This is a genomic window from Pseudomonas sp. ME-P-057, assembly GCF_030208975.1.
Taxonomy (GTDB): domain Bacteria; phylum Pseudomonadota; class Gammaproteobacteria; order Pseudomonadales; family Pseudomonadaceae; genus Aquipseudomonas; species Aquipseudomonas lutea.
Genome location: NZ_JARVSX010000053.1, coordinates 1 through 49247, shown reverse-complemented (window position 1 = coordinate 49247; position 49247 = coordinate 1). Strand labels below are relative to the sequence as shown.

Annotated in this window: 41 protein-coding genes and 4 pseudogenes; 11 read left to right on the top strand and 34 right to left on the bottom strand. The window is 60.1% G+C overall.

The window, feature by feature from the left end; translation table 11 throughout:
* Positions 1-413: 413 nt before the first annotated feature.
* The 4 genes and pseudogenes from QRN48_RS24730 to QRN48_RS24715 form a co-directional block, all read right to left on the bottom strand.
* Positions 414-857 (bottom strand): hotdog fold thioesterase, encoded by a 444-nt coding sequence (locus tag QRN48_RS24730; protein WP_191943699.1) that lies wholly within the window; start codon positions 855-857, stop codon positions 414-416.
* A 78-nt stretch (positions 858-935) separates the two neighbouring features.
* Entirely contained in the window at positions 936-1394 is a 459-nt protein-coding gene (gene sixA / locus QRN48_RS24725; protein ID WP_285354007.1) for a phosphohistidine phosphatase SixA, read from the bottom strand.
* 155 nt (positions 1395-1549) lie between these two features.
* Positions 1550-1912, bottom strand: a pseudogene (locus tag QRN48_RS24720) (DUF4389 domain-containing protein); the annotation flags it as partial.
* 21 nt (positions 1913-1933) lie between these two features.
* On the bottom strand, positions 1934-2959 hold the full coding sequence (locus QRN48_RS24715) for an NAD(P)H-dependent glycerol-3-phosphate dehydrogenase (protein WP_285354006.1): 1026 nt from the start codon (positions 2957-2959) through the stop codon (positions 1934-1936).
* A 313-nt stretch (positions 2960-3272) separates the two neighbouring features.
* On the opposite strand from QRN48_RS24715, the pseudogene QRN48_RS24710 reads away from it, so the two are divergent.
* From QRN48_RS24710 to fabB, 4 genes and pseudogenes are all read left to right on the top strand, one after another.
* Positions 3273-4761, top strand: a pseudogene (locus QRN48_RS24710) (sensor histidine kinase); the annotation flags it as partial.
* 65 nt (positions 4762-4826) lie between these two features.
* A pseudogene (locus QRN48_RS25525) lies at positions 4827-5210 on the top strand (response regulator); the annotation flags it as partial.
* A 210-nt stretch (positions 5211-5420) separates the two neighbouring features.
* Entirely contained in the window at positions 5421-5936 is a 516-nt protein-coding gene (gene fabA / locus QRN48_RS24705) for a 3-hydroxyacyl-[acyl-carrier-protein] dehydratase FabA (RefSeq protein ID WP_037009417.1), read from the top strand.
* A gap of 10 nt (positions 5937-5946) precedes the next feature.
* A complete protein-coding gene (gene fabB, locus QRN48_RS24700; RefSeq protein WP_037009415.1) occupies positions 5947-7167 on the top strand; it encodes a beta-ketoacyl-ACP synthase I in 1221 nt (406 codons plus the stop codon).
* Positions 7168-7491: 324 nt separating this feature from the next.
* Here the strand turns inward: fabB and QRN48_RS25520 are convergent, their stop codons facing one another.
* Both QRN48_RS25520 and QRN48_RS25515 read right to left on the bottom strand, forming a co-directional pair.
* The gene (locus QRN48_RS25520) at positions 7492-8328 is read right to left on the bottom strand and encodes a methyl-accepting chemotaxis protein (RefSeq protein ID WP_420806883.1); all 837 of its coding nucleotides are present in this window, start codon (positions 8326-8328) and stop codon (positions 7492-7494) included.
* Between the two features lie 21 nt (positions 8329-8349).
* A pseudogene (locus tag QRN48_RS25515) lies at positions 8350-9102 on the bottom strand (MCP four helix bundle domain-containing protein); the annotation flags it as partial.
* Between the two features lie 232 nt (positions 9103-9334).
* Here QRN48_RS25515 and QRN48_RS24690 point away from each other — a divergent pair.
* A complete protein-coding gene (locus tag QRN48_RS24690) occupies positions 9335-10210 on the top strand; it encodes a pirin family protein (RefSeq protein ID WP_285354000.1) in 876 nt (291 codons plus the stop codon).
* Positions 10211-10320: 110 nt separating this feature from the next.
* Here QRN48_RS24690 and QRN48_RS24685 read toward each other — a convergent pair whose 3' ends face one another.
* Both QRN48_RS24685 and htpG read right to left on the bottom strand, forming a co-directional pair.
* Positions 10321-11046 carry a dienelactone hydrolase family protein gene (locus QRN48_RS24685; RefSeq protein WP_285353998.1) on the bottom strand — a complete coding sequence of 242 codons (726 nt, stop codon included), beginning with the start codon at positions 11044-11046 and terminating at the stop codon, positions 10321-10323.
* 79 nt (positions 11047-11125) lie between these two features.
* Complete coding sequence (htpG, locus tag QRN48_RS24680) at positions 11126-13030, bottom strand: molecular chaperone HtpG (protein WP_191943691.1); 1905 nt, start codon at positions 13028-13030, stop codon at positions 11126-11128.
* 327 nt (positions 13031-13357) lie between these two features.
* Here htpG and QRN48_RS24675 point away from each other — a divergent pair, with 327 nt between their 5' ends.
* Positions 13358-13609 carry a hypothetical protein gene (locus QRN48_RS24675; protein ID WP_037009404.1) on the top strand — a complete coding sequence of 84 codons (252 nt, stop codon included), beginning with the start codon at positions 13358-13360 and terminating at the stop codon, positions 13607-13609.
* A gap of 103 nt (positions 13610-13712) precedes the next feature.
* Here QRN48_RS24675 and brnQ read toward each other — a convergent pair whose 3' ends face one another.
* From brnQ to sdhC, 10 genes are all read right to left on the bottom strand, one after another.
* Positions 13713-15026 (bottom strand): branched-chain amino acid transport system II carrier protein, encoded by a 1314-nt coding sequence (gene brnQ, locus QRN48_RS24670; protein ID WP_285353994.1) that lies wholly within the window; start codon positions 15024-15026, stop codon positions 13713-13715.
* A 452-nt stretch (positions 15027-15478) separates the two neighbouring features.
* A complete protein-coding gene (gene sucD, locus QRN48_RS24665; RefSeq protein WP_037009399.1) occupies positions 15479-16366 on the bottom strand; it encodes a succinate--CoA ligase subunit alpha in 888 nt (295 codons plus the stop codon).
* Positions 16366-17532 (bottom strand): ADP-forming succinate--CoA ligase subunit beta, encoded by a 1167-nt coding sequence (gene sucC / locus QRN48_RS24660; protein ID WP_004882574.1) that lies wholly within the window; start codon positions 17530-17532, stop codon positions 16366-16368. The genes sucD and sucC overlap by 1 nt, the downstream gene beginning before the upstream one ends.
* Positions 17533-17727: 195 nt before the next feature.
* Positions 17728-19164 carry a dihydrolipoyl dehydrogenase gene (lpdA, locus tag QRN48_RS24655; protein WP_037009396.1) on the bottom strand — a complete coding sequence of 479 codons (1437 nt, stop codon included), beginning with the start codon at positions 19162-19164 and terminating at the stop codon, positions 17728-17730.
* 171 nt (positions 19165-19335) lie between these two features.
* Entirely contained in the window at positions 19336-20583 is a 1248-nt protein-coding gene (gene odhB, locus QRN48_RS24650) for a 2-oxoglutarate dehydrogenase complex dihydrolipoyllysine-residue succinyltransferase (protein WP_037009395.1), read from the bottom strand.
* A gap of 42 nt (positions 20584-20625) precedes the next feature.
* Positions 20626-23457 carry a 2-oxoglutarate dehydrogenase E1 component gene (locus QRN48_RS24645; protein ID WP_285353977.1) on the bottom strand — a complete coding sequence of 944 codons (2832 nt, stop codon included), beginning with the start codon at positions 23455-23457 and terminating at the stop codon, positions 20626-20628.
* A 269-nt stretch (positions 23458-23726) separates the two neighbouring features.
* Positions 23727-24431, bottom strand: a complete 705-nt coding sequence (locus QRN48_RS24640) for a succinate dehydrogenase iron-sulfur subunit (protein WP_037009391.1) — start codon at positions 24429-24431, stop codon at positions 23727-23729.
* Between the two features lie 11 nt (positions 24432-24442).
* Positions 24443-26215 (bottom strand): succinate dehydrogenase flavoprotein subunit, encoded by a 1773-nt coding sequence (gene sdhA / locus QRN48_RS24635; RefSeq protein ID WP_037009388.1) that lies wholly within the window; start codon positions 26213-26215, stop codon positions 24443-24445.
* A gap of 3 nt (positions 26216-26218) precedes the next feature.
* Entirely contained in the window at positions 26219-26587 is a 369-nt protein-coding gene (gene sdhD / locus QRN48_RS24630; RefSeq protein ID WP_037009386.1) for a succinate dehydrogenase, hydrophobic membrane anchor protein, read from the bottom strand.
* The gene (sdhC, locus tag QRN48_RS24625; protein WP_037009385.1) at positions 26581-26955 is read right to left on the bottom strand and encodes a succinate dehydrogenase, cytochrome b556 subunit; all 375 of its coding nucleotides are present in this window, start codon (positions 26953-26955) and stop codon (positions 26581-26583) included. Before sdhC ends, sdhD begins: the two co-directional genes overlap by 7 nt.
* A 362-nt stretch (positions 26956-27317) precedes the next feature.
* Between sdhC and gltA the strand changes: the two genes are divergently transcribed.
* Positions 27318-28607 carry a citrate synthase gene (gltA, locus tag QRN48_RS24620; RefSeq protein WP_285353972.1) on the top strand — a complete coding sequence of 430 codons (1290 nt, stop codon included), beginning with the start codon at positions 27318-27320 and terminating at the stop codon, positions 28605-28607.
* 79 nt (positions 28608-28686) lie between these two features.
* Here the strand turns inward: gltA and QRN48_RS24615 are convergent, their stop codons facing one another.
* The 9 genes from QRN48_RS24615 to QRN48_RS24575 form a co-directional block, all read right to left on the bottom strand.
* On the bottom strand, positions 28687-29295 hold the full coding sequence (locus QRN48_RS24615; protein ID WP_285353970.1) for an START domain-containing protein: 609 nt from the start codon (positions 29293-29295) through the stop codon (positions 28687-28689).
* Between the two features lie 44 nt (positions 29296-29339).
* Positions 29340-29597, bottom strand: a complete 258-nt coding sequence (locus QRN48_RS24610) for a YkgJ family cysteine cluster protein (protein WP_191943687.1) — start codon at positions 29595-29597, stop codon at positions 29340-29342.
* A 95-nt stretch (positions 29598-29692) separates the two neighbouring features.
* Positions 29693-30223 carry a translation initiation factor 2 gene (locus tag QRN48_RS24605; protein ID WP_285353967.1) on the bottom strand — a complete coding sequence of 177 codons (531 nt, stop codon included), beginning with the start codon at positions 30221-30223 and terminating at the stop codon, positions 29693-29695.
* Between the two features lie 317 nt (positions 30224-30540).
* Entirely contained in the window at positions 30541-31980 is a 1440-nt protein-coding gene (locus tag QRN48_RS24600) for an aminotransferase-like domain-containing protein (RefSeq protein ID WP_285353965.1), read from the bottom strand.
* 319 nt (positions 31981-32299) lie between these two features.
* A complete protein-coding gene (locus QRN48_RS24595; RefSeq protein WP_037009375.1) occupies positions 32300-33115 on the bottom strand; it encodes an OmpA family protein in 816 nt (271 codons plus the stop codon).
* Positions 33112-33465, bottom strand: coding sequence for a DUF4398 domain-containing protein (locus QRN48_RS24590; RefSeq protein WP_285354010.1), 354 nt, complete (start codon positions 33463-33465; stop codon positions 33112-33114). The genes QRN48_RS24595 and QRN48_RS24590 overlap by 4 nt, the downstream gene beginning before the upstream one ends.
* A gap of 21 nt (positions 33466-33486) precedes the next feature.
* Positions 33487-34311 carry a substrate-binding periplasmic protein gene (locus QRN48_RS24585; protein ID WP_502944676.1) on the bottom strand — a complete coding sequence of 275 codons (825 nt, stop codon included), beginning with the start codon at positions 34309-34311 and terminating at the stop codon, positions 33487-33489.
* Between the two features lie 130 nt (positions 34312-34441).
* Positions 34442-35371, bottom strand: coding sequence for an electron transfer flavoprotein subunit alpha/FixB family protein (locus QRN48_RS24580; RefSeq protein WP_285353962.1), 930 nt, complete (start codon positions 35369-35371; stop codon positions 34442-34444).
* Entirely contained in the window at positions 35371-36120 is a 750-nt protein-coding gene (locus QRN48_RS24575) for an electron transfer flavoprotein subunit beta/FixA family protein (protein WP_285353960.1), read from the bottom strand. The genes QRN48_RS24580 and QRN48_RS24575 overlap by 1 nt, the downstream gene beginning before the upstream one ends.
* On the opposite strand from QRN48_RS24575, the gene QRN48_RS24570 reads away from it, so the two are divergent.
* Positions 36119-36373, top strand: coding sequence for a hypothetical protein (locus tag QRN48_RS24570; protein WP_152597571.1), 255 nt, complete (start codon positions 36119-36121; stop codon positions 36371-36373). The two genes, QRN48_RS24575 and QRN48_RS24570, sit on opposite strands and share 2 nt — an antisense overlap.
* Positions 36374-36669: 296 nt before the next feature.
* Positions 36670-38334 carry an electron transfer flavoprotein-ubiquinone oxidoreductase gene (locus QRN48_RS24565; RefSeq protein ID WP_285353958.1) on the top strand — a complete coding sequence of 555 codons (1665 nt, stop codon included), beginning with the start codon at positions 36670-36672 and terminating at the stop codon, positions 38332-38334.
* A gap of 194 nt (positions 38335-38528) precedes the next feature.
* On the opposite strand, the gene QRN48_RS24560 is transcribed toward QRN48_RS24565, so the two are convergent.
* The gene (locus tag QRN48_RS24560; protein ID WP_285353957.1) at positions 38529-39434 is read right to left on the bottom strand and encodes an AraC family transcriptional regulator; all 906 of its coding nucleotides are present in this window, start codon (positions 39432-39434) and stop codon (positions 38529-38531) included.
* Between the two features lie 176 nt (positions 39435-39610).
* Between QRN48_RS24560 and QRN48_RS24555 the strand changes: the two genes are divergently transcribed.
* Positions 39611-40663, top strand: coding sequence for an NAD(P)-dependent alcohol dehydrogenase (locus QRN48_RS24555; protein WP_285353955.1), 1053 nt, complete (start codon positions 39611-39613; stop codon positions 40661-40663).
* Positions 40664-40705: 42 nt separating this feature from the next.
* Here QRN48_RS24555 and QRN48_RS24550 read toward each other — a convergent pair whose 3' ends face one another.
* The 6 genes from QRN48_RS24550 to QRN48_RS24525 form a co-directional block, all read right to left on the bottom strand.
* Positions 40706-41395, bottom strand: a complete 690-nt coding sequence (locus QRN48_RS24550) for an AlgP family protein (RefSeq protein ID WP_285353954.1) — start codon at positions 41393-41395, stop codon at positions 40706-40708.
* Positions 41396-41607: 212 nt separating this feature from the next.
* Entirely contained in the window at positions 41608-42411 is an 804-nt protein-coding gene (locus QRN48_RS24545; RefSeq protein ID WP_285353952.1) for an IclR family transcriptional regulator, read from the bottom strand.
* Between the two features lie 132 nt (positions 42412-42543).
* Complete coding sequence (locus QRN48_RS24540) at positions 42544-43857, bottom strand: MFS transporter (protein WP_285353950.1); 1314 nt, start codon at positions 43855-43857, stop codon at positions 42544-42546.
* 304 nt (positions 43858-44161) lie between these two features.
* Complete coding sequence (dgoD, locus tag QRN48_RS24535) at positions 44162-45310, bottom strand: galactonate dehydratase (RefSeq protein WP_037009357.1); 1149 nt, start codon at positions 45308-45310, stop codon at positions 44162-44164.
* Positions 45311-45394: 84 nt separating this feature from the next.
* Positions 45395-46030: a 2-dehydro-3-deoxy-6-phosphogalactonate aldolase gene (locus QRN48_RS24530; protein ID WP_285353948.1), complete on the bottom strand. Its 636-nt coding sequence runs from the start codon at positions 46028-46030 to the stop codon at positions 45395-45397.
* 1 nt (position 46031) lies between these two features.
* Positions 46032-47048, bottom strand: a complete 1017-nt coding sequence (locus QRN48_RS24525) for a 2-dehydro-3-deoxygalactonokinase (protein WP_285353946.1) — start codon at positions 47046-47048, stop codon at positions 46032-46034.
* Positions 47049-47428: 380 nt separating this feature from the next.
* On the opposite strand from QRN48_RS24525, the gene QRN48_RS24520 reads away from it, so the two are divergent.
* Complete coding sequence (locus QRN48_RS24520) at positions 47429-48568, top strand: acyltransferase family protein (RefSeq protein ID WP_285353944.1); 1140 nt, start codon at positions 47429-47431, stop codon at positions 48566-48568.
* Positions 48569-49247: the final 679 nt, after the last annotated feature.

The following is a 49247-nucleotide window of genomic DNA, read 5'->3' as shown; positions in this document are numbered from 1 at the left end:
AACAGCAGCGGGTACGGTCAGTGGGACCAGCGCCAGCCGGAAAGAACCAGTCCCACTAACAGCAGCGGGTACGGTCAGTAGGACCAGCCCCAGCCGGGAAGAACCAGTCCCACCAACAGCAGCGCGTACGGTCAGTAGGACCAGCCCCAGCCGGAAATAACCAGTCCCACTAGCAGCAGCGCGTACGGTCAGTGGGACCGGCTTTAGCCGGGAAGAACCAGTCCCACCAACAACAGCGCGTGCGCTCAGTGGGACCGGCTTTAGCCGGGGAGCTTTTGGTGTGCTTTTGATCGAGTGACTCGCCGAGCTGCGAAATGTCTGCCATCAAGCAAACCCTCGCAACCGGACCGCGCACCCTGGGGACAGATTAATTCACGTCGAAGCGCTGCAAATAATCAGCCCCCTCTGGTAAGTCAGCGTGAGGGCGGCTGCTCTCCGTGGGGCACTACTGCGACGGTCAGACGGGAAATGCAGCACGGTTTGCCATCTTCGGTCGTCAGCCGGATGTCCCACACATGGGTCGTGCGCCCGATGTGGACGGGATGCGCCACCGCCGTGACCCGACCACTGCGCACGCCGCGCAGATGATTGGCGTTGACCTCGATGCCTACGCAAAAAAACCGATCGGTATCGATGACCAGATAACTCGCAGTCGAACCCACAGTCTCGGCAAGCACCACCGACGCGCCGCCATGCAACAAACCGTAAGGCTGATGGGTGCGCTGATCGACGGCCATGCTTGCCGTCAGAGACTGGTCGTCGACTGCGTCGAAGCGAATATCCAGCACCTCGCCGATGGTGTTCTTCTGCAGGGTATTGAGGGCGTTCAGATCGGGGGGTTTGCGCCACAGGCTCATGGTTTCTTCCTTGTTGTTCAAAAGGGCTGCATTGCATGCGTCACGCGAGAGAGACGCGCAAAACGTCCCTCTCGCGTCTCATTCTGCGTGGCGAACATCCACCAGTTCCATGCCGCCAGCAAGGGGCAAATCGGCCTCAAGATGGGCGAGACTGGCGGTGTGCATGGACTGAGCCTGTTGCACGGAGCCATGTACCGCGAGCCTGATCAGCGCGCCAACCAGCGGTTGGTGACTGACCAGCAACACGTCTTCTGCGTTGTACGCTTCCAGCTCATCGAGCACTCTGCGCGGATTGCTGTCCGGGGTGAGCCACGGCACGGTGAGGATGGAGCCGGTAAACCCCAGAGCCTGACGGACCAACTCTGCGGTCTGCTGCGCGCGCACGTACGGGCTGGCAATGATGCGCTGCAGCGGTTGGCCCATCAGGTGAGCGGCGCTGCGCAAGACTTCCTCGCGTCCTTTGGCGGTCAGCTCTCGTTCAGCGTCAGTGCGCGCCTGCGGGGCAGCCTGGCCATGGCGCAAAATCCATACGTTCACAGCTTTGGCTCCTCGTCACGCTTTGCCGGCGGGATTGGGGCCGTCGGTGGTGTGGGGGCAACGGCTGGCGGGGCAGCAAGTTCCGGCTCCGGTGATGGCTCAGGCGATGGCTCAGGCGATGGCTCAGGTGTCGGTGTCGGTGTCGGTGTCGGTGTCGGTGTCGGGGTGTGTGCGGGCGTGGGTGCGGGCGTCACAGGCGAGGCGTATGGCGTGACCGGCACCGTATAGGGAGTCTCTCCGTCGGGCGCGCGTGGCGTTGGCCAGTCAGCAAAGGGCCAGGGCTTCTGGTCAGTGTTGAACGTGCCGAAACGACCGATCTGCGCCAGGTATTGGCTCAGGCTGTCACCGAACGACATCATGCCGAGGCTCGGCGCGCCGTTGAACAGGCGATAGACCAGCTGGGCCAGTACCACGACCGCCAGCACCGTCTCTGCCACCTGCCAGACCAGCACAAACAGCACCATCCACAGAACCCGCAGCAGGATCGATTCGTGTTGCTTGAGTTTGAATTCGTTCAAGAGCCTTCTCCAGAAATGGGATCAGTTGAAACCACTGATTGAAATGAAATCGACGTCGGTTTTCGGCTCGGCGCGCATCAGCAACTCGATGACCTGCTCCAGCGTGCGCCCCTCGAAGAGGATGGCATGGAGCCCGGCCACAAGCGGCATATACACTTGCAGCTCCTGCGCCTTGGCCTTGAGCACCTTGAGCGTATTGACGCCCTCCGCGACCTCGCCCAACCGGGTGACGGCCTCGTCAAGACTCAGCCCCTGCCCCAGCGCAAAGCCGACCTGATAATTGCGGCTCTTGGGCGATGAGCACGTCACGATCAAGTCGCCGACCCCGGCCAGACCCAGAAACGTCATCGGATTGGCGCCCTGGCTGACGGCAAAGCGGGTCATCTCCGCCAGCGCCCGGGTGATCAACATGCTTTTAGTGTTTTCGCCCATGTTCAGGGCCACCGCCATGCCAGCAATGATGGCGTAAACGTTTTTGAGTGCACCGCCCAGCTCCACGCCAAAACGATCGGCGCTGGCGTACACGCGGAATGTGCGGCCATGCAAGGCTGCCTGGACCTGCTGACACAGGTCTTCATCTTCGCTGGCCACGACCGTCGCGGTCAGGGCGTGCTCAGCGATCTCCCGCGCAAGGTTGGGACCCGACAGCACCCCGATTCGTGCAGCGGGGGCGATGTCCTGAAGAATCTCGCTCATGAGTTTGAAGGTGTCGGCTTCGATCCCCTTGGTCAGGCTGACCAGCATTTTGCCGGTGAGCAGCTCGACGTATGGCGTCAGCACGCTGCGCAGCGCGCTTGAGGGCAACGCCACGAAAACCAGCTCGCTGCCTTGCAGCGTAGCTTGCAAGTCGGTGACTGCCTCGACGCCGTCGAGCACTTTGATACCCTTGAGGTAGCGCGGGTTTTCGCGGTTGTTGCGAATGGCCGCGGCCTGCTCCGGGTCGCGCATCCACTGCTTCACCCGATGGCCGTTGCCAGCCAACAGATTGGCCACTGCGGTCCCGAAGCTGCCGCCGCCAAGGACCGCTATAGGTTGCTGCTCGGTCATAACACAATCCATTCAGGGCCATCACATCTGGCGATACGGGCATTATACGGGGCGTTGTGCCGGCGACCAGCGGCAAAAGGCGCACTCACGAACATCTCGTCCAGGCCCCACTATCATCAAGGAAATTGCCCACGGCTCGGTTAAGATGCGCGCCCAGGATGAAAATTCCGCCAGGGCGCCGATGAGCTATCGTTAGGTCGCTCCCGAAGAGATCCGTTACATGACCCCCACCGTTCACAGCCTTCTGCCCGTTGGGTTCTTCCATGCCTGAGCAGCGCCTATCTCTGTGGATTGCGACCACCGGAGCCTCGCGGTGACGGCCCAGCGCGGATGGAACATCAGCACCCGGACGCAGATCCTCAGCCTCGGCCCGGCGTTGTTGCTCACGTTACTGTTGATCAGCTTCTTCACCGTGGTGCGTATTCAGGACCTGCGGCAGGAGCTCAATCACACCGGGCAGCTCATCGCCAATCAACTGGCACCCGCCACGGAATACGGCGTCATTGCGGGTAACACAGCGCTGCTCGAACACCTGATGAACGCCACCATGACCACGCCGCACGTGCGGTTTCTTGAGGTTCGCAACAGCGCTGGCGAAGTCCTGGTGCATGTCGAACCCGCTGAAGCGCAAGGCCGTGCGCGGCAAATGGAAGTCTTTCAGGCACCCATCCGCCTGCAGTCTGAAACCGCCGAAGCGGGCTGGGCGACCGCCAGCGGGCGCGGCTCCGTCGAAGATCCCAGCGTGCCGGTCGAAGCCTATCTGGGACGCGTATTGGTAGGCATGTCCAGCGACGCCTTCAACCAGCGCGAGCAGGAAATACTGCTCAAGGCCGGGGTGCTGGCGATGTTCGCCTTGTTGTTCACGTACTTGCTGGCCAGGCGCCTGTCGCTGAGCCTGTCGCAGCCGATCAGCGCCATGAGTGACGCAGTGAAAGCTATTCAGCAGGGTGACTACTCCGCCCCGCTCCCCGTTGCGGATGATGCCGAGCTGGGTGATCTGGCCCGGCACATCAACAATCTGGCCCTGGGCCTTGAGAAAGCCAGCCGTGAGCAAAAGCAGGCGATGGACGAGCTCATCCGGACCCGGGAGGAAGCCGAGCGCGCCAACAATGCGAAATCCGAATTTCTGGCGATGATGAGCCATGAGCTGCGGACGCCGATGAACGGCGTACTGGGCATGCTGCAGCTGATGGAAACCACGAAAATGACCGACGAGCAGGCCGAGTATGCGGCGCTGGCCATGGAGTCAACCGAGCACCTGCTGCGGGTCATCAACGACATCCTCGACTTTTCGCGATTCGAGCGCGACGCACTCGAGCTGGAAAGCATTACCTTCAATCTGGCGGACCTTATCGCGACGTCGGTTCAGGCATTTGCTCACAACGCACAGCAGCGCGGCCTGGAATTGCAGCTGGACATGCCACCCTCGCTGGAGGGGCTGCAGGTCAAGGGCGATCCGACACGCATCAGGCAGATACTGGTCAATTTGATCGGCAACGCCCTGAAGTTCACCGAAGTGGGCAGCGTGCGCGTCGAAGCCGGGTTCACTCAGCCCGATCCGCACCACATTCTGTTTACCTGCGCGGTCCGTGACAGCGGGATTGGTATCTCCCCGGACTTGCTGGAATCAATGTTCGACGCGTTCCAGCAGGCCGACAATTCGATCTCGCGTCGCTATGGCGGCACAGGCCTGGGCCTGCCCATCGCGCGCAGCCTGGCCGAGCGCATGGGCGGCTCGCTGGGGGCGCAAAGCAGCGAGGGTCTGGGCTCGGTATTCCGGCTGCAGATACCGCTGGAGCGTGTCAACCAGCCGTTGAGCGCCCCTCCGCCGGGCACGGTCAGCGATCTGCCCCAGAGCCGCGATGCCTGTGTGCTGCTGGTCGAGGACAACCCAGTGAATCGTACGGTGGTCGAAGCGATGCTGCGCAGTCTGGGTCTGCAGGTCAGCGTCGCAGCCGACGGCGCTGAGGCGGTGAGCATGGCCAGCCAGGAAAGCTTCGCGCTGATCTTGATGGATTGCCGACTGCCGGTCATGGACGGCTACGAGGCCACGCGCCGAATCCGGACGCTGCCGGGCCTGGCAACGCTCCCCATCATTGCCCTGACCGCCAATGCCCAGCACGGTGATCGGGAGATCTGTCTGCAGGCCGGAATGAACGATTACCTGGCCAAGCCATTCAAACGCACTGATTTGCAGCAGGTTTTGCAGCGATGGTTGACCATTAAGGCATCTGCGACTGGCGGTAAATGATAAATTCCGGCAGTCTTGTGTGCCGATTCGACCCACGCCGACGTGCGGACGAAAAATTTCAGTGCACAGGTGTACATTCATTTCACCCGTGCTGTGACTTTCACTACAACGCAATAGTCTATGAGTAGGCTGCCAGCAGAGGGATGACCCGCTGGCCAGATTGGGTAAGTAACGCCACACCCTGCCGCACAGGATTATCGAGGAGTTCGCATGACCAAACAAAACGCCTTTACCCGGGAAGACCTGCTGCGCTGCAGTCGCGGCGAGCTGTTCGGCCCAGGTAATGCGCAACTGCCCGCCCCTAATATGCTGATGGTGGATCGCATCACCCTGATCAGCGAAGAAGGCGGCAAGTTCGGCAAAGGTGAATTGGTCGCCGAACTCGATATCAACCCTGACCTGTGGTTCTTTGCCTGCCACTTCGAGGGCGACCCGGTGATGCCAGGCTGCCTGGGCCTGGATGCCATGTGGCAGTTGGTCGGCTTCTTCCTCGGCTGGCAAGGCCTGCCGGGCCGCGGTCGCGCACTGGGTTCGGGCGAAGTCAAATTCTTCGGTCAGGTCCTCCCGACTGCGAAGAAAGTCACCTACAACATTCACATCAAGCGCGTCCTCAAAGGCAAGCTGAATCTGGCCATCGCCGATGGTTCGGTCAGCGTGGACGGCCGTGAAATCTATACCGCTGAAGGCCTGCGTGTCGGCGTCTTCACTTCCACTGACAATTTCTAAGGGTATTCGCATGCGCCGCGTCGTTATCACTGGTCTGGGCATTGTTTCCTGCTTGGGCAATGACAAAGACACCGTTTCCGCCAACCTGCGTGCAAGTCGCCCTGGTATCCGATTCAACCCGGAATACGCCGAAATGGGTCTGCGCAGCCAGGTTTCGGGCTCCATTGACCTCAATCTTGAAGAGCTGATCGATCGCAAGATCTTCCGCTTCGTCGGCCATGCGGCTGCCTATGCCTACCTGGCCATGAAGGACGCCGTTACCGATTCCGGTCTAACCGAAGAGCAGGTGTCCAACCCGCGTACCGGTCTGATCGCAGGTTCCGGCGGCGCATCGACGCTTAACCAGATGGAAGCGCTGGACATCCTGCGTGAGAAAGGCGTCAAGCGCGTCGGTCCATACCGGGTCACCCGTACCATGAGCAGCACGGTCTCGGCCTGTCTGGCAACGCCGTTCAAGATCAAAGGCCTGAACTACTCCATCGCATCTGCCTGTGCCACCAGTGCCCACTGCATCGGTACTGCCATGGAACAGATTCAGATGGGCAAGCAGGATATCGTTTTCGCCGGCGGCGGCGAAGAAGAGCACTGGAGCCAGTCGTTCCTGTTCGATGCCATGGGCGCACTGTCCAGCAAGCGCAACGAGACGCCGGAACAGGCTTCCCGCGCTTACGATGCCGACCGTGACGGTTTCGTCATCGCCGGTGGCGGCGGCATGGTTGTGGTCGAGGAGCTGGAGCACGCTTTGGCCCGTGGCGCGAAAATCTACGCCGAACTGGTCGGCTACGGCGCCACGTCCGACGGTTACGACATGGTCGCCCCTAGCGGCGAGGGCGCCATTCGCTGCATGCAGCAGGCGCTGTCCACGGTTGATGGCAGCATCGACTACCTGAACACCCACGGCACTTCCACCCCTGTCGGCGACGTCAAGGAAATGGAAGGCGTTCGCGAAGTATTCGGCGACAAGGCTCCTGCGATCAGCTCCACCAAGAGCCTGTCCGGTCACTCACTGGGCGCTGCCGGCGTCCACGAAGCGATCTACTGCATGCTGATGATGGAAGGTAATTTCATGGCTGGCTCGGCGAACATCGACGAGCTGGACCCAGCGGTTGCCGATATGCCGATCCTGACCAAGACCCGCGAAAACACCGAGCTCAACCTGGTGATGAGCAACAGCTTCGGCTTTGGTGGCACCAACGCCACGCTGGTGATGAAGCGCTGGACTGGCAAGTAACACGCCGAGCAGCACAAAAAAGGCGCCCTGAGGGGCGCCTTTTTTTATGCCTGGAGAATGCGGTCACTGCCAAAGCTCAGAGACGATTTGCAGCAGAGCCTTAGCCGGGAACGCCGTCGGCGGCACACTGCGGGATTTACGAAGCCCCGACCGGCGCATTCCCGGCTGAAGCCAGTCCTACAACAGCATCGCGTTCACTTAGTGGAACCGGCTTTACCCGGTCCTACAACTGCGCAGCGTCTTAGTGGGACCGGCTTTAGCCAGTCCCACGCCAGCACCGCGTTCACTTAGTGGGACCGGCTTTAGCCGGGAAAGGGGCGGTTGTCACACCGAAAATGCTGCAACCATGCCATTCAAATCGGTCGCGAGCCTCGACAGCTCATGGCTGGCAGCGCTGGTCTGGTTGGCTCCCGCCGAACTCTGCAGCGAGATGTCGCGAATGTTGGTCAGATTGCGGTCCACCTCACGCGCCACCTGAGCCTGCTCTTCCGACGCGCTGGCGATGACCACGTTGCGTTCAGTGATCAGCGTAATGGCCGCCGCGATCTCATCCAGTGCAACCCCTGCCGACTGCGCCAGCTCCAGGGTCGTCTGCGCGCGGCTGTTGCTGCCTTGCATCGCGGCCACGGCCTGATCGGTGCCTTGGCGAATGTCGCCCACCAGTTGTTCAATTTCCTGTGTCGACGACTGCGTGCGATGCGCCAGGGCCCGGACCTCATCGGCCACCACGGCGAAACCGCGGCCCGCCTCACCTGCACGGGCTGCTTCGATCGCTGCGTTCAACGCCAGCAGGTTGGTCTGTTCCGCCACGGAGCGGATCACGTCCAGCACTTTGGTGATGCCGTAAACCTTCTGCGCGAGGGTTTCGACCTGCTCGCCCGCTTCAGTGACGTCCTCGGCCAAATGCGCGATAGAGGCTACGGTCTGCTGAACCTGCTCGCGGCCATGCTGCGCAATCCGGTCCGACTCACCTGACGCCTCTGAGGTGGCGACCGCGTTGCGTGCCACCTCTTCCACCGCCGCCGTCATCTCATTGACTGCGGTTGCGGCTTGATCGATCTCCAGACTCTGCTGATGCAGGCCCCGCGTAGCGTCTTCCGTAACCGTGCTCAGCTCTTCCGACGCCGACGCCAGCTGGTTCGAGGAGTCGGCGATGCGCATGATGGTGCGACGCAGACTTTGCTGCATGACCTTCAGCGCTTCCAGCAGCCGAGCCGGTTCATCGCGACCTTCCACGACGATCTCCGCGGTGAGGTCGCCGGCTGCCACCACTTGAGCAATGCCCAGAGCCTGTGCGATCGGCCTGACGATGCTTCGGGTCAGGCCCCAGGCCAGCAACAGGGTCATCAACGCTGTCAGCAGCATCATGCCGACAACCCAGGCGAACGCACTGGAAAACACAGCCCGGGCCAGATCGCTTGCATCCAGGGCGCCTTGCTTGTTCAGCGTTGTCAGCTCATTCAGGGCGACCGTCATTTTGTCGGCGAGCTGCGTCATCTCGCCGTTGATCATCTTCAGTGCTTCATCGGTCTGACCCGCAGCAGAGAGCTCCATGACCTTGTCCTGTCGCTGCAGGTAGGCAGCCTGGACAGCGGCGAAAGCCTCATACAGCTCGCGTTCGCGTGGCGAGCCAATCAACGCCGCGTAATTTTGCTGCGTGACCTTCAGCCCTGCCTTGAGCTGGTCCAGCTTGCCAGCGTTGTCGCGCAGCGCCTCGGGGCTTCGGTTGAGCATCAGACGCAGCGTCAAGGTTCGGACCCGCATGAGATCCTGCCCAAGGGTGCCGAGCTCCATCACGCTGGGCAGCCACTTGGTTTCCACGTGGTCCGATTGCTTGCGCATGCTGGACATCTGCATCAGGGCAAAAATCCCCAACGCAAACACCAGCAGGGCAAGCAGACCAAAGCCAAGTGCTGCGCGTGGCGCGATGTTCATGTTTCTAACGGTCATACCCTGTCCCTTCCTAGAACGCTGCTTCGAAAAAGCTGTTTCCAGAGGTGTCGGCTTCAGGAAATGGTTCTGTAGGACAATTCTCTGAGGCACCGTGCAAAACTTCGTAATAAATCATTACAAAACCGTTCCCGCGCATCACAACGCTGCTATCGGGAAACGTGGATTGCCGATAAATTTCGCTCAGTCATTCGTACCCGGTCTTTGAGTACCCGCCATGCTGACCATAATCCCTCGCGCCGAGGACGTAGAAGGCCAACCCATCCTGCGCCCTCTCCCCTCCGCCCGATGCCGCAGCGTCGGCCCTTTCGTCTTCTTCGACCATATGCTCGAAACAACCTACCTGCCTGGCACCGGCATGGACATTCTTCAGCACCCGCACATAGGCCTGTCGACCCTGACCTACCTGTTCGCGGGCGAGATCCTGCACAAGGACAGCCTCGGCAGCGATCAGCACGTCAGGCCCGGCGAAGTCAGCTGGATGACCTCCGGCAGCGCCATCGCCCACATTGAGCGCACTCCCGAGGCATTGCGTGCGAGCGGCTCGCGGTTGCACGGGCTGCAAGTGTGGCTGGCATCGCCGAAAACCCACGAACACGGCGACGGCCATTACAGCCATCACCCTGCCCCGACGCTGCCAGTGAGTGACGCTATGGGCATTCGTATTCGCCTGATCGCCGGCGAGGGTTTCTGTTTGAAGTCGCCCGTGCCGGTGCTGTCGCCCACGCTGTACGCGGAGCTGAACCTGCAAACAGCAACGACGCTGCGTGTCCCGGCGGAACATGCAGAACGTGCTCTGTACGTGATCCAAGGCGAGTTGACAGTGGATGGTGAGCCATTATCGCCACGAAGCCTGGTTGTGCTTGATCCGGGCAGCGAACCCACGCTGTTCGCGGAGAGCGAATGCCATGCGGTACTGATTGGCGGAGCGCCACTGGATGGGCCAAGAAGGATGAACTGGAACTTCGTGGCGAGCGATCCAGAGCTTATCAATCAGGCTAGAGCGAAGTGGGCCGCTGGCGATTGGCCAACTGTGCCCGGAGAAGTGGAGCGGATTGAATTGCCAGTGCCAATGCCAATGCCACGAAAATAACCGCCGTTTCGCATCATCTGTAGGAGCCGGCTTGCTGGCGAATGCTTCACATCAGGCAGTTGCTGAACGCTGAAAATCCAGGCCACTCAGCAGCTGCCCGACTCACAGGGTCAGCCGGCAAACACCTCGTCCAGCAGATTATGCATCGAGGTAAACGCACGCTTGGACACGGTCGGGTTGTACATCTGCACGCCCGGGTTGTTCGCATGGGGATCGGTGAACGAGTGAAACGCACCGCCGTAGCTGAGCAACTGCCAATCCACATTGGCCGCATTCATCTCTGCCTCGAACGCCGGCAATTGCTCTTTCGGCACCAGCGGATCCGATGCGCCGTGCAGGACGAGCACCTTGCCCTGAATGTTGTTGGCATCTGCAGGGTTTGGCGTATCCAGCGTGCCATGGAATGAAACAGCGGCCTTCAATGGAGCCCCGGTGCGCGCCAGCTCAAGCGCACAGCAACCGCCAAAGCAGAAACCAAACACCGCCAGCCGCGAGGTATCGACAGCGGCAGTGCGTTGGGAAGTGAGTTGATCCAGTGCGGCCTGCATGCGACGGTTGAGCAGCATGCGATCGTTCTTCAAGGGCATCATGGCAGCCGCTGCTTCATCACCATTGCCCGGGCGCACTGACTGCCCGTACAAGTCCGCCAGTAACACCACATAGCCCTTCCCTGCTACGTCCCTGGCAATCTGTTCGGCATCGTCGCCGACGCCCATCCAGTTGGGCGCCATCACCAGGCCCGGTGCGGCCTGAGCACTCTCGCTGAAGGCCAGACGGCTTTCGTAGCTTACGCCGTCGATCTGGTAGACGACGGACTGCACAGTCACATTGCTCATTACAGACTCCTGCTGATAAGGATGGAGGGACATTAAAATGACAAAACCCGCCGAGGCGGGTTCTGTCGTGACGCAAATGTTATACCGAGAGCTCAACCAACAACTTGTTCAAACGGCGCACGTAAGCGGCTGGATCTTTCAAGCTGTCGCCCGCAGCCAGCGCTGCCTGGTCGAACAGGATGTGCGACAGATCGCCGAAACGGTCCTCGTTCTGCTCGTTGTCCAGCTTGCCAATCAACGGGTGCGACGGGTTGAATTCGAAAATCGGCTTCGAGTCCGGCACCTTTTGACCGCTCGCTTCCAGGATCTGACGCATCTGCAGACCCAGATCCTGCTCACCGATCGCCAGAATTGCAGGCGAGTCGGTCAAGCGATGAGAAACGCGGACCTCGCTGACGGCATCGCCCAGTGCGGTCTTCAAGCGCTCGATCAAGCCCTCCTTGTCTTTTGCCACCTCTTCCTGGGCCTTCTTGTCTTCTTCGGAATCAAGCTTGCCAAGGTCCAGGTCGCCGCGTGCAACGTCGACAAACCCTTTGCCGTCGAAGTCGCTCAGGTAGCTCATCAGCCACTCATCGATACGATCGGTCAGCAGCAGCACTTCGATGCCTTTCTTGCGGAAGACTTCAAGGTGTGGACTGTTCTTGACCTGCGCGTAGCTCTCACCGGTCAGGTAGTAGATTTTGTCCTGGCCTTCCTTGGCACGCGACAGGTAGTCGGCCAAAGAAACGCTCTGCTCGCCGCTGTCGTCGGAGGTCGACGCGAAACGCAACAGGCCGGCGATTTTTTCCTTGTTGGCGAAGTCTTCGGCCGGGCCTTCTTTCAAGACCTGCCCGAAGTTTTTCCAGAAGCCTTTATATTCTTCAGGCTGGTTCTTCGCCAGTTTTTCCAGCATGTCCAGCACGCGCTTGGTCAGTGCAGACTTCATCGAATCGATGATCGGGTCTTTCTGCAGGATTTCACGCGAGACGTTCAGCGACAGATCGTTGGAATCGACCACACCCTTGATGAATCGCAGATAGAGAGGCAGGAACGATTCGGCTTGGTCCATCACAAACACGCGTTGCACATACAGCTTCAGGCCACGCGGGGCTTCCCGCTGGTACAGGTCGAACGGTGCACGGGCCGGCACATAGAGCAGGGAGCTGTATTCCAGCTTGCCCTCGACCTTGTTGTGGCTCCACGTCAACGGATTCTCGAAGTCGTGAGCGATGTGCTTGTAGAACTCCTGGTATTCCTCGTCCTTGACCTCGGTGCGTGGGCGGGTCCATAGCGCGCTGGCGCGGTTGACGGTTTCCCACTCCTGCACAACCTCGGCTTCGCCTTCCACCGCGGCCTGCTCTTTGGGCAGTTCGATCGGCAGAGCGATGTGATCGGAATACTTCTTGATGATGTTGCGCAGGCGATAACCGTCCGCAAACTCGTCTTCAGCGCTCTTGAGGTGCAGCACAATGCGGGTGCCACGATCAGCTTTCTCGACCGTGGCGACTTCGAACTCGCCCTCGCCTTTCGAAGACCAGTGCACACCTTCGCTGGCCGGCAAACCTGCGCGACGGGTGAACACTTCAACCTGGTCGGCAACAATGAAGGCGGAGTAGAAACCGACGCCGAACTGACCGATCAGGTGGGAATCTTTCTTCTGGTCACCGGAGAGGTTTTTCATGAAGTCGGCGGTGCCGGACTTGGCAATGGTCCCCAAGTGGGTGATGACGTCTTCACGGCTCATGCCGATGCCGTTGTCTTCCAGGGTGACCGTGCGCGCATCCTTATCGAAGCTGACGCGAATCTTCAGCTCGGCGCCGCCTTCCAGCAGCTCGGGCTTGGACAGCGCTTCGAAACGCAGCTTGTCCACCGCGTCCGACGCGTTGGAGATCAGCTCACGCAGGAAGATCTCCTTGTTCGAGTACAGCGAATGGATCATGAGGTGCAGCAGTTGCTTCACCTCGGTCTGGAAGCCCAGGGTTTCCTTTTGAGTTTCCACACTCATGGTCATCAAACTCCAATCAGTCCACACAAATAGGGGTAGCTGCACCGAAGGCCGAAAGCGGCTCCGAGCAACGGGTTGTGAACAAGGTGGGGGCTTGGACGACGATTTCAAGGGACACGGGTGCGCTCGACGAACAATCTTCACGCGCACAGCACACCCGTAACCCCTCTTCAATATCGCTGCATTGCCTGCACAAATAATCGAAGGGTGTTATCCGAGCGAAGGAGCCGCTGTGGAAGCCATATTATTTATCCCGCCCCGATATGGAACTATCCTTATAACCGGGTGCTCGAAGGCACGTTGATGACCAATAAGGAGAAACACCCCATGCGTAAATCTTTAGCTATTGCCCTGATGCTGTCTGCCACTCTGGGCCTCGCCGCCTGCGACAAAAAATCCGAAGATAAACAGCAAGATGCAAACAAGGCTGCCGAGCAGTCGCAGGAATCGATGCAAAAAGCACAAGACAAAGTGAACGACGCTGCCAAAGAAAGTCAGGAAGCCGCTCAAAAGAATGCTGAAGCCGCTCAAGAGCGCGCTAAAGAAGCAAACCAGGCTGCACCTGCAACTAAGCCGTAATTTCCAAAGTTTCAAAAAAACAAAGCCCGCATTTAGCGGGCTTTGTTTTTTTATGCGTTTAGTGCATGACCCGCGCGGCGGACATCGCCGTTCGCGATATGCATCAGGCCAGTGCTTCGCTGCGTTTTCCCAGCAGTCGGTCGACCAAAAATGCGCCGAGCAAGGTGATCAGCGACGGGATCAACCAGGCCAGGCCTTGTTCACTGAGCGGCAAATGCGCCAGCGCATCCGGCAGGTGTTCGCCCCAGGCGGAACCCTTGACTGCATCCACCACGCCAATCAGAAACGCCACCAGCATGACCGGCGCGACGATCCGACCCTGCTCCCGCCAGAAATCCTTGCAGAAACTCAAGGCCACCAATGCAATGCATGGCGGATAGATGGCCGTCAGCACTGGAATCGAGAACTGGATCAGTTTGGTCAGACCGAGGTTGGACACCAGCAAGGAAAACGCCGCCAGCAGGACCACCAGGGTCTTGTAGGACAGCGGCAGCACCCGGCTGAAGTATTCGGCGCAGGCACAGGTCAAGCCAACCGCTGTAACCAGACAGGCCAGGGAGATCAACACGGCGAGAAAGCTGCTGCCCAACGTCCCAAAGGTATGCTGCACATAAGCGTGCAACACCGCTGCGCCATTGCTGGCGCCGGCGGCGATGGCATGGCTGTCGGAGCCTAAACGGAACAGGCTGATGTAAACCAGCGCCAAGCCTACACCGGCGATCAGGCCGGCAATGATGGCGTAACGGGTGATGAGCCGTGGGGACTCGACACCGCGCGAGCGAATTGCGTTGACGATGACAATGCCGAAAACCAGCGCGCCCAGGGTGTCCATGGTCAGGTAACCATTGATGAAACCCTGAGAGAACGGCGCTGCCACGTAGGCGGGCTCGGCAACACCGACATCGCCGGCAGGCAGGGCGAATGCTGCGACGCCGAGGATGGCCAAGGCGATGATCTTCAGTGGCGCCAGGAAGCGCCCTACCGTGTCGAGCAGACGGCCCGGATACAGGGAAATCCAGAACACCAGGACAAAATAAACCAGGCTGTACAGGAACAGCGCCAGCGGGCTTTCACCCGTCAGCGGTGCCAGACCCACTTCAAAAGAGACAGTGGCCGTGCGTGGCGTTGCGAACAACGGCCCCACCGAGAGATAGCACACTGCGGCCAGAACCGTCCCGGCCACCTTGCCGATAGGACTGCTCAACGCGTCCATGGCACCGCCGACCTTGGCCAGCGCGATCACGGTGACCACGGGCAGGCCCACGGCCGTGACCAGAAAGCCCAGAGCGGCCATCCACACGTTAGGCCCGGCCTGCAGGCCTACGATCGGGGGGAAAATGATATTGCCGGCGCCCACGAACAACGCGAACGTCATGAAACCCAGTGCCAGAATGTCCTGGCCTTTCAACACTTTCATCAAGGAAACCACACTGCTGAATCGGAATTAAGAGAGGATTTCCCTGAGGGTGGGGGAAATGCTGCCCGCCCTTTTAAGACAGACCCTGAGCGCGCGCCTGCTCCTTGTGGGGGCTGACTGCGCAAAACGGCGGCTAGCCTAACCCATTTCCCGCACCGATACAGGGCGGTGCGACCGTTGAACGCACGTTGGTGTCGCATATCAGAAATGTCTTACAAAAATCGAGCGATCCTGATCAGTCGGCACCCTCTGCCGCTCTGTTGCCGGAGTGCGCTGGCCCGTGAGTTGTGGAGATTCATCCAACGGTGTGCGTTGTTCTAGTCCGTTCGCCAGCAAGCCGGCTCTTACAGCTTTATCAGTCGCGACTCGTCTGCCCTCTCCTTATCAAACGCCAGAAACGCAAAAGCCACCCGAAGGTGGCTTTTGTTGATCAGGCAGTGAGACGAGGGCGATTAGGCCTTCTTCACTTCCCAACCGGTCAGCTCAGCCAGGGCTTTGCCGATGTCTGCCAGCGAACGCACGGTTTTAACGCCTGCGTCCTGCAGTGCAGCGAATTTCTCGTCTGCAGTGCCTTTGCCGCCGGAGATGATCGCGCCCGCATGGCCCATGCGCTTGCCCGGAGGAGCAGTCACACCAGCGATGTAGGAAACCACTGGCTTGGTCACGTGAGCCTTGATGTAGGCCGCCGCTTCTTCTTCAGCCGAACCGCCGATCTCACCGATCATGACGATCGCTTCGGTCTTCGGGTCTTCCTGGAACAGCTTCAGGATGTCGATGAAGTTCGAACCCGGAATCGGGTCACCACCGATACCGACGCAAGTCGACTGACCGAAACCGGCGTCAGTGGTCTGCTTCACAGCTTCGTAAGTCAGGGTGCCGGAACGCGACACGATACCGACCTTGCCTGGCAAGTGAATGTGACCTGGCATGATGCCGATCTTGCACTCGCCCGGAGTGATGACGCCTGGGCAGTTAGGACCGATCAGGACCACACCCAGTTCGTCGCACTTGACCTTGGCTTCCAGCATGTCGATGGTCGGGATGCCTTCGGTGATGCAGACGATCAGCTTGATGCCGCCGAACGCTGCTTCAAGGATGGAGTCCTTGCAGAACGGAGCCGGAACGTAGATAACCGAAGCGGTTGCGCCGGTTTTCTCTACTGCTTCGGACACAGTGTTGAACACTGGCAGGTTCAGGTGCGTGGTGCCGCCCTTGCCTGGAGTCACGCCGCCAACCATTTTGGTGCCGTAGGCAATGGCTTGCTCGGAGTGGAAGGTACCCTGCGAGCCGGTGAAGCCCTGGCAGATAACCTTGGTGTCTTTATTGATCAGGACGCTCATTATTTGCCCTCCGCAGCTTTGACGACTTGTTGAGCAGCGTCGGTCAGGCTGGTAGCTGCGATGATGTTCAAGCCGCTTTCTGCCAGTACTTTAGCGCCCAGCTCAGCGTTGTTGCCTTCAAGGCGAACAACAACCGGGATTTTCACGCCGACTTCTTTCACTGCGCCAATGATGCCTTCGGCAATCATGTCGCAACGAACGATGCCGCCGAAGATGTTGACCAGTACTGCCGCGACGTTGGTATCGGACAGAATGATCTTGAACGCTTCGGTAACGCGTTCTTTGGTGGCACCGCCGCCAACGTCAAGGAAGTTGGCTGGCTTGCCGCCATGCAGGTTGACGATGTCCATGGTACCCATGGCCAGGCCAGCACCGTTGACCATGCAGCCGATGTTGCCTTCCAGTGCCACGTAGTTCAGTTCGAACTTGGCAGCGTGGGCTTCGCGCGGGTCGTCTTGCGACGGGTCGTGGAAAGCCTTCAGCTTTGGCTGACGGTACATGGCGTTGGCGTCGATGTTGATCTTGGCGTCGAGGCAGTGCAGATCGCCGTCGGCCTTGATCACCAGCGGGTTCACTTCCAGCAGGGCCAGGTCGTGGTCCTGGAACAGCTTGGCCAGACCGGTGAAGATCTTGGCGAACTGGGTGACCTGCTTGCCTTCCAGACCCAGCTGGAATGCCAGATCGCGACCCTGGAATGGCTGAGCGCCAACCAGTGGATCGATGGTGGCTTTGAGAATCTTTTCAGGCGTGTCGTGAGCGATTTTCTCGATGTCCACGCCACCTTCGGTGGAAGCCATGAACACGATACGGCGGCTCGAACGATCGACTACAGCGCCCAGGTACAGCTCTTTGGCGATGTCAGTGCACGATTCAACCAGGATCTTGGTGACTGGCTGGCCATTGGCATCAGTCTGATAAGTGACCAGACGCTTGCCCAACCACTGTTGAGCGAACGCAGCTGCGTCTTCCTTGCTGCGAACCAGCTTTACGCCGCCCGCTTTACCGCGACCACCCGCGTGAACCTGGGCTTTGACGACCCACTCGGTTCCGCCGATCTTGTCGCACGCTTCTGCTGCTGCTTCCGGGGTGTCTACTGCGTAGCCCTTGGATACTGGCAGGCCGTATTCAGCAAACAGCTGCTTACCCTGATACTCGTGAAGATTCATGCTTATTACCGTCTTCGTTAGGTACTGCGCATTCGGTGCTGCTCGTCAAAGCGTGCCGCACCACCTGTGACCGCTTCTCCCGACACACAGGTCAGGCCTGATGCCTGCTTGCGTGCCGGAAGTTCGAGTCCAACGGACCTTCCGCGGTAAACCCTGCGAACAGGGCCTACGACGGGCGGACCGCCGTGGTTATCTTTAGCGTTTTTTCTTGTTCTGGATGTGAATGGCGCCGCCATTCACCGCCAGAGCCGCTTCGTGCAGTGCTTCGGACAGCGTCGGGTGAGAGAAGACCATCATGCCGATGTCTTCGGCACTGGTGCCGAACTCCATACCGATCGCGCCCTGCTGAACCAGCTCTGCAGCGCCTGGACCAATGACGTGTACACCCAGTACACGGTCGGTCTTGGCGTCAGCGATGACCTTGACGAAACCGCCGGTATCGTTCGCTGCCATTGCACGGCCGCTGGCCGCGAACGGGAAGCTGCCGACGTTAACCTCAACGCCCTCTGCCTTCAAGGTCTGCTCGGTTTTACCGACCCATGCGATTTCCGGGTGCGTGTAAATGACCGAAGGAATCAGGTCGTAGTTCATCTGGGTCTTGTGACCCTTGATGCGCTCGACAACCATGATGCCTTCTTCCGACGCCTTGTGCGCCAGCATCAGACCACGGACCACGTCACCGATGGCGAAGACGCCTGGGACGCTGGTTTCGCACTGGTCATTGACGAAGATGAAACCGCGCTCGTCGATGTCGACGCCGCTGTCGGCAGCCAGCAGCTCGGTGGTGACCGGGCGGCGGCCTACGGCCACGATGACGCGGTCGAAGGTGATGTTCTGCTCGCCGGCGTTGTCGGTGTATTTCACAACGACTTCATCGCCTTTGACCTCGGAGCCGGTAACACGGGCGCCGAGTTTGATGTCCAGACCCTGCTTTGTGAACGTCTTCAAGGCTTCCTTGGCAACCGCTTCGTCAGCCGCTGGCAGGAACTTCTCCAGTGCTTCGAGAACGGTCACTTTCGCGCCCAGACGTGCCCACACGGAGCCCAGTTCCAGACCGATGACGCCTGCGCCGATCACGCACAGACGCTCAGGCACTGCCTGGAATTCCAGGGCACCGGTCGAATCGACGATGGTGACCTGGTTGACTGGAGCCGGCGGGATGTCGATCGGACGCGAACCGGACGCCAGAATGATGTTGTCCGCTTCGATGACTTCGGTGGTGCCGTCAGGCTTGGTCAGCTCGACCTTCTTGCCGGCCAGCAGTTTGCCGTGACCCTGCAGGGAAGTAACGCCGTTGGCTTTGAACAGGCTGGCAACGCCACCGGTCAGGCCTTTGACGATCTGAGACTTGCGGCCAATCATGGCAGCAACGTCCATTTTGACGTCGCCGACCGAGATGCCGTGAACACCGAACTGGTTCTTGGCTTCGTAGAATTTCCAGGAGCTGTCGAGCAGCGCCTTGGAAGGAATGCAGCCAACGTTCAGGCAGGTGCCGCCGAGGGCGAGCTTGCCCTCTTTATCCTGATACTTCTCGATGCAGGCAGTCGTGAGACCGAGTTGCGCGGCCTTGATAGCAGCCACATAGCCGCCGGGGCCTGCGCCAATCACTACCACGTCGAATTTCTGGGACATAGAAAAGAGTTCCTCTTTAGCTGCGAGCTTTAAGCCACAAGCTGCAAGCTGATCCGTGATGCTTTACAGACGAGTTGCAGCCTGTTCATGAGATGTTGCGACAACCCAAGCGCTGGCGCCAGGCTGCTGTTACTTGCAGCTTGGCGCTTGCGGCTTGCAGCTGTCCGTAAATCAGATGTCCAGCAGCAGACGCGCCGGGTCTTCCAGCAGGTTCTTGATGGTGACCAGGAAGGTCACGGCTTCTTTACCGTCAATCAGGCGGTGATCGTACGACAACGCCAGGTACATCATTGGACGAATCACAACCTGACCGTTGATCGCCATCGGACGCTGCAGGATGTTGTGCATGCCCAGGATGGCCGCTTGCGGCGGGTTGACGATCGGCGTCGACATCATCGAACCGAAAGTACCACCGTTGGTGATGGTGAAGGTACCGCCAGTCATCTCGTCGATGGACAGTTTGCCGTCACGGGCTTTCTTGCCGAAGGTGGCGATGCCGCCCTCGATTTCAGCCAGGCTCATCTGCTCGGCGTTGCGCAGCACTGGAACCACCAGGCCGCGGTCGCTCGATACGGCAACGCCGACGTCGGCATAACCGTGGTAGACGATGTCCGAGCCGTCGATCGACGCGTTGACAGCCGGGAAGCGCTTCAGCGCTTCGGTCGCCGCCTTGACGAAGAACGACATGAAGCCCAGGCGTACGCCGTTGTGGGACTTCTCGAACAGGTCCTTGTACTTCGAACGCAGCGCCATGACTTCAGTCATGTCGACTTCGTTGAACGTGGTCAGCATCGCCATGTTCGACTGAGCTTCAACCAGACGTTCGGCAACCTTGGCGCGCAGACGGGTCATCGGCACACGCTTCTCGGTGCGATCGCCAGCGGCAGCAACAGGCGCAGCGGCAGCTGCGGCAGGTTTGGCAGCAGGCGCAGCGGCCGGAGCGGATTTCTTCGCTTCGATGGCAGCGACCACGTCTTCCTTGGTCACACGGCCGTCCTTGCCAGTGCCCTTGACGCTGGCAAGGTTGATGCCATTTTCTTCGGCCAGCTTGCGGGCAGCTGGAGCTCCGATGGCGTCTTCGTCACCGGCTGCGGCAGCAGGTGCAGCAGCAGGCGCGGCGGCCTGAGCAGGCGCTGCGGCAGCCGAAGCAGGTGCAGCGGCGGCTGGAGCGGCGGCGGCACCGCCCTCTTCGATCGAGCCCAGCAGCTGGTTCGACAGGACAGTAGCGCCCTCTTCGGCAACGATTGCGCCCAGTACGCCGTCAGCTTCGGCCAATACTTCCAGGACGACTTTATCGGTTTCGATATCAACGATCAGTTCGTCACGCTTGACTGCGTCGCCCGGCTTCTTGTGCCAGGTGGCAACGGTGCCGTCGGCAACGGATTCCGGGAAAGAGGGGGCTTTGATCTCAATAGCCATTATCTGTAATTCCTTTAATTCGGTTTCAAGTGCGCGAAGGCGTTAAACGGAAAACGCGTCTTTCAGCAGTTTTTCCTGCTGTTCGGCGTGCATCGAAGCGTAACCACAAGCAGGAGCAGCTGAAGCGTCACGGCCGGCATACTCGAGCACGAGATTGCGGTTGTGATTGCCGATGCTGCGGCGCAGGTGGTGCTGACTGCTGTACCAGGCGCCCTGGTTCATCGGCTCTTCCTGACACCAGACCACGTGGGTCAGGTTGGAGTAAGGCGCGATGGCCTCCATCAGGTCGTCTTCCGGGAACGGGTAGAGCTGCTCGATACGCACGATGGCGATATCTTCGCGGCCTTCGGCACGGCGTTTTTCCAACAGGTCGTAGTAAACCTTGCCACTGCACAGCACCAGACGCGTCACTTTGGCGGCATCGAGGGTGTCGATTTCCGGGATGACGGTCTGGAACGAGCCATGGGCCAGATCTTCCAGGGTCGAAACGGCCAGCTTGTGGCGCAGCAACGACTTCGGCGTCAGCACGATCAGCGGCTTGCGCAGCGGGCGAATCACCTGACGGCGCAGCAGATGGTAGATCTGTGCCGGGGTGGTAGGCATGCACACCTGAATGTTGTGCTCGGCGCACAGTTGCAGGTAACGCTCAAGACGGGCCGAAGAGTGCTCCGGGCCCTGCCCTTCGTAGCCATGCGGCAACAGCATGGTCAGGCCGCACAAACGACCCCACTTGTGCTCGCCGCTGGTGATGAACTGGTCGATCACGACCTGTGCACCGTTGGCGAAGTCACCGAACTGGGCTTCCCAGATCACCAGCGCATTTGGCTGAGTGGTCGAGTAACCGTATTCGAACGCCAGTACCGCCTCTTCCGACAGGAACGAGTCGTACAGGTCGAAACGCGGCTGACCGGCGTACAGGTTCTGCAACGGCACGTAAGTGGCGCCGTCTTTCTGGTTGTGCAGCACGGCGTGACGGTGCGAGAACGTACCGCGACCCACGTCCTGACCGGTGATGCGCACCTGATGGCCTTCAAACGCCAGCGTGGCGTAAGCCATGGTTTCTGCGTAGCCCCAGTTGATCGGAAGCCCGCCGACTTGCATCTTCTGGCGGTCTTCGTAGATTTTCTGGACCTGACGCTGAACCACGAACCCTTCCGGCACTTCCATCAGCTTGGCCGACAGCTCCTGAAGAGTCTTGAGGTCGAAGCTGGTGTCGTGACGTGCGGTCCACGCGTGACCCAGGTAAGGACGCCAGTCGACGAACAATTCCTTGTTCGGCTCCTTGACCAGGCTCTTGACCACGTGCATGCCGTTGTCCAGTGCGTTGCGGTACTCGTCGACCTTGGTCTGAGCCGCTTCTGCGTTGAGAACACCGGCTGCAGCCAGAGCGTCGGCGTACAGCTCGCGCGTGGTGCGCTGCTTGGCGATCTGCTGGTACATGAGCGGCTGAGTGCCGCTTGGCTCGTCGGCCTCGTTATGGCCGCGACGACGGTAGCAAACCAGGTCGATCACCACGTCACGCTTGAACTGCATGCGGTAATCGATGGCCAGCTGAGTGACGAACAACACGGCTTCCGGATCATCGCCATTCACATGAAGGATCGGTGCCTGAATCATCTTGGCAACGTCAGTCGCGTACTCTGTCGAGCGCGAGTCTTCCTGCTTGCTGATGGTGAAGCCGACCTGGTTGTTGATCACGATGTGGATCGTGCCGCCCGTCTTGAAGCCGCGGGTCTGCGACATCTGGAAGGTTTCCAGCACGACACCCTGACCGGCGAAGGCAGCGTCACCGTGGATCGAGATCGGCAGAACCTTCTCGCCGGTGGCGTCGTTACGGCGGTCCTGACGGGCGCGCACAGAACCCTCGACCACAGGAGAGACGATCTCCAGGTGAGACGGGTTGAAGGCCATCGCCAGGTGAACTTCGCCACCGGTGGTCATGACGTTGGACGAGAAGCCCTGGTGATATTTCACGTCACCGGAACCCAGCTCGACCTTTTTCTTGCCTTCGAATTCGTCGAACAGGTCGCGCGGGTTTTTACCGAAGGTGTTGACCAGCACGTTGAGACGGCCACGGTGGGCCATGCCGATGACCACTTCCTTGGTCCCGTAGGACCCGGAACGCTGGATCAGCTCGTCGAGCATCGGGATGAGGCTTTCACCGCCTTCCAGGCCAAAACGCTTGGTGCCCGGGTACTTGGTGCCCAGGTACTTTTCCAGACCCTCGGCCGCAGTCACGCGCTCAAGCAGATGGCTCTTGAGGTCGGCGGAATAGGCTGGACGGCCCCGCACGCTCTCAAGGCGCTGCATGAACCAGTTGCGCTGGTTGGAATCGACGATGTGGGTGAACTCGGCGCCGATGGTGCGGCAATATGTCTGCTGCAACGATTCAACGATTTCGCGTAGGCTCGCTTCTTCCTTGCCGATGAACAGGTCGCCGGCACGGAATGTGGTATCGAGGTCAGCGTTGGTCAAACCGTAATGGTTGATCGACAGGTCAGCTGGCGCAGTCCGCTGCCACAAACCCAGAGGATCGAGTTGCGCCGCCTGATGGCCGCGCATACGGAATGCCTGGATAAGCCGCAGTACTTCAACTTGCTTCTTCTCATGCTCGCTGCTCACGCTGCCGGCGGAGACCGGTTGGGCGCGGCGCTGGTTTTTCCCCAGCAACACGAAATGATCGCGAACCGTCGAGTGCGATACATCGGTGGCAGTGCTGCCGTCAGCCGGCAACGTCTGAAAATAGGTGCGCCACTCTTCTGGCACAGCGTTAGGGTCGTGCAGGTAGAGCTCGTAGAGCTCTTCCACATAGGCAGCGCTACCACCGGAAAGGTGGGCGCTGTTCCACATGCGCTGCATCACGCTTTCTTGCATGCTTGGTCACCCTCGGTTAGGGGACACCATCGGCGTCGATGCCAGCGCAAACTTGAAAAGTCCATGTGCAGCGACTTCAAGTCACTAGGAATCACGCAGATAGTCCGGGTACCAGCCCGGATGCCCCTGCTGGTTTCATTTCTTCAAAATAAGAGCTGAGGCCATACGACAACTGCTCAGGTTAAAACTACGGCGCCGGTTGAAGCCTGCGCCGCAGCGTTTACGGGTACTGCAGTAGCGGGTGCTGCGATATTACAGGTGCGGCTGGATCAGACACCGCTTTTGAGCAACATGTTGCGCACGTGACCAATAGCCTTGGTTGGGTTAAGGCCTTTCGGGCAAACGTTGACGCAGTTCATGATGCCGCGGCAGCGGAATACGCTGAACGGATCGTCCATCGAGGCAAGGCGCTCTTCGGTCTTGGTGTCGCGGCTGTCAGCCAGGAAGCGATAGGCTTGCAGCAACGCAGCGGGGCCGAGGAATTTGTCGGGGTTCCACCAGAACGAAGGGCACGACGTCGAGCAGCAGGCGCACAGGATGCACTCGTACAGGCCGTCGAGCTTTTCGCGCTCTTCCGGCGTCTGCAGGCGTTCGATGGCCGGAGCAGGCGTGTCGTTCTGCAGGAATGGCTTCACCTTCTCGTACTGCTTGTAGAAGATGCTCATGTCGACAACCAGGTCACGGATGACCGGCAGGCCAGGCAGTGGACGAACCACCATCTTGTTGCCCTTGACCACGGCCGACAGCGGCGTGATGCAGGCCAGGCCATTCTTGCCGTTGATGTTCATGCCATCGGAACCGCACACGCCTTCGCGGCACGAACGACGGTACGAAAAGCCTTCGTCCTGCTCTTTGATCAGAGCGAGCACATCCAGCACCATCAGGTCTTTGCCACCGGTATCGACCTGGAAATCCTGCATGAACGGCGCGGCGTCCTGATCAGGGTTGTAGCGGTAAACACTGACTTGCAACATGGCGGTCACCCTTAATAAGTCCGAATCTTAGGTTCAAAAGTCGGAACAGTTTTCGGCGAGAAGTTCACGGCACGCTTGGCTACGCGCTTGTCACCCGGGAAGTACAGGGTGTGGCACAGCCAGTTCTCGTCGTCGCGATCTTCGAAGTCTTCACGGGCGTGAGCGCCACGGGACTCCTTGCGATGCTCTGCGGCGATCGCCGTTGCTTCAGCGACTTCCAGCAGGTTCTGCAGCTCCAGCGCTTCGATCCGGGCAGTGTTGAATGCCTGGCTCTTGTCGTTGATTTTGACGTTGGCAATGCGCTCGCGCAGGGTCGCCAGCTGGGCAATACCCTTCTGCATGTATTCGCCGGTACGGAACACACCGAAGTAGTTCTGCATGCAGCTCTGCAGCTCTTTGCGCAGGGTTGCAACGTCTTCACCGGTGGTGCGTTCGTTCAGGCCGCTGAGGCGAGCCAGGGCGACGTCGATGTCGGTTTCCGAGGCGCGACGGTAGTCGATGCCTTCGTTGAGCGCCTGCTCCAGGTGCAGACCGGCAGCACGACCGAACACCACCAGATCGAGCAGCGAGTTGCCGCCCAGACGGTTGGCACCGTGAACCGAAACGCAGGCAACCTCGCCGACCGCGAACAGGCCAGGGATGATTGCATCAACGCCGGCGGCGTCCTGGGTGATGGCCTGACCATGAATGTTGGTGGCCACGCCGCCCATCATGTAGTGGCAAGTCGGTACGACAGGAATTGGCGCGACGGCCGGGTCGACGTGAGCGAAGGTCTTGGACAATTCCATGATGCCCGGGAGACGGCTGTGCAGCACTTCCTCACCCAGGTGATCAAGCTTGAGCATCACGTGATCGCCATCCGGGCCACAGCCGTTGCCGGCAATGATCTCTTTGACCATGGAGCGAGCCACAACGTCACGACCGGCAAGGTCCTTGGCGTTCGGAGCGTAACGCTCCATGAAACGCTCGCCGTGCTTGTTGATCAGGTAACCGCCTTCACCACGGCAACCTTCGGTGACCAGTACACCTGCGCCGGCGATGCCGGTCGGGTGGAACTGCCACATTTCGATGTCCTGAACCGGTACACCTGCACGCAAAGCCATGCCAACGCCGTCGCCGGTGTTGATCAGGGCATTGGTGGTGGACGAGTAGATACGCCCGGCGCCGCCAGTGGCCAATACAGTCGCGTTGGCGCGGATGTAGGAGGTTTCACCGGTTTCGATGCAGATAGCGATGATGCCGACGAATGCGCCGTCCTGGTTTTTGACCAGATCCACCGCGTAGTACTCGTTGAGGAATACAGTGCCGGCCTTCAGGTTGGCCTGGTACAGGGTGTGCAGCAGCGCGTGACCGGTACGGTCGGCTGCGGCGCAGGTACGTGCAGCCTGACCGCCCTTGCCGAAGTCCTTCGACTGGCCACCGAACGGACGCTGGTAGATGCGGCCCTGCTCGGTACGCGAGAACGGCAGACCCATGTGCTCGAGCTCGAACACTGCCTCGGGACCCACGGAACACATGTACTCGATCGCGTCCTGGTCGCCGATGTAGTCGGAGCCCTTGACGGTGTCGTACATGTGCCAGCGCCAGTCATCGTTTGGATCGGCAGAAGCGATTGCGCAGGTGATGCCACCCTGAGCGGAAACGGTATGGGAGCGGGTCGGGAAGACCTTGGTGACCACAGCGGTCTTGTGGCCGCCCTGAGCCAGTTGCAGTGCGGCACGCATGCCGGCACCACCGCCGCCAATGATGATGGCGTCGAATGAAAGCGAATTAATGTTAGCCATGAATCAGATACCCCAAAGAATCTGCACACCCCAGACGAAGTAAGCGAACATCGCAATGCCGCACACAGCCTGGAACAGGAAACGCACCGCTGTCGCGGACTTGCCCAGCGCCATCGGCGTCAGGTAGTCGGTCGCGATGGTCCACATGCCGACCCATGTGTGGGCCGCGAGGGCAACCAGAGCCAGCAGACTGAAGATGCGCATTCCGTTATGGGAGAACAGAGCGTGCCACGTGGCGAAATCAAGGCCAGGGTGCGCGATCAGGTACCCGATCAGGAAGATGAAATAAGCCGCGAGTACGACGGCAGAGACGCGCTGCGCCATCCAGTCGTACAGGCCCGAACGAGAAAGGTTTGTGACGTTGGTTACCATATCCACACTCCTGCCAGAACGATCACCACCACAGACACGGCGATAACGATTTTAGAGCCCCGCTTGCCGCCTTCCAGCGTCTCGCCGATGCCCGTGTCCATGATCAGGTGACGGACGCCCGCCACCAGGTGATACAGCAGTGCGGACAGAAGAGCCCATATCACAAACTTGGCCAGCGGACTGGTCAGTCCCGCTTTCACCGTCGCGAAGCCTTCCTCGGAATCGAGCGACAAGTCCAGTCCGTACAGCATGATTGCAATGCCGACGAAGAGGATGACACCGGAAATACGATGAAGGATGGACGTGTAAGCAGTGATAGGGAGTTTGATGGTCCTTAGGTCTAGGTTTACAGGTCGTTGGCTTTTCACGGCTTTTTTTCACACTGAAGAGCCCTAACACTCAGGGCAAGTTGTTGGGAAGTGCACTGGTCAGGTACCCACTACCCAGGAAGTGACCAACCCCAGTGAATCGGGCCTGAAAGCCCCTGGCGGTCGGACGCCGAGTATAGACAGTTAGCCAACTAATGACAACGCGCAGACCCTACCCCAAGGGTGGATTGCTTTAGCTGGATAATTGGCGTAAATGGCCCCTAATTTCGACGAAAACTGTGCCTTAAAGCCCTCTGCTACAAGACTTTTGGCAAATTGACTTTAGAATTTATCTCACTATAGTGATGCGGGCCCTGCGTGGGGGGTCTGTCTGATGATTTGAAGCATAATTAGGAGGCCACATGGCTGATAAAAAAGCGCAGTTGATCATCGAGGGCGCAGCCCCCGTCGAGCTGCCCATTCTGACCGGCACCGTTGGTCCCGATGTCATCGACGTACGCGGCCTGACTGCCACCGGACGCTTCACATTCGACCCGGGCTTCATGTCCACCGCCTCTTGCGAATCGAAGATCACCTACATCGACGGTGACAATGGCATTCTCCTGCACCGCGGCTACCCGATCGAACAGTTGGCAGAACAATCGGACTACCTGGAAACCTGCTACCTGCTGCTTAACGGCGAACTGCCAACCGCCGAGCAAAAAGCCGAATTCGTCGTCACCGTGAAGAATCACACCATGGTGCACGAGCAACTCAAGACCTTCTTCAACGGTTTCCGCCGCGACGCCCACCCGATGGCCGTCATGTGCGGTGTGGTCGGCGCCCTGTCGGCGTTCTACCACGACTCGCTGGACATCAATAATCCACAGCATCGCGAGATCTCGGCGATCCGTCTGGTCGCCAAGATGCCGACCCTGGCAGCGATGGTTTACAAGTACTCCATGGGCCAGCCCATGATGTACCCGCGCAATGACCTGAGCTACGCGGAAAACTTCCTGCACATGATGTTCAACACGCCGTGCGAGATCAAACCGATCAGCCCGACGCTGGCCAAGGCCATGGACCGGATTTTCATCCTCCACGCCGACCACGAACAAAACGCCTCTACCTCCACCGTGCGCATGGCGGGCTCCTCGGGCGCCAACCCGTTCGCCTGTATTGCTGCCGGCATTGCCGCACTCTGGGGCCCTGCCCACGGCGGTGCGAACGAAGCCGTGCTGACCATGCTCGACGAGATCGGCGATGTGTCCAACATCGACACCTACATCGCCAAGGCCAAGGACAAGAACGATCCGTTCAAGCTCATGGGCTTCGGTCACCGCGTCTACAAGAACCGCGACCCGCGTGCCACCGTGATGAAGCAGACGTGCGACGAAGTCCTGCGCGAACTCGGCATCGCCAACGATCCTCAGCTCGAACTGGCCATGCGCCTGGAAGAGATTGCCCTGACCGACCCGTACTTCATCGAACGTTCGCTGTACCCGAACGTCGATTTCTACTCGGGCATCATCCTCAAGGCGATCGGGATCCCGACCAGCATGTTCACGGTGATCTTCGCCCTGGCACGCACCGTTGGCTGGATTTCGCACTGGAAGGAAATGCTGTCGAGCCCTTACAAAATCGGTCGTCCGCGCCAGCTGTACACCGGTGAAGTGTCGCGCGATATCGTTCCGCTGGCCGAGCGCAAGTAACTCGGCGGCACCTGCAAGACACAAAAAAGGCTGCCTTCGGGCAGCCTTTTTTTGTCGCGTCAGGGCGTAAACAAGCCGATCAGTTCTTCTCCGCTCGGTCTTTCAGGGCTTTAAGGGTGTTGAACGGCGCATCTACCACGAACTTGTTCGCCAGCCAAGACGGCACGCTGCCACCCGGCTCGGTGTGCACTTGGTAGGTCACCTCGGTCAAATTGTCGCCTTTGGGCACGAACTTCCAGAATCCATCAACCTGAGCAACCCGCACGAAGCCCTTTTCCTCCGGGATGTACTTGGGATCGGCCTCGAGCTTGCGCGTGACACTGCCATCCGTGCCTTCTACGGTGGTCACCTTCAACACTGAATCCCTGGGAGTCACCGGCCACGGCGTATTGAACTGCGAGTAGGTCCAGGTCTTGTCCCCATCGTGCTTGAGGATCTTCTGCAGCTTGCACTCGTGAATCCATGCGCAGGCAGCAACCACGTCTTCCTGCAACGCTCTTAGCTTGCCGATGCCTGCCTTGATGGTCGTCACGCCCTGATAGGCCTTGTACTGGGACCCAGGGACTTCACTGAGGGAGACTTTGATGCCCTCCTCGTTCTTGGCGACCTTCCATTCCTCGGCCTGCGCGGACGCTGCCACCCATACAGTCAGTCCCAACCCGAAAGCGATGCGGTACAGCGAACTCATAAATTATTCCTTATTGTTGAAGTTCAGTCATGACCGGCCGCGTTTCAAGCCACCGACGTCATCTTTTCCCACCAGCCGATCAGACGGATTGCGTCCTCGGGGCCGGAGCCACATACGTCGGGCTCTGCCGCAAACTGACCACACACGGCCGGCCTGCCCGGCTGGCCGAAGATGCCACAGAGCATGTCAATCGAAAGATGCAGGCAGCGCACGCCCGCAGGTTTGCCGTTGGGCATGCCGGGAATAGGTGAGGTAATGGACGGCGCGATGCAGCACGCGCCGCAGCCTGGACGGCATTCCATAAGAGACCCTGTCTGGACAGTTAAGACGATGGCCGGATCTTACGCGCTAAAACACACGTTTGAAAATCCGGCACTCCGACAGCGTCAGGCTTTCATCATTTTTTAAATGTGAAATCCAGCGCTGCGCCTTCCACGTCCTTGCGCGCTTCGTTGCGCAATTGCAGGTCCATTTCGTTGCTCAACAGCCGACCTTGCATCTGGAAGTCAGGGTCGGCGTTGGCATCGGGGAACATCTTCGGCAGCAGCGGCTTAGCACCGGCTGGCTGGGGCTTGGTCTTCGACGCAGAGGTGATCACGTTAGCCGGCGGGGTCAACTGCTTGACCATCTCGGGAGGCAAGCTGAGATCAAGCGGAACCTTATTTAAACGGGTCTCTTTGACGACCTGGGAAGCGGCCTTCGACTTATTAGCGACCGGAGCGCGCCGAGCCACCTCGGCATTATCCGCTTTAACCTTGGCCGATTTAGCGTCGGAAGGGACGGGGCTCGCCGCGGCCTTGCCGCCAGCGATCGGTGTCTCACTGGACTTTCCAGACGGCTTCCCGGAGGCGACAACCGGGACCGCAGGGATGTTGGGCGCCAGTTCGTGGACCGCCTGCCCCTCCACCGCCGGCTTGCCGATAGGCAACGGTTCGCCCGTGGACACAGCGGATGCAGCGGACGGCGTAGATTTCTGTCCATCAGCGACGTCACCCGTAGCGCTCGCAGCCGGGGCCGAAGCAGCCGGGGCGGCCGAATTGCTGACCTTCGCTGGCGGAGCTGGCGCCTTGTCAGCGTCACAGGCACTCAGCAACACCACCAACATCACACTAAAACAGCGCAGTGATTTCATAGACTGGACGACTGTATTCAAGACATGAGCCATATGCTGGCTCTTTGCACGGAGGCTGACAAGTCACCTGTCTGCCGCCCTTCATAGTATGGAAAGCGGTCGCTCTCTTGAGTTCACCAGAATTGGCCCGCATCCTGGCATAACTGCTTGGCCAGCATACCCACTGTCATTAACGCCCTTTCCGCCTCGCGATTCCACGGCAGCCCACAATTGAGGCGTATGCAGTGATTGAATTGCTCCGTGTTGCTGAATATCAACCCCGGCGCGATGCTGATGCCCTGCTCAAGCGCGCGCACATGCAGCTCCTGAGTATTCACCCGGCCCGGCAGGCTGATCCAGAGAATGAACCCGCCCGCAGGGCGGCTGATTTGCGTGCCCTCAGGGAACATCTGCTGCACGGCCAACTGGAACGCGCTGAGGTTCTTGCGGTGCTCCTGCCGAATGAAGCGCAGGTGCCGGTCATATCCGCCGTTCTCCAGGTAGGACGCGACCGCCATCTGCGTCACGCTACACGCCGAATGGGTACTGAACGTTTGCAGACGCTGAATTTCCGCCTGGTACTTGCCAGCGATCATCCAGCCGATTCGCACGCCCGGCGACAGGGTCTTGGAAAAACTGGAGCAGTAGATGACGTGCCCAAGACGGTCGAACGCCTTCAGCGCCTTGGTCTTGTTCTGTTCGTACATCAACTCGCCGTAGATGTCGTCCTCGATGATCTGGATGTCAAAATCCGAGGCAAGACGCAGTAAATGTTTTTGCCGCTCCTCGGGCATGGTGCTGCCCAGGGGATTGCTCAATCGCGACGTCATCACCAAGGCCTTGATGGACCATTGATTCGCCGCCAGTTGAAGCGCCTCCAGGCTGATCCCGGTGTTGGGGTCGCTGGGGATCTCGATGACTTTCAGGCCCAGCAGGTCGGCCAATTGCAACAGGCCGTAATAGGTTGGGGATTCGGCGGCGATCAGGTCGCCGGGGCTGGTCAGCACACGCAGTGACATTTGCAGCGCATCAACGCAGCCATGGGTGATCACGACCTCGGACGGGTCCACCACGACGCCAGCGTCACGCATGCGGATGGCCACCTGGCGGCGCAGGGGCTCGAAGCCGGGGCTGAACATGTAGTTGAAGGCACGCGGGCTTTGAAAGCGCGTCACTTTAGCCAATTGCTGGTGCAAGGCCCGCAATGGCAAGTAGTCGATATGCGGAACAGCAGCGCCGAACGCGAACACCCCTTCGCGCCGCGCTTCGACCAGCACCTGCTGAATGATGCTGGCGCGCGTCACCAGACCAGGGCGCTCGACACGGGCGATGTCCGGGGTGGCCGCCGTCAGTGCCGGCGTCTGATGCACGTAGTAGCCGGACTGCGGACGCGCACGAATCAACCCCTGATCTTCGAGATTGGCATAGGCCTGAAGAACTGTGGCGTGACTGACGTTGAGCTGCGAGCTCATCTTGCGCACCGAGGGCACGCGCTCGCCGGGCTGATAGACACCTCGGCGGATGTCTTCGGCCAGCTGTTGGGCAATGCGCTGGTAGAGCAACAGACTGGTCATTCGCGTCCCTCGATCCCATTCTTTGATCATGCGTAGCGGCAATCAAAGCGTAGATCACCGGAACAGTTGGGAAGTGTACGGTGACAGTTCCCGTTCCGGCTAGAGGGCGTGGTGTTTGAATAGCGTCGAGTCTTGCGCATGCCCGAATCGGTAGGAGCCGGCTTGCTGGCGAATCGGTAGATCACTCGCTCTCTATGGCGTCTGATCAAATGCGTTCGCCAGCAAGCCGGCTCCTACAAAGAGCGCGGCCGGGGACCCCTTCTCCAGAGCGACCTAAACTCCTGACGCATGGGGAGCCGAGGCTGGTGCCGCCATACTCTCAACGTGGCGCGCTGAGGCGACCCTTGTCATCCGAGAACACGATCTCGACGCGACGATTCTGCGCACGCCCACGCTCCGAGGTGTTCACGTCTACCGGATACTGGTCTCCGTAGCCCTCGACCTGGATGCGCTCTTCCTCGATCCCCAGATCGGACAGCACGTCGGCGACCGCCTGCGCCCGATCTTTGGACAGCGTGAGGTTTTCCTGCCCGTCGCCCGTGCTGTCGGTATAGCCTTCGATGCGCACGACGCGCCTGGGATTGAACTGGAGGAACTGCACGACCTTGAGCACGGTGCGGTTGGCCGAGCTTTTCAGTTCGGCGCGACCTGTGTCAAAGAGCATGTCGCCCAGGGTCATTACCAGCCCGCGTTCATTCTGCTGGGTGGACAGGCTGACGACCTGATCCTCCGCCCACTGGCCTTGTTGTTGGGCACCGGCCAGTTTCGCTTCACGCAACGCCAGTTGCAGGCGCTGACGCTCCAGTTCCAGACGCGCCAGCTTCTCCTGGTTGAGCAGCAGCTTGCTGTGCTCCCGGGCGATCGCACTGTAACGACTGCTCAGATACGCGTAATGGGTGACGTCATCCGCGCTGCCGATGTAACTCGACAGGCGCTCTGCCCGCCCCAGCAACTCGCCAGCGCGAATCACGTCTTTCGGCGCGCTGCGCAGCACGTTGGTGTCTTCCTTGACCTTCTGGTAATCGGCAACGGCACCTTGCAGCGCCTGATCGCTGCCCTGGTGGCCAGCACAGCCAGCCAGACCGGCACTCGCCAGCAACAGGCCGAAACCGAGGCTTCGTGATACGGCGTTCATTGGCCGGCCCCCAGCTGCTTGCGCAGGCGCTCGAGACGAGCATTGACCTGCGCCACCTGCGCTTCACTTTTCTGTGTTAATACCCGCGCCTCTGCCAGCCGCGCGTCCAGCTCGGCCTGCTCGGCATGCATGCGTGCCGCCTTGTAGGACTGGTCCGCCATGTCCGCGCGCGCCTGGGTCAGCTTGGTCTGCGCGTTGACGAGATCCGGTTCGTCATCGGTTGCGCCCACGGCCGTGGCTTGCGCCACCGCCTGCTCGGTCAGCTTCAACTGCTCGGTTGGCGCAGGATCGTTGGCGCAGCCGACCAGGGCGGCGAATAGCACGGCGGCAACTACGGGCTGAATTCTCAAAACAAAGCTCAAAACATATTCCTACTGATGGATGGCGCTGCCGGACTGCTGCAGCTGAATTTTCCACAGGTCCAGATTGCGCGTGACCGCCTCACTGGAGCGCCCGGAAGCCGCCAATTCTGTCATTTTTTTTGCCAGCTGTCCGCGCAGCCATGGATCGTTGCAGGCGGAGTTGAACGACAGCGCAAGATAAAACCCGGGGCGGTCGAGCGGAACGGGTTGAGTCTGTACGTCGTTGGCGATGTTGAGTGCTTGCGTGACCGCCATGCCGGCATAGCGGCCGGCGAGGACAAACTCGACTTGCCCGGCGGCCAGTTTTTGAAAGGCCAGGGGCAGACTCGCCTGCTTCTCCAGCGACAGACGCGATTTGACCGCCTCTTCGAATGCGGCAGTCACTCGGGTTTTTTCGGAAATCGCCCCAGGATGCCCCTGAAGATCGGTCGGCGAGTTGAACGGCTGATCGTGGCCCACACGGGTCCAGACCATGATCTCATTCTGAGCGATGGGCGGATGAATGAAATCGAGGGATTCCAGCTCTGCGGCGTTCAAAGGGATGTCAGCAAGAAGATCCATGCGCCCCGTGCGCACTTCTTCAATGGCCTGACTGCGCTTGCCGGCGTATAAAAGCTCGACCTTGACGCCAATCTGCTGCGCAACCTCCTTGAGCAAGTCGGCATTCGCGCCCATAAGGTGCTTGGGGTCCTGAGGATCGCGCCAGAGATACGGCGGCGCATCCGGGCTGCCGGTAACAATCAACCGGTCGCACTTTCCGCCAGACCAGGCCAGCGACGGCAGCAACAAAACTGCGCCCAGCAGTGAAGACAGCGCCCGCGTCCGCAACGACATGAAGACTCCTTTTTTTGCCCATAAAAAAACCCGCCGGCGCTGGCTGCATCAAGCATGGTGTGTCGGCTGACATCACCAACGCTTGGGGCAGCCCTTGCGGGCGGGTCTCTTTATAAGTCAGGGAAGTGGATTAGACCAGCTTCTCCAACTCAGGGATTGCTTCGAACAGATCGGCTACCAGGCCGTAATCAGCGACCTGGAAGATCGGTGCTTCTTCATCCTTGTTGATCGCGACGATCACCTTGGAGTCTTTCATGCCTGCCAGGTGCTGGATCGCGCCCGAGATGCCGACCGCGATGTACAGCTGCGGCGCGACGATCTTGCCGGTCTGGCCGACCTGCATGTCGTTCGGCACAAAGCCTGCGTCCACGGCAGCGCGGGAAGCGCCAACGGCCGCGCCCAGCTTGTCTGCAAGGGTGTACAGGTGCTTGAAGTTGTCACCGTTCTGCATGCCACGGCCGCCGGACACGACAATCTCGGCAGCCGTCAGCTCGGGACGGTCAGACTTGGCCAGTTCTTCACTGACGAAGGACGACTTGCCCGCATCATGGGCTGCGCCAACTGCTTCAACGGAAGCGGAACCGCCCTCGGCAGCCACTGCGTCGAAGCCTGTGGCACGCACGGTGATGACTTTAACCGCAGCCGACGACTGAACGGTCGCAATGGCATTACCGGCGTAGATCGGGCGCTTGAACGTGTCAGCGCTTTCGACGGAGATGATTTCGGAGATCTGGTCGACATCCAGCTGCGCCGCAACACGCGGCAGGATGTTCTTGCCGTTGGACGTGGCAGCCGCCAAAACGTGGCTGTAGCCGGAGGCCAGCTCGACCACCAGCGGGGCGACGTTTTCAGGCAGTTGGTGTTCGTAGGCAGCGTTGTCGGCCAGCAGGACCTTGGACACGCCTGCGATCTTCGACGCTGCGTCAGCAACAGCGGCCGCGTTCAGGCCTGCAACCAGAACATGAATGTCACCACCGATCTTGGCGGCGGCGGCAACGGTATTCAGGGTGGCGGGAGCGATTGCGCCGTTTTCGTGCTCAGCGATAACCAGGGTCGTCATCAGATCACCTTCGCTTCATTTTTCAGTTTATCAACCAGTTCAGCGACCGATTTGACCTTGATGCCAGCGCTGCGGGCAGCCGGGGCTTCGACTTTGAGGGTCTTGTTGGTCGACGAAGTGGAAACACCCAACGCGTCAGGCGTCAGTACTTCCAGCGGCTTCTTCTTGGCCTTCATGATGTTCGGCAGCGATGCGTAGCGCGGCTCGTTCAGACGCAGGTCAGTGGTAACGATAGCCGGCAGTTTCAGGGAAACGGTTTGCGCGCCGGCGTCGATTTCACGGGTCACGTTAACGGTGTCACCGGACACCTCGACTTTCGAAGCGAAGGTGCCCTGGGCGTAACCACTGAGGGCCGCCAGCATCTGACCCGTCTGGTTGTTGTCGCTGTCGATGGCCTGCTTGCCGAGAATAACCAGCTGCGGCTGTTCTTTATCAACGACAGCCTTGAGCAGCTTGGCAACCGCCAGGGACGTCAGTTCGTCAGCGGATTCCACGAGGATGGCGCGATCGGCACCCAGTGCAAGGGCGGTACGCAACTGCTCCTGAGCAGTGGTCGGGCCGATGGACACAACGACGATCTCGGTCGCAACGCCCTTCTCTTTCAGGCGAACGGCCTCTTCCACGGCGATTTCGCAGAAGGGGTTCATCGACATTTTGACGTTTGCGAGATCGACGCCGGAGTTGTCCGCTTTGACGCGAACCTTGACGTTGTAGTCGACCACTCGTTTGACAGCTACAAGAACCTTCATGGATTCCTCGTTACTCTCCGGTGAAAAGAAATCGCCGGGCCATGCCCGGCGATGGGTACACGTCAGTGTAAAGAACACCTGTGAAAACAACGTATTCACGGTTGCCGAATGCCGATGTCAGCAAAAGCGGCCGCAGCTCAGCGGCAATCCAAGCCAGACTCACATCGCCCGTGTAAACTGCGGCGCGCTGGCGGGCGGCAGTTTAAGTGGGCGAAGAACCGTGGTGACGGCGCTTTCACGGGTGTTCTGGTAACGACGCTTTGGGCTGATTGACCAGGTGCCTACGCAACCGGGCGTGAGCGCAAAACCGCCCGTATCTTGACCGCATCGGGTAGTCGGGTCAATACGACATAAACGCCAGTCGCAAGCCGCCTCGCTATGATTTATCAGGGTTTCAGCCGATTCAAACAAACGTTTGTATTGGACCTGTGAGGTGGTGTAGATATAATGCGCGCCTTTAGGGATGACACCCGGATAACGACCTTCCGCGTGTCGGTCCAGCTGCCTTATAAAAAAATATGCCGTTGAGCCTTGAGTAGGAGATAGCCTGTGGAACGCGAATACATGGAATTCGACGTCGTCATCGTCGGAGCCGGGCCCGCCGGGCTGTCAGCCGCTTGCCGCCTGAAACAGAAAGCCGCTGACGCCGGGCAGGAAATCAGCGTGTGCGTGGTGGAAAAAGGCTCTGAAGTCGGCGCCCACATTCTGTCGGGTGCTGTGTTCGAACCCCGTGCCCTCGACGAACTCTTCCCTGACTGGAAAGCCCTTGGCGCGCCGTTGAACACCCCAGTCAAAGGCGACGACATCTATGTCCTGACGGGCGCAGATGCCAGCCAGAAGGTGCCGGGTATGTTTGTGCCCAAAACCATGCACAACGAAGGCAACTACATCATCTCCCTGGGCAATCTTTGCCGCTGGCTCGCTCAGCAGGCCGAGAACCTGGGCGTCGAAATTTATCCCGGCTTCGCTGCTCAGGAAGCGCTGATCGACGACAACGGCGTGGTTCGCGGCATTCTCACCGGCGACCTGGGTGTTGACCGCGAAGGCAACCCTAAGGAGGGCCTGTACACGCCCGGCATGGAACTGCGCGGCAAGTACACGTTGTTCGCCGAAGGCTGCCGTGGCCACATCGGCAAGCAACTGATCAACCGTTTCAAGCTCGACAGCGAAGCCGACGCGCAGCATTACGGCATTGGCCTCAAGGAAATCTGGGAAGTCGATCCGGCCAAGCATCAGCCAGGCCTGGTAGTGCACACCGCCGGCTGGCCGCTGGATATCATGGGCACCGAAAACACCGGCGGCTCCTTTCTGTATCACTTGGAAAACAATCAGGTCGTGGTCGGCCTGATCGTTGACCTGTCCTACGCCAACCCCTATCTGTCACCGTTTGACGAGTTCCAGCGCCTCAAGCATCACCCGGTCCTCAAGCAGTACCTGGAAGGCGGCAAACGCATCAGCTACGGCGCAAGGGCCATCTGCAAAGGCGGCCTGAACGCACTGCCGAAGATGGTATTCCCGGGCGGCGCGCTGATCGGGTGCGATCTGGGCACGCTCAACTTCGCCAAGATCAAAGGCAGCCACACGGCGATGAAGTCCGGCATGCTGGCCGCCGAGGCCGTGGCCGATGCGCTCTTCGCAGGCAACGCCGGGGGCGACATGTTGAACGGCTATGTGGAAGGCTTCAAGGCCAGCTGGCTGCATGAAGAACTGTTCGCCAGCCGCAACTTCGGGGCTGCCGTGCACAAGTACGGGGCGATACTCGGCGGGGCTTTCAACGTCATTGACCAAAACCTGTTTGGCGGCAAGATTCCCTTCACGCTGCGCGATAACAAGCCGGACTACGCATGCATGAAACTGGCAGCCGACTCCAAAAAGATCGACTACCCGAAACCGGACGGCAAGTTGAGTTTTGACAAGCTGAGCTCGGTGTTCATCTCCGGCACCAATCACGAAGAAGAGCAGCCGTGCCACCTTAAGCTCAAGGACCCGAGCATCCCGATCAGCGTCAACCTGCCCAAATACGATGAGCCCGCTCAGCGTTATTGCCCCGCGGGTGTGTATGAGGTGGTGACGCAGGAAGACGGCGCCAAGCGCTTCCAGATCAACGCGCAGAACTGCGTCCATTGCAAGACCTGCGACATCAAGGATCCTTCGCAGAACATCACCTGGGTAGCACCGGAAGGCGCAGGCGGCCCGACCTATCCGAACATGTAACGGATTCTGAGCAGGATTGGCTTTAGCCGGGAAGGCGCCAGCGGCCACATCTCACAATTGATGTTGCACACGCTGGCCTCTTCCCGGCTGAAGCCGGTCCCACAAAGAGGTCGCATGCATCCAAAGCAATTGGCGGTGACCATGACCGCGGGACCGGCTTTAGCCGGGAAGCCCTTTAGCCCCAGCCTCGTTTCTCACGCTGAGATCTTCAGTCTTTCACCCTCCTCTCCCGGATTGCGCTCAAAGTAGCGCTTGTACTCGCGGCTGAATTGCGAGGTGCTCTGGTAGCCGACCTTGTGCGCCACCTGCGCGACGCCCATGCCTTCACCGATGAGCATCTGTTGTGCCTTGAGCAAACGCAGGCGTTTGAGGTACTGGACGGGCGAGAGCAAAGTGCTGCGCTTGAAGTGCTCGTGGAAGGTCGAGGCACTCATGTTGGCGCAGCGAGCCAGGTCATTGACGCTTAACGCCTGATCGTAGTGATCGCGAAGGTGCTGCAGCGCGGCGGCGATTCGCGCGAAGTGCCCCGTTTGCTCGACCAGTGCTCGCAACACGCCGGCTTGCGGACCGCGCAAGGCGGCATACACCACTTCACGGACCCTGGCCTGACCCAGCACCTGGGCGTCGAGCGGATCATGGAGACACCGCAGCAATCGCTCGACACTTTCGCGCATCGGTGCGTCCAGCTCGGCGGAAGTCATAGACTCCGGCGTCTGCGCCCTGACCTTGACGTGCGGCGCCTCGCCCATGGCCTGCACCAGCTCACCCAACAACGCGCGATCAATCGACACCGCTACGCCATACATGGGTGCCTGCGCCGTGGCGAATGTTTCGCACATGAACGGCACCGATAACGCCTGCACCAGATAGTGCCCCGCGCCGTATTCCAGCGTGCGCGGACCAAGGCGCGCGAGCTTGCTGCCTTGCGCGATGATCACCAGGCTCGGCTCGTAGATCTGCGGGCTGCTGGCCACGTAGTAATCCCAGGACATGGCTTGCACGCCGGGCACGCGCGTGTCGACAAAGCCCGGACGTAAGGCCAACGGTTTGATGAGCGAAACCAATTCGGCGTTGGCCTCGGAGTGAGAAACAGGAGTCATAGGCAGCCATGCGGAGGATTTGACAGCGCCATCATCGCAGATCAGCACCACACCGCCACATGCAAAGCCCAATATCTGGAGGATCAGGCATGACACACGTAGGAATGGTCATGGCCGACAAAGGCCTGGCTGAGGAAAATGCACCGCCTCAACCGTCATCGTTTACGAGGTGCTCCATGTACACAGCCATCGGTTACGCTGCCCAGTCAGCCACCGCCCCCCTCGCCCCCATGACGTTCAGCCGCCGCAGCCCTCGGCCGGACGACGTGGCCATCGAAATTCTGTACTGCGGTGTCTGCCATTCCGACATCCATCAAGCGCGCAATGAATGGGGCATCGCCGTCTACCCGCTGATGCCCGGCCACGAGATCGTCGGCAAGGTCACCGAAGTCGGTGCCAACGTGAGCAAACACAAGGTGGGGGATCTGGTCGGGGTCGGCTGTATGGTCGACTCCTGCCGCCATTGCGAAGCCTGCGCTCAGGACCTTGAGCAGTATTGCCTCGAAGGCCCGACCATGACGTACGCCACGCCGGACCGCATCGACGGCAGCAACACCATGGGTGGTTATTCCAACAGCATCGTGGTCAGCGAGCACTTCGTCGTTCGCATCCCCGAAAAGCTCGACCTGGCCGCTGCCGCGCCGATCCTCTGTGCGGGCATCACCACTTACTCGCCGCTCAAGCATTATGGTGTCAAGGCCGGTGACAAGGTCGGTATTCTGGGCATGGGCGGCCTTGGCCACATGGGCATCAAGTTCGCCAAGGCCATGGGCGCGGAAGTGACCCTGTTCACTCGCTCGGCAAGCAAGGCCGAGGAAGGCCGACGTCAGGGCGCGGACCACGTGATCGTGTCCACCGACGCGGCGCAGATGAAGGCCGCCGCCGGCCAGTTCGACTTCCTGCTGGACACCATTCCGGTGCAGCACGATTTGAACCCCTACCTGGAAACCCTGCGCTTTGACGGCGTGCACATTCTCGTGGGCCTGATCGAACCGGTGGACCCGGCGCTGCATGCCGCCAATCTGGTGATGAAGCGCCGCGTGCTGGCGGGATCCTTGATCGGCGGCATTGCCGAGACTCAGGAAGTGCTGGATTTCTGTGCCGAGCATGGCATCACGTGTGACATCGAGATGCTCGACATCCAGCACATCAACGAGGCGTACAGCCGCATGATCGCTGGCGACGTGAAATACCGTTTCGTGATTGATATGGCCACGTTGAAGGCCTGATCGATGCGTCGCCCCGCGCAATGCGGGGCGAACGGCAACGAATTACAGCGAGCGCTCAAGCCACTCCGGCTGGAGCGCCGATTCAGCATGAGGCGCCTCATCCGGCTCGGGTGCGGCGCTGGCTTCAGCGATCCCGTGAGCCAAGGGTGCAACCTCCCTGGGCGCATGCTTCCGTCCCTTGACTGCCGTCACCGCGGGCTTGGCGACAACAGCATTGGCGATGGCTTTGAGTGCCGTTGCCTGCTTCACGGCTCGCAGGCTTGCGGGCGAAGGCTTCGATGCAGACGTGGCAGTCACTTCCGTTTGTGAGGCTGGTGAGCCACTTAAGCCGAGTTCCCGCTGGCGCAGCATTTTGCTGGCTTCTTCACGCACCTGCCCTACGCCCTGTAGCAACGCGAGGCTCATCTGGACGTCATGCTTGAAGTCACGGATGTACTGCCGGGTGTGCTCGGTCCGGCCTTGCACTTCAAACAAATTTGCCTGCAGCGCTTTGATCGTGGCCCGCAGTTTTGTCTGCTTTTTACGCTTCCCGACTGATGTGGTGTCGAGCCGGCTTCGCTTCTTGCCAAGCTTCGTCTCCAGTTTGGTCCGCTTCTTTTCGAGCCTGGAAAGCATCTTTTCTGCATCCGCGAGCGCCCGGCCGCAGGCTTGCTCAAAATGCTCCATCAAAAGGGTGGTGAGTTCTTCAAGCAGCTGCAGCGGTGTGGAGCCTGTTTTTTTTCTACTCGCCATGACATTTCACCCCAAATCGCTTTCGCCCCGGCCGATCGGCCATTGGCCCCTGAAGAGCTATGACCGCGGGTCTCCAGGATTGTTGGTGCGCTTTCGAGCCGATTTCTCGATCTGGTCAGCAAACCGGGCTGTGCAGGCGCTCAAAAGGGTATGGCTGCGCCGGGTTTCCCCGATGTTTAGCCCGCCAGCGACTCCTGCCAGGCACGGGCTTGTTAACCCCCCAGCTCTGCCGACAAGCGCGCCGCCGCGTCCTTGATCAATGGCACCAGCTCGGCCATTTTTTCCAGTGGCATATAGGGCACGGTGCTGGCGATGCTGATCCCGGCGACGATGTGTTTGCTCGCGTCACGCACAGGCGCCGCCACGCAGCGGATCGACGGTTCGTTGTCCTCCAGATCGAACGCATAGCCGCCTTTTACGTATTCGTGCATGCGCGCCTGCACCTGCTCCCACGTCTGCTCTTCATGCACCGGCCACAGCGGATTTTTGCCGGTGGTCGGCACGCTGATTTCGTACAACCGCTGCCACTCGCTTTCCGGGTCGTCCAGCATCAACGCCTTGCCGATCCCGGTGCGGGCCAGCGGCATGCGATGGCCCACCCGCGAACGCATTTCAGGGCCGTTGCGTCCCGGATTTTTGTGCAGGTACAACACCTCGTCACCATCACGCATGGCCAAGTGCACGGTGTCACCGGTTTGCGCCGACAACTCATCGAGGAAAGGTTTGGCCACTACCAGCAGCGGCACTTCTTCGCGGGCCTGAAAGCCCAGCTCGATCAGCTTGGGGCCCAGCAAATAGCCCACTTGCGGCAAAACCCGCAGGTAGCGCTCCTCGACCAGGCAACTGGCAAGCCGATGGGTCGTGCTGCGGGTGGTGCCAATCAGCCGGGCGATTTCCTTCAGGTCGCGGGCGCCACTGGCGACTGCCTGGACCACGCCCAGGCCACGGATCAGGGTTTGCGTACCGGTGGGTGCAGGGTCTTTGCCAGTCACGGCAGTGTCGGAAACATCTTGCATGGCGCGCCTTATCGAATCAGAAAACCGGCGACATTATCGTCGCCGGCCTTGAAGCCTGCCAGCGGAGCATAGGGACTGCGCAGAATGTGCGCAGAACGCATGCAGCACTTGTGCGGAACGTGTGCAGGGCGATTACAACTCGATACGTTCGACCTTGCCCACCAGCAGGATGTAAGACAACGCCCCAAGCAACGCCAGAACGGCGATGTAGGTGATTGCCGGCGCGAACGAGTCCCCCGACGCGAGGAAGCCAATCACGATCGGCGTGGCAATCGCCGCCAGGTTACCAATCAGGTTGAACGTGCCGCCGGTCAGTCCCAACAACCGCGCCGGAGCAAGGGTCGATACCAGCGACCAAGTGATCGAGGCCAGGCCATTGCCGAAAAACGCCAAGGCCAGGAACGCGATCACCAGTGGTGTCGAATCCACGTAGTTGGCGCCGATGATCGAAGTAGAGATCAGCAAGCCGGCGATGATCGGCGTTTTACGGGCAAAACCCACCGTGTGGCCGCGACGGATCAGCCAGTCGGAGAAGAACCCCGAGCACAGCACGCCGACGAACGCCGCGAGGAATGGCAGCGACGCCAATAAACCCGACTTGATGAAGTCCATGCCCCGGTATTTGACGAGGTAAGTCGGGAACCAGGTAAGGAAGAACCACAACGTCGAGTTCAGGCAGAACTGACCCAGGTAAATGCCCCACAACTTGCGCTTGGTCAGCACAATACCGAGGTCCTGCCAGCTGAAACCGCTATTACGTTTCGACGCATCGGTCTGCATGTCGACCAGGCCGCCACCGTCCTTGATTAGGTCGATCTCGCCCTGATTGATGCCTTTGAAGTCACGCGGCTCGCGATAGACCATGTACCAGATCGCCGCCCACAGCACGCCGACACCGCCGGTGGCCACGAACACCATGTGCCAGCCGTAGCGCGTTTGCAGCCAGGCGAGCACCGGCGTCAGAAACGCCAAACCGACGAATTGGCCTGAGGTGTAGAAGCCTACCGCGGTGGCCCGCTCCTTTTCCGGGAACCAGGCGGTGACGACGCGGCTGTTGATGGGGTAGGCCGGAGCCTCCAGCGCACCCACTGCCATGCGCAGCACGAAAAGGCCGATGAAGCTGCCAACGAAGCCGAGGAAGATGGTGGCGATGGACCATAGCGCCAGCGCCACGGTGTAGAGGATGCGCGGCGGCACGCGGTCGACCAGCCAGCCGCCGGGCAACTGCATGGCGGCGTAGGTCCAGCCGAACGCGGAGAAGATCAGCCCGACATGCACCGGGTCGATGCCCAGCTCGCTGGTCAGTGCGGGCGCGGCGATGGAGAGGTTGCTGCGGTCGAGGTAGTTGATCACCACCGTGATGAACAGCAACACCATGATGAAAAAGCGTTTGCGGGTCGGCGTGGCGGTGATCGCCCGCGCCTCGGGAACAGTCTGTGTGCGCATGAGAAGTGCCTCTTTTTATGGTTATCTGAGGTCTGGAGTTTTATGTGTTAGTTGACAGGTGATTGTTCCCACACTGCGTGGTAACACCGCCTTGACGCTTCGCGGCCGGACGTCGACGCGGAGCGTCGGCGGATGCATTCCCACGCAGAGCGCGGGAACGATCAGCACCGCCCTGTAGGAGCCGGCTTGCTGCGGGCCGCGTTCGGACGAAGGCAATTGATCATTCACCCACGCAGCGCCTGACCCACCGCGTCCGCCAGCAGGCCAGCGCCTACAGAACCGCCCCTACGTCAGCAGGGCCTGATCACCACTCGGCGAAACTGCCGTCGGCATGGCGCCAGATCGGGTTGCGCCAGCGGTGGCCGATGGCGGCGCGCTCTTTGACGTATTCCTCATTGATCTCGATGCCCAGACCCGGCCCGTTGGGGATTTTCACCATGCCTTTGTCGTAGTCGAAGACTTCGGGGTTCTTGATGTAATCAAGCAGATCGTTGCTCTCGTTGTAGTGAATCCCCAGGCTCTGCTCCTGGATGAACGCGTTGTAGCAGGCGGCGTCCAGTTGCAGGCAGGCGGCCAGCGCGATCGGCCCCAGCGGGCAGTGCAACGCCAGCGCCACGTCATAGGCTTCGGCCATGTTGGCGATCTTGCGGGTTTCGGTGATACCGCCTGCGTGGGAGGCATCAGGCTGGATGATGTCGACGTAGCCTTCGCTGAGCACCCGCTTGAAATCCCAACGGGAGAACAGCCGCTCGCCCAGCGCAATCGGGGTGCTGGTCAACGGCGCCAGCTCCTTGAGTGCTTCGTAATTCTCGCTGAGCACCGGTTCTTCGATGAACATCAGCTTGTACGGGTCCAGCTCTTTCATCAGCACTTTGGCCATCGGCTTGTGCACGCGACCGTGGAAGTCGACGCCAATGCCCACGTTCGGCCCTACGGCATCTCGCACAGCGGCGACGTTGGCCAGCGCCAGATCGACCTTGTCAAAAGTGTCGAGGAACTGCAGCTCCTCGGTGCCGTTCATTTTCACGGCAGTGAAGCCGCGTTCCACCGCTTCTTTTGCTGCACGAGCGGTGTCCGCCGGACGGTCGCCGCCGATCCACGAATAGACCCGAATCTTGTCGCGCACCTGGCCGCCGAGCAGGTCGCTGACCGACACGCCCAGCGCCTTGCCCTTGATGTCCCACAGCGCCTGGTCGATACCGGCCAGGGCGCTCATGTGCACAGCACCGCCACGGTAGAATCCGCCGCGATAGAGCACGGTCCAGATGTCTTCGATGTTGCGAGGGTCCTTGCCGATCAGATAATCGGACAATTCTTCAACCGCAGCGGCCACCGTGTGCGCACGGCCTTCTACCACGGGCTCGCCCCAGCCGGTGACGCCCTGATCCGTTTCCACCTTCAGGAAGCACCAGCGCGGCGGAACGATGTAAGTCGTGAGTTTGGTGATTTTCATGTCTTGTCTCTCTTATTCAAAAACACAGGCTCGATGACGCGCGTGTTCAAACAGCCGGGCTTGAGGGCCCGGCGAGCCAATGGGTCACGGGTGAGTTGAAGGCTTGTGCTGGTGCCAGGCGGCCACGTAGGCCTTGGCGCTTTTGGCGACGTCGTCGGCGCTCATCCCGGGCTTGAACAACCCGGAGCCCAGGCCGAAACCGGAAACACCGGCGTCGAGGAACACTTTCATATTGTCCGGGATGATGCCACCGACCGGGATCAGCGCGGTGCCGGCCGGCAACACCGCGAGCCATGCCTTGACCACCGCCGGGCCCATTTGCTCAGCGGGGAACATCTTCAATACGTCGGCACCCTCAGCCAGCGCGGCGAAGGCTTCGGTCGGCGTGGCCACGCCCGGGGACAGAAACAAGCCCTCCGCCTTGGCGGCGCGCAACACTTTTGGATCGCTGTGAGGCATGACGATGACCTGCCCGCCTGCTTCCTTGACCTGGCGCACTTGCTCGGGCGTCAGCACCGTGCCTGCACCGATCAGGCAATCGGCGGGCAGGCTTTGACGCAGCAGGCGGATGCTGTCGTACGGCTGGGGCGAGTTGAGCGGGACTTCGATCACGCGGAAACCAGCGGTGTACAGGACGTCGCCAATCGCCGGCGCTTCTTCGGGGCGCAGGCCGCGCAGGATCGCGACCAGACCGTTTTGCACGAGGGCTTGCTTGAGCATGTCAGTTCTCTGGGTGAAGGGGCCGGCCAGCGGCCGAAGAGGAGGATGAGATGAGTCCGGCCTGAACGGCCACTTGCCAGAGACCGCGCTCGGTGGCCTGCTCCGCCAGGGTTACCTGGGGGAAGCCGTTGGCGTCGAGGGCTCGCTGGTAACGCGCAATCAGCGCATCGCTGCCGATCAGAATCACCGCAGGCAGCGGCGCCTGCGTCTGACCGAGCAATTGCGTCAGCGCAAAAATTTCGTGACCGATCAGAAGACCCGACAGGTAATCGGACTGGGCGGCGCCGGACAACACGCCGGTCAGGCCGAGAGTCCGGCAACTGAAAATGGTCGACAGCGGGCCTGCCGCACCGCTGGCCGAGTGGGAAACCGCCACGCCACGGTCAAAGGCCTCGGCATCGAAGGCGTCGCTGCGCTGCATTGTGCGGCCCAGAATTGTGTGGCTGGACAGCGCGGAAAAGACCTCTCCGGTCATGAACGTGTCGAAGTGCTCGATGCGGCCGGCCACCGCCCTCACCCATTTCGAGTGACTGCCGGGCAGGCCGATCAACAACGGCTTGGTGGCCTCATTGGCGGGCAGCGAGTCGAGAATGCCGAGGACCTGGGTTTCTTCGCCGCGCATCACGTTGGGCAGCTCGGAGCGCTGCAACACGCCGGGGATGATATGCACGTCAACGCCGCGCACGCTGCGCACCGTGACCAATGCAGAGCTGAGCGCCGCGACGCTGGCTGGCGTCTGCTGGTAGGTCGCTTCACGCCAGCCTTGAGCGCTGCCGACCATGCCACAGGCGATCACCGGCAGTGTCGGTTCGGTATCCAGCCAGTCGCCGCACGCCTCATCGAAAGCCAGTTCGAACCCGTCGGTGATCGGCTGGCCGAGGATGCTGCGTGGGGTCGTTGGCAGTTGCATGATGCCCGCGCCAAGCGAACGTTGTTCCAGAACCCGGCCGTGTTCGCCGAGTCGGTACGCGCGAAGGGACGTCGTGCCCCAGTCGAGCGCGATCAATTGCGCCTGCATGGCTTCACCTAATTGTTATTAATGAGTGAATGCGGAGCCGACTATAAACCGGATGCGCCAGATATCTCAATATATAACTTATCGTCCCATATATCGGGACACGCCGTTTTTATCTGTGGGTGCCCGCCAAACGTCTGTACCCACTCGATAAGCGGCTGAGGCATACTGCAGCGCGCGGCCGGCAGCATGTTTTTGGCGATGCCCAAGTGATGTTTTTGAGCGTCTCGCTTCAGCCTCCCAGTCGGCTCCACCTGCTCATCAGCCCCCGTGCTGAAGGTGGTAACTTTCCTCGGCGCCCTGCCCTGTTACTCCCTGCCCTGCTCTTGCCGGTCCCGCCCGCGTGCCCGCACGCTTATCTCGTCTGTTGAAGGATCCGTAGGATGAAACGATTCCCTGTGCTCGACAGCCTGCGCGGACTCTGCGCACTGACACTGATCGTTCACCATTCGCACATCGAGCGAAGCATTACCGAGCTGTCGTTTTTCCGTAATGCCAGCCAGTTCGCCGGTTTCTTTTTTGCACTGAGCGGTTTTCTGATTTACCGGCGCTACGTCGGCACGCTGAGTACGCCGCGTCAACTTGGCGACTTCATGCTCGGCCGGATGTTTCGGGTCATGCCCTTGCACCTGGCTGTGCTGCTGTTTTTCATCGCGTTCGAAGGGCTGAAACTGGTGATGGAACGCTACGGCCTGCTGTTGAATTTCCCGGCGTTCAGCGGTGATCGGGCGCCCGGTGAAATCCTGCCCAACGTGCTGTTGATCCAGGCGTGGTGGCCGGGGTTCAACGCGCTGTCGTTCAACTATCCGTCGTGGTGGGTCAGTGTGGTGTTTTACCTGTGGCTAGTTTTCGGCGTGGTTTGCTATGCGGTGCCGCGCATGGCGCGACTGATCTTCACGGCGCTGGGTGCGCTGGCGTTTATCGGCTTGTTTGCGGATTCCGATCTGCTCACCCGCTACGTGCTGTGGGGCGCGGCCTGTTTTTTTGCGGGCACGGTGACGTATCGGTTGTACGCGCGACTGCGGGACGTCGCACCGGGCCGGGTGTTGGCCAGTGTGCTTGAACTGGGTGTGCTGGTGGCGATCATCTGGGTGATGGCGGAAGGCGAAGCACCACTGACGATTGAGCTCGCGGTGCTGTTTTGCCTGGCGATTCTGGTTTTCGCCTGGGAAGCGGGGATCGTGTCGCGGCTGTTGCAGGTGCGGGTATTTCCGGCGCTGGGCAGGCTGTGGCTGTCGATATATCTGACCCACGCGGCGGTGATTTTCGTGATCGCGACCGGGCTGACGGTGGCGGCGAAGTTCGGCGGGTATCCGTTGCTGGTGGACCGGCCGGGCGAGACACCGGGGTCGTTGGTGCGGTATCTGAGTACGGGCAGTGCGTTGAATGACAACTTGTTGATGCTGTTGGTGGTGGTCGCGGTTGTGGTGGTTTCGATGTTGGTTCACCGGTTTATTGAGGTGCCTGGAATGCGGTTTCGGGCGGGGTTAAGATCAGGGTCAAGATCAAAGGCATCTGCCTAGGGGCAGATTGTTTCGCCTTCGGCGAGTTACTTTTAAAAAGCACTAAAAGTAACCAAAAGTGCCTGCTCCTGGTTTGGCCCGACTGCGTCGGGTTCCCTCACTCCGACGACGCTCCGTGGGCCCGCGCCGAACGGACATCCATGTCCTGACGGCGCTCTCGCGGCATCCATGCCGCTCGGCCCACTGCGCATCGTCTGCGTTCGGCCTGCACCCAAGTCGCGTTTGGCGGTGTCTGGACTTCTTGTGTTAGAAGAGCAAAGGCAGATCAAGTGCAAGATCAAAAGCTTCACGGCTGAAGCCGGCCCTACAGGACACCGTGTGCATTCAGGGGACTGGCTTTAGCCGGAAAGGCGTCATAGGACACACCTCAGAATTGTCGATCGGTGAACGCCGCGAAACTGATGGCGAATGAACCGGCCCCTTCCCGGCTAAAGCCAGTCCCACTAACAGACCGCGCGCATCTGTAGGACCGGCTTCAGCCGGGAAGCCGTCGCTCTTGCTATTGCCGTTGCCGTTGCCGTTGCCGTTGCTTTTGACCTTCAAACACATAAAGCACAGACGCCGCCAAACGCGACTTGGGTGCAGGCTGAATGGAGGTCTCGCGGAGTGGGTCGAGCCGCAGGAATGCGGCGAGAGCGCCGTCAGGGCATGGATGCCCGTTCGGCGCGGGCCCACGGAG

Bases quoted from the DNA above. Each gene is read 5' to 3' on its own strand.
- QRN48_RS24690 (WP_285354000.1), top strand. From the start codon at position 9,335: ATGCTGACCATAATCCCTCGCGCCGAGGACGTAGAAGGCCAACCCATC.
- QRN48_RS24520 (WP_285353944.1), top strand. From the start codon at position 47,429: ATGAAACGATTCCCTGTGCTCGACAGCCTGCGCGGACTCTGCGCACTG.
- QRN48_RS24530 (WP_285353948.1), bottom strand. From the start codon at position 46,030: ATGCTCAAGCAAGCCCTCGTGCAAAACGGTCTGGTCGCGATCCTGCGC.
- QRN48_RS24675 (WP_037009404.1), top strand. From the start codon at position 13,358: ATGCGTAAATCTTTAGCTATTGCCCTGATGCTGTCTGCCACTCTGGGC.
- brnQ (WP_285353994.1), bottom strand. From the start codon at position 15,026: ATGAAAGTGTTGAAAGGCCAGGACATTCTGGCACTGGGTTTCATGACG.
- QRN48_RS24550 (WP_285353954.1), bottom strand. From the start codon at position 41,395: ATGGCGAGTAGAAAAAAAACAGGCTCCACACCGCTGCAGCTGCTTGAA.
- sdhD (WP_037009386.1), bottom strand. From the start codon at position 26,587: ATGGTAACCAACGTCACAAACCTTTCTCGTTCGGGCCTGTACGACTGG.
- QRN48_RS24540 (WP_285353950.1), bottom strand. From the start codon at position 43,857: ATGCGCACACAGACTGTTCCCGAGGCGCGGGCGATCACCGCCACGCCG.
- QRN48_RS24595 (WP_037009375.1), bottom strand. From the start codon at position 33,115: ATGAACGCCGTATCACGAAGCCTCGGTTTCGGCCTGTTGCTGGCGAGT.
- QRN48_RS24610 (WP_191943687.1), bottom strand. From the start codon at position 29,597: ATGGAATGCCGTCCAGGCTGCGGCGCGTGCTGCATCGCGCCGTCCATT.
- QRN48_RS24640 (WP_037009391.1), bottom strand. From the start codon at position 24,431: ATGTTGCAAGTCAGTGTTTACCGCTACAACCCTGATCAGGACGCCGCG.
- QRN48_RS24555 (WP_285353955.1), top strand. From the start codon at position 39,611: ATGTACACAGCCATCGGTTACGCTGCCCAGTCAGCCACCGCCCCCCTC.
- QRN48_RS24645 (WP_285353977.1), bottom strand. From the start codon at position 23,457: ATGCAAGAAAGCGTGATGCAGCGCATGTGGAACAGCGCCCACCTTTCC.
- sdhA (WP_037009388.1), bottom strand. From the start codon at position 26,215: ATGGCTAACATTAATTCGCTTTCATTCGACGCCATCATCATTGGCGGC.
- QRN48_RS24730 (WP_191943699.1), bottom strand. From the start codon at position 857: ATGAGCCTGTGGCGCAAACCCCCCGATCTGAACGCCCTCAATACCCTG.
- lpdA (WP_037009396.1), bottom strand. From the start codon at position 19,164: ATGTCCCAGAAATTCGACGTGGTAGTGATTGGCGCAGGCCCCGGCGGC.
- gltA (WP_285353972.1), top strand. From the start codon at position 27,318: ATGGCTGATAAAAAAGCGCAGTTGATCATCGAGGGCGCAGCCCCCGTC.
- QRN48_RS24560 (WP_285353957.1), bottom strand. From the start codon at position 39,434: ATGACTCCTGTTTCTCACTCCGAGGCCAACGCCGAATTGGTTTCGCTC.
- QRN48_RS24600 (WP_285353965.1), bottom strand. From the start codon at position 31,980: ATGACCAGTCTGTTGCTCTACCAGCGCATTGCCCAACAGCTGGCCGAA.
- QRN48_RS24580 (WP_285353962.1), bottom strand. From the start codon at position 35,371: ATGACGACCCTGGTTATCGCTGAGCACGAAAACGGCGCAATCGCTCCC.
- sucC (WP_004882574.1), bottom strand. From the start codon at position 17,532: ATGAATCTTCACGAGTATCAGGGTAAGCAGCTGTTTGCTGAATACGGC.
- htpG (WP_191943691.1), bottom strand. From the start codon at position 13,030: ATGAGTGTGGAAACTCAAAAGGAAACCCTGGGCTTCCAGACCGAGGTG.
- dgoD (WP_037009357.1), bottom strand. From the start codon at position 45,310: ATGAAAATCACCAAACTCACGACTTACATCGTTCCGCCGCGCTGGTGC.
- QRN48_RS24570 (WP_152597571.1), top strand. From the start codon at position 36,119: ATGGATTCCTCGTTACTCTCCGGTGAAAAGAAATCGCCGGGCCATGCC.
- fabA (WP_037009417.1), top strand. From the start codon at position 5,421: ATGACCAAACAAAACGCCTTTACCCGGGAAGACCTGCTGCGCTGCAGT.
- QRN48_RS24585 (WP_502944676.1), bottom strand. From the start codon at position 34,311: ATGTCGTTGCGGACGCGGGCGCTGTCTTCACTGCTGGGCGCAGTTTTG.
- QRN48_RS24545 (WP_285353952.1), bottom strand. From the start codon at position 42,411: ATGCAAGATGTTTCCGACACTGCCGTGACTGGCAAAGACCCTGCACCC.
- QRN48_RS24685 (WP_285353998.1), bottom strand. From the start codon at position 11,046: ATGAGCAATGTGACTGTGCAGTCCGTCGTCTACCAGATCGACGGCGTA.
- sucD (WP_037009399.1), bottom strand. From the start codon at position 16,366: ATGAGCGTCCTGATCAATAAAGACACCAAGGTTATCTGCCAGGGCTTC.
- QRN48_RS24615 (WP_285353970.1), bottom strand. From the start codon at position 29,295: ATGAGTTCGCTGTACCGCATCGCTTTCGGGTTGGGACTGACTGTATGG.
- odhB (WP_037009395.1), bottom strand. From the start codon at position 20,583: ATGGCTATTGAGATCAAAGCCCCCTCTTTCCCGGAATCCGTTGCCGAC.
- fabB (WP_037009415.1), top strand. From the start codon at position 5,947: ATGCGCCGCGTCGTTATCACTGGTCTGGGCATTGTTTCCTGCTTGGGC.
- QRN48_RS24715 (WP_285354006.1), bottom strand. From the start codon at position 2,959: ATGACCGAGCAGCAACCTATAGCGGTCCTTGGCGGCGGCAGCTTCGGG.
- QRN48_RS25520 (WP_420806883.1), bottom strand. From the start codon at position 8,328: ATGCGCATCGCCGACTCCTCGAACCAGCTGGCGTCGGCGTCGGAAGAG.
- QRN48_RS24575 (WP_285353960.1), bottom strand. From the start codon at position 36,120: ATGAAGGTTCTTGTAGCTGTCAAACGAGTGGTCGACTACAACGTCAAG.
- QRN48_RS24525 (WP_285353946.1), bottom strand. From the start codon at position 47,048: ATGCAGGCGCAATTGATCGCGCTCGACTGGGGCACGACGTCCCTTCGC.